Genomic DNA, 47,512 nt, shown 5'->3' on the forward strand with positions numbered 1-47,512 from the left:
TTGGGGCAGGAATTGTCGGCACAATCGGGATGCTGGTGGGTTCTGTGACGGGTCCGGTGGGAGCGATTGCAGGCGCGGCGATCGGCAGTATTTTGGGTGGATTAGTGGGTAAGAGTGCTGCTGAAGCCACCCATCCAACGATCGAAGATTACGACGTGCAGGTGATTGAACCGCGCGATGTTCCCCGTGGAAGTGTTGCCTTGCATCGCCGAATTGAGCCTGTTTCTGTTCAAGCGGTTTATGCTTCTGGGGCCACCCCGCCAACGGTCGAGCAGTCCATTATTCATGCGGCGCTGCGCGGACGGAATTCTCTGGTTGCTAACGAAGATCAATACTGGCAGCAGCATTACACGGCACAGCCTTACTATCAATCGGGGTTGACCTACCGGGATTACCAGCCTGCATATCGTCTGGGCTACGAAGGCTACACGCGCTATCACGGCACAGGCATGAGCTACGACGAAGTTGAACCCGAACTTCAGCAGCAGTATGAGCAAGAGCGGCGATTGTCCTGGTTAGGTTGGGAGCAAGCCCGTCCTGCGGTGAGAGCAGGCTGGCATCGACTCGAGCAGGCATTTCGCGGTCGTTAATCCTTAGGACGAGGCACTTTCAATCGGGGAACTGGGGGACGATCGAGCAACTCTCGCCAGAGGGTTTCGTAGCGGCACGTCATCGTTCCCACTGTGAAGTGAGCCAGAGCCGTATCGCGGGCTTGCTTGCCGAGCTGATGCCGAAATTCGGGATTGTCTCGCAGGCGTTTGAGCGATCGAGTTAAGCCGTCTACATCGTTTTTGTCGATCAGCAGCCCTGTTATCCCATCTTGAATCGCTTCCGGCATACTGCCAACTCGGGTTGCAATCACCGGACGCGCCGCCAGCATTGCTTCGACCATTGCCAGGGGAAACCCTTCCGATCGTGAAGGCATCGCCACCACGTCAAACTGGGGCAAATAAGACTGCGGGCGATCGACCCATCCTGGCATTTCCACTCGATCGCGAATGCCCAGATCGCTTGACAGCTTTTCCAGATTCGATCGTTCGCCTCCATCCCCCAAAATCACTGCCCGCACCTGAGGAACCTGCGCCACTGCCCGCAGCAAAATATCGTGTGCCTTCATCGCATCGAGTCGTCCGATACTGCCGACGGTGATTTGTGCTGGGTTCTGATATGCAGGCAACTCCGGTTCGCCCCCATCCGGCACCCCGTTAGGAATGGAAATCACGCTGTTTCTGCCCAGCGCGTAGAAATCTTCCATCTTAGTTGTGCTTGCCTGACCCACTGCCACATGAGCATCCGATCGCAAACAAAGGGCACGAGTTCGCCACAGGGTCAGCATATCCGTTGTCCGCAGGGGAAGCTGATCGACCCGCACCACCCGCACCTTAGGTAAGGACAGAGCTGCAGCTAAACCGATCGCCCCCGCCCAGGGTGTACACAAGTTGCAGTGAATAATATCAGGATGTAGCTGTTGAAATGTGCGGCGATGTTCTAAGAATGCTCCTATACCAGAAGCAGGAAGAATAAAGCGATCGATCTCTGAACGACTCGCAGCAATAAAATGAACAACCTTTTCATCAACACCCACAACAGTCAGATGAATTTCTGAAGAAACGGTTGCAGCCAGATGCGATAAACTGATCTCCGCGCCGCCAATTCCCGCAGAGTCTGTATAAACAGTGACGCGCAAAGGTGAAGTCATTTCTCTTTCAACTCACATCGCGATAGATTTGCAAATGTTTCTCAGCGATATCTGACCAGGAAAAAGACTGGCTGAACTCACAACCCACCTGAGCAAGATTTTGACGCAGTGAAGCATCAGACAGAATATGAGTAAGCGCAATCGTTAATTCTTCAACGGAACGGGGAGGGATAAAATAAGCGATCGAATCTGGCAATTCTGGATCAGGTGGACTTGCATAAGTCGCAATAACAGGAAGTTGATGCTGCATTAATGCCAGAAGCGAACCGCTCTTGAGCGTCACGCCATGATTAAAAGGTAAGACTCCGATATCTATACCTGATAAGTAGTCGGATACCGATCGCTCATCTAAATATCCGGTCATGTGAACGCTTGGTTGAAGTTGAAGAGAAGCAATGTGAGACTCTAATTTTTCCCAGTAGCGATCGGCTTCTGTACCTCGCAGTGCCAAACTTTCTACACCGCCGATCAGAAGCAGTTTTGCTCGCGGAATTTGAGTGATTACTTGCTGAAAAGCAGACAGCAGCGTTTCCAGTCCTTTTACCGGGTGCAGGAAGCCGAAAAACGCCACAAGCAGCGAATCGTTTGACCAGTTTAACCGCTGAAGAATTCGTAATTTTGCGTCGGTTTTATTGTGTTTTGCTTGCTCGATGTTGGGGGCGATCGGGATGCGATGGAGCCTTTCTTTTAGGGCAGGAAGCCGTTTAACGATCACTTGTTCTGCATCATGGTTTGTCGTAATTACGGCATCACTCAACGTGAGCAGAAAGCCGTCTTCCTCATCCCACCAGCCGCGCTGCTGTCCCCATTGCTTGAGGCGATCGAGCCACTGGGCAGGAAAATAGTCTGGCTCCCAGTTCCACCAGCCGTATTCGTGAATGGTGGTGACAATCGGCTTGTGCCAGCACGTAAGCCGCAGCAGCAAAGGCAGCAGAAAAATCGATCGATCGAAGCCGTAGGTTCCCGCTGCGTGTTGCAGGTGCAGCAGGTCTGCGTCGGTTTGATGAACTGCCCGAACCAGGGAAAAAAGTTCGGTGATGTGCCAGCGATCGATCGCGCCTTTCACGGTTCGCTCACTGCCATTTGCAACCGATCGAGTGGTAAGGACGATCGACTCAACCCCGGATAGAGCCAACCTTTCGCGCAGATGCTGAGTGTAGTGTGCAACTCCGCAGCGATCGGGCTGGTAGGTTCCGGCAATCAGGGCGACACGCATCAGCAATTCTCCACAAAGGGAAGTTCAGATTCCAGAACAGGTTCCAGGACAGGTTTCAGAACAGAGAGGGCAGCCTGCACGATCGCTTCTGGCTCGATATCCAGACACTCCAGGTGGTAGGGACAGGCAAAGGCATAGCAGGGGCTACACACCGTCGGACGACGCAGCAGCCGAGAAGGACTATAGCGGGGTTGCCACTGGCACTCGTATTCGGTTCCGGCAAACATGACGACATTGGGCACTTGCAGCGCATCCACGATATGCATGGTTGAAGTGTTGTTGGTCAACACCAGTTTTGCGTTGGCAATCAGGGCAACCAGTTCCGGCAGGGTTGTCATTCCCATCAGGTCAACCGCTCGATCACCCAAAATCGATAAAATCTCCTGCGATCGATCGCGGTCTTTTTCAACGCCGGTGACAATCACTGACCATCCGGTGAGGTCGCTGAGACGACGGGCAGCTTCCGCAAAACGATCGGGGGCATAGTTGCGCGACTGGCAAGTTGTCCATGGATTGAGCAGCAGGTAGGGTGTTTCAGCAGGGATGCCTCTGGTATGCAGCAGATGAGCGATCGCGGTTTGTGCTTCTGGAGAAATGTGCAGCGACAGGGCGCGATCGGTGACGGTAAACCCGATCGACTCGACTAGCCGCAGATTGCGATCGACCTGATGAATTTCGTCGGGAGCAGGCGGAACAGCATGGGTGAGCGTTCCCAGATCGGTTTCTTTGGATTCGCCCAGTCGTAGAGGAATGCCTGCCAGCGCACAAATGAGAGCTGCCGGATGGGGACTCTGGCTAAAGCTAGTGAGAATGATGACAGCATCAAATTGCCTTTGTCGCAGCCTGTCGATCAAGTTCCATTCTCGTGCCGGGTCAAAGTCCAGCCGTCCGAGATCCTGCCACAGCACCCGCCAAGGCAATCCTGCATCAATCCAGGGCAGCAAAGGTTCCGTGAGCATTCCGCCTGGACTTGCCATCAGCGTAATCTTTGCATCAGGCAGATTTTCCCGCAAGGCACGTAGCGTTGGGGTTGTCATCATCACATCGCCGATGTTGTCCAGCCGCATCACCAGCAGATTCTTCACCGATCGCCAGTCAGAATTTGACTCCGTGGGGGAGGGGGGCAAGGGCGTTAAAGAGGCAATGGCTCCTAAAGGGGAACTGCTTCGCCTTGGATCAGGAGCTATTTCTTTGCAACGGGACAGCAGCGATCGCGCAGCCTCCAACACTTGCGCCGGAGTAATTTCATCCAGGCAGGTTTGCCATTCCAACGGACAGTTGCCGCTATACCAGCAGGCTTGCTCGGTGAAATTGTGAATTCGACGATCGCCGCACTGCGGATAGCCCTGAAGATTTACATGGGGTTCCGGCTGCCCATAGCGTCCGTGCCAGGAAGGTCCAAATAAGGTGATAGTGGGCGCGTTGACTGCTGCCGCAATTCGCACGGGTCCGGTATCCGCTCCGATGACCAGATCGGCAAACGAGAAAGCGGCTGCTAACTGCCGCAAACTACCCCGCTCCCAAAGTGAAACTTTGCCGTCTGAACCATTGCCACCTATTGCCTCTGCGATTTGCACTGTCTGATCGCGATCGGCTCCCACCACAATCTGAATCGATGCGCTGTACTGCTGCTGAAGGGCTTGCCCAAGCTGCACAAAATCAGCCTCCGCCCAGCGTTTGATTGCCATTCCCGCATCAATGCAGAAGAACACCAGTGGACGATAAGCTGCCCCGAGCTGCCGCTGTGCCTCCAGCTTCTCCGATACCGTCAGATGAAGCTCTGCCTGACGCTGCATCAACGCTGGCTGGATCAGTCCCTCTTGCTGAAGGATCGCCAAAAATCGATCGCTCACCAATTCATTCTCAGGCGGCGATCGCCAAAGATTCGTGGCGACCTGCTCCGCGTTTGACTGCTGTACCGCTTCTGCAATGCCGTCATAGGTGGTATCCGTGACGATAAGATCAAACGATTCGCTGGCAAGCAGGCGATCGAGCGAAGCTCTTGCCTCGCCCCGTGGTGCAATCACAACCTGATCGATCAGCGGATCGGTCTGCAAAAGCTGATCCCCAGGAGCAAAGGTGAGAACCGTGACACGAGCTGCTGGATGGGACTTTGCCAGTGCATGAATTGCAGGCAGCGCAATGATCAAATCACCAATGCCGCCCAGGAGTTCGATGAAGAGGATGCGGTAGGTGTCACCCATAGATCTAACACCAATTAAATTGAAAGCAACTGTGGTGCATCATTATGCCGATCGTGAATGGTTGTAGGAATCTCCTGGTGATACACGCCGGAGGGCATCACACCACAGCCACCGTAGGTAGACATGACTCGAAGCTGCGCCAATACGTCTTCGCCGCAGTGGTTTTCTGGCAGGTCACGCCAAAACTCGAAACTGCCCACGTTTAGCAATTTGGCCCGATCGTATAAAACGCAGCCGCCGATCCAGGCAACGCGATATTTGCGGGGGCGATCGGGCGTAATGTTATGCTGCTGCTGGACGTGATAGAGATTTGCGGCGTTGTGTAGTTTATATCGCTCCCATTGGGGCGTTCCCGATCGCACGATTTCTGGCTCAACTGCTCCTTCCCACCACTCCAAAATTTGCTGATGCGGACGGACATCCTGCTTGAAGCTTAAACCGATCACCGCCGAGCCGACAAAACCACACTGCTCCTGCTGAATCGTCTGCATGAGTAGCCCGATGACCCACGGTTCTAGAATGAGATCATCGTCCAGAAACAGCACATAGGGAGCCGTTGCCTGATCGAGGAGAAATTGCCGATGTTCTGCGAGGCCGCGCCGAGGTAGATGCCTGTGGGTGGCGATCGAATGTCCGTGTGCTTCCAGAACGCGCAGGGCTGCAATCACTTCTCCAGACTGGAATGTGTTGTTCGTTTCGGTTTGATCGGAAACAATCACGCGAAAATTAGTAAACGTCTGAGCGCACAGACTGGTTAACGTGACTGCTAAGGCAGCAGAACGATTACAGGTTGGAATCAGAACATCTAAAGCCGGATTCATAAAGACAATACAGAATGATTTCTAATTAACCAGCAAGAATACGATACTAATAATTTGAAACTAACAAGGAATTAAAGAGCCAGTATCGATCGCAGGAGATATATCTACCTCAGAGAGCAATTCGATCGCCGCCTTAACGACATCATCGGGATCAACAAGTCGCAAACAGTGGTGATGTTCTTCAGGACAAACGCTCTTATAACAAAGGCGACAGGGAACTTCATGATACAGAACACGATTGGGAACACGCCAGGGAGTATGCTGAAGATTCGTTAGTGCATATAGGTCTACCACAGGCGTACCCACCGCAGCCGCCAAGTGAGCGGGTCCAGTGTTATTAGAAATAAGCAGTGGGGCGATCGACAACAACGCTGCCATCTCCGATAAATTGAGGCGATCGACCAGCGAAACAGAATTTGCCTGCATTTCCGTCTGGATGAACTGCACCAGTTCCCGTTCCGGCGTGGTTCCCGTCAAAATTACCTGCAAGCCGAATTCCTGCACGAGTCGCCGCGCTGCGATCGCAAACAGCTCGGGTGGATAGCGACGCGAAGGAGCCGTTGCCCCTGGATGAATCACGACCCACGGCTGCTGTAAATCTACCCCCTGAGCTGCTAACAGGTGGCGAACGCGATCGACTGCTTCTGCGGGGATCTGGAGCTTCATGCGATCGTCTTCGAGGCTGAAGCCAACACTGCTGACCAGATCAAGCTGTCGCTGTACCTCATGGCGAATCATCTGTTCCGGTTCCGGGTCTTTGATCCAGTTGGTGAGCAACTGATAGGAATTTTCGTGACAGTGCGCCAGCCGCAAAGGAATATCTGCCATGTAACACAAAAACGCCGACGGCAAAGGATTTTGGCTGTAAACGGTAAAGATAACGGCAGCATCAAACTGCCTCGATCGCAGCCGCTCGATCATTTGAAATTCAGGCTGGCTATTGGGTCGTGGTGCGGTCGCTTTGAGCCAGGGAGCATCGTAAACAATCACGTCATCGATTTCGGGGATCAGGGGGGCGATCGTTGCACCGGCCTGAGAAGTCATTAGCGTGATTCGGCGAGGAGAATCAGAAGATGTTTTTAAGGCACGCATTGCAGGCGCAGTCATTAACACATCGCCGATCGAATCCAGCCGAACGCAGAGAATATTTTGGGCAGTGTTCCAGGAAATAGACATGGGAATGGAGTCAGGAATAGAACGGGGAATGAGTTAGCGATAAAGCTGGGGTGGAGATGGGGCAGCAGAAACAGAACGAATTTGCTCGATCGTGCGCGTGGTCGATCGATTTTCTACAAACGAGAGAATGTGAACAACACCGCCCAATTGCTCAACCAGGGGAGCTTCCGGCAATGTTTCTCGCGTATAGTCTCCGCCTTTAACAAACACATTGGGGCGAATGATTTCAATCAAATGGTGGGGAGTCAATTCAGAAAAAGGAATCACATAATCCACGGATTCCAAAGCAGTTAAGACGGTGAGGCGATCGTCTAACGCATTCACAGGTCGCCCCATTCCCTTAAGCTGACGCACGCTTTCATCGCTGTTCACGCCGACAATCAGCACATCACCCAACGCTTTTGCCTGCTGTAGGTAAGTGACATGACCGGAATGCAGCAAATCAAAGCAGCCGTTGGTAAACACAATTCGTTTTCCAGCAGTGCGGTGTGCTTCAAGGCAGCGAACGATTTGAGCGCGATCCAGGATTCGCTTGTTTGATACCGCAGGACGATCGGGCTGGAACTGCTGCCGTAATTGATTCGCTGTGCAAACGCTGGTTCCAGTTTGCTGTACCACTATCTGCGTTGCTGTCTTGGCAATCTGAGCCGCGATCGACACCGAAGCCTGCGCCGCCAAACTCAATGCCAGAGCTGTAATAAACGTATCACCCGCCCCAGAAGTGTGATTCGCAGGCACAGGCTGAGCTGGAATCTGAATCGGAGAACTCCCCGTCTGAAATAAAACTGCGCCTTCGCTATCCAACGTTACCGCAACGATTTTCGCGCCTGTGAGTTCCAACAATCGATCGCCACAAGGCAAAACTTGAGCCACCCGATCGCCCTTCTGAACAGGCAGTTCGAGGAGGCGGATTGTTTCCCCATAATTCGGCTTGACTGCCGTAGGTTTGACGCGCTGATAATTCGCAAGCTGCTTGGAATCGATCACCAAAGTTCGATCGTGCTGTGCCTGTAATTGGGCGATCGTCTCAATTAATCGCGGCGTGAGAATGCCATAGCCATAATCGGAGAGAATCACTGCATCCACTTGCGGAAAAAGCTGCGTCAGGCGATCGATTATCCCTGTTTCCAGCTCTGCTGAAATTGCCGCCGTGCTGCCCTGATCAAACCGCAGCAAAATCTGATTTTGTGACACAATCCGCTGCTTTGCCAGCGTCGCCCGATCGTGCGAAACGATCAAATGATTTCCCTCAAGCGATCGCTGCTGGAGGCTGTGCAAAAGCCGATCGCCTTCCGAGTCCTGCCCAATCACTGACAATAAAACTGGACGTGCCCCAAACGCTGCCACATTCGCCGCCACATTTGCCGCCCCGCCGGGAAAATCCTGTCGCTGATCAATCGCCACAACCGGGACTGGAGCCTCCTGACAAAGGCGATTCGCATCCCCAGCCAAATACGCATCCAGCATAACATCGCCAACCACCAGGACGCTAAATGACGACCAGCGATCGATCGAAGAAAGCAAATCGTTCATCGGCAAATCGGAGGGAGAGTGGATGGAAAAGGGAACGAAAGAGAGAAATCAGAACGATCGATTGCGAGAATCACACGAGCAGCCGCACCCAAATCAGAAACAAGATGATGCGGTAAACGCTGTGGAGATAGCTGCCACTCGGTTTCATTACCGTTATCGATCAAGATAGTGCGACAACCCGCGGCACGTCCGGCAGCCACATCATGCAAAATATCGCCAATAAACCAGGACGTACTCAGATCAATCTGGTGATCCGCTGCCGCCTGAAGCAGCAAACCCGGCTCCGGCTTTCGACAGGAACAGTTTATCGTATACGGGGCGATCGTTCCGTCTGGATGATGCGGACAATAATAAAACCCCGCTAACGGAATCCCAAACCGAGCAAGCTCCCCGGTGAGATGCTGTTGGACGATCGCCAGAGCCGTTTCCTCAAAATAGCCTCGTGCAATTCCTGACTGGTTCGTAATGATAAACAGCTTGTATCCCGCCTCATGGAGTCGTTGCAAGGCTTCGATCGCCCCTTCGCACCACTGAATTAAAGCCGGGTCAACGTTGTAGGGAACGTTCTCAATTAGCGTTCCATCTTTATCGAGAAAAACCGCTTTTTGAGGGAGAGTTTGCATTGGCAGGTTGCTTTTTTTGATACTGCTAATTGAGTGAGCGGTTTGAGTCAGGGTTCCGGCGTTCCAGATTGCCCCTAAATCCTTTAATTCCTGGAGGGCTTTGAAGTGGCTTAGCTTGCTTGGCGAACTCATAGAAGTGCCTTGTTGGGGGTTAGGCAAGAGTTTTCCTAACAGTCCTATTTTCACATTTGCAAGTTGCTCTTCTGAATCTCAAAGCCCCCCCGAATTGGGGGATTTAGGGGGCGGTGTAGAATCTCCAATGCGCTTTAAACAACCGCTTAGGGCCAGGAAGACTCCCGCATCGGAATCACTGTCACCTCTGGAATGACTGTTTCGGCAGGTTGCAGCAGCACATAGCGAATCGTGTCCGCCACATTGCGCGGATCTTGCAGCACATTTGGATCGAGCTCCGGAAATCGATCGAGCAAGAAAGGTGTTCTCATTCCGCCTGCCACGATCGCCGTTACCTTCACCCCATGCGGACGACCTTCAACGTGCAGCGCATGGCTCAAACCCATTAGTCCCCATTTACTCGCATGATAGGCAGATGCATTTGCCCAGGTCCGTTTAGCTGCCGTCGATGCCACATTCACGATATGCCCGCTGCCCTGCTGCTTCATGAGCGGAAAGACCTGCTTTGCCAGAATAAACGGAGCGCGTAAATTCACACTCAAAATTCGATCCCAATCATCGATCCCCATTTCTTCGATCGATACCGTTAAATCCGTTCCGGCATTATTCACCAGAACGTCAATTTTGCCGTGCTGATCGATGATTTTTTGAATGCTGGTCTGAATCTGCTGCTCGTCTGTAATATCTAGCGACAAAGCATACGCCTCTAACCCGCGATCGCGTAGCTTTTGCGTCAACGGCTCTGCCAGATCCATCCGAACGTCCGCAGCAACAACGATCGCCCCCGCTTCTGCTAAACTCTCACAGATCGCAGCTCCCAAACCGCGTCCGCCACCAGTTACCAGCACTACTTTTCCAGTCAACGTTTCCATTTCAATTCACTCCTATCAATTCGTCTCAAATTTATTCATTGCACAATCCACGATCGCCCCTCATCCCTTTATCTCCTCATCTCCTCACCCATCCACCCCCTTATCCACCCTTCATCCCCTCACTCCCCCAGCCTTCAACCCCATCCCTTCTACACTCGCCATCGTTCTCTCGTACTGCGGCGTTTCCCACTGTCCTAATCGAGCCGTTTCATTCGGGGCAGCAGCAAGCAATTGTTCCTCGATCAGTTCGCAGAGCAGGTGCATCACCATCAACTGCACTTCCTGAATGCGCTGAGTCTCGATCGCCGGAACCACGATCGCAATGTCTGCTAAGTGCCGCAGTTCACCACCCTCTCCGCCGAGTAGGGCGATCGTCGTCAGGTTTGCCCGTCGTGCAGCTTCAAATGCAGCAATCACGTTTTTCGATCGTCCGCTGGTACTGATGCCGATCAGCAGATCGTGCGGCTGGGCAAAAGTTTCAACCTGACGCGCAAAGATATTGTCATAGCTGACATCGTTTGCCCAGGCGGTGACAAATGCTGTGTCTGCTGTTAGTGCCATTGCCGGAAGTCCGGCGCGATGGGGACAGCAAAACCGCCCAACCAGTTCGGCTGCCAAATGCTGAGCGTCTGCCGCACTGCCGCCATTACCGCAAATCAGCAGCTTACCGCCCCGCAGAAAGCAGTTGCTCATTGCCTGAGATGCCGCTTGAATTGTCGGACGCAGAAGCCGTTGCGATCGCTGCACTGCTTTGATCACCGTCTCAAAGCCGTGGTCAAGGATTGCCATCTGGTTTGCCTCGATGCCTGCCACGGTTGAAACCCCGCTCAGCACTTCTTCATACAGGGCTGCGACTGCGCTGGTCACTTTCTGCCAGGTGAAATGCTCCTGACTGCGGCGAATTGCTTGCCGTCCAAACAGGTTCCGAAGCTGCGGGTTGCCCAGAAGATGCTGAAGCCGATCGGCAAGGGCCTCAGGCTCATTGGGAGGAACGAGATAACCCGTTTCACCATCTTTCACCGTGAATTTAACGCCGCCCACATTTGCACCGATGACGGGTGTGCCGCAAGCCATTGCCTCGATCGGCGTAATGCCAAACGGCTCGTACCAGGGAGTAGTCACAAACACATCTGCTGCGCTGTAGTAATACTTCAGCACCTCCCGTCCCCGTCTGCCGACAAAGGAGATTCGCGTTGCCACACCCAATTCTTGAGCGATCGTGTTGAGTCGCCCAATCTCAGGTGTTAATTGCGGGTCAGGGGTTTCGGCTTCGCCGCCGACAATAATCAGTCGTGCTGCAACAGGCTGTTCCTGCTGCAATTGCGCTTTTTGCAACTGTTTCTTTTGTAGCTGTGCAAACGCCCGAATCACATTGTCCACGCCTTTTCGCGGAACCATTCGCCCCAACTGCAAAATCAATGCTTCATCCGGCGGCAGTCCCAGCGTTAACCGGGCGCGGGTTTTGTCGATCGCCCAAAATTCCAACGGGTCAAAGCCACAGGGAATAATGCCGATGCGGCTGGGGTGAGCGTGATAGAGATTGAGCAAATCTTCCCGATCCTGCGGACATTCGGCGATGATATGATCTGCTTCCTGCACAACCCGATCTTCCACCGCAAAGCGATCGTCTGGAAACTGATCGGCATCACCCTGATACAGTCGCCGCACCCGTCCCAGCGCGTGAAACGTCACCACAAACGGAATCCCTAAAACCCGTTTCATGTCTGCCGCAACCAGCGCAGACATCCAAAAATTTGCGTGAACCAGATCGTAGGATGTCTGGGAGTGACACCAATCCACCATAAATGCGGTGAATTCGTTCATATACGGCAGCAGCTTTTCTTTAGGCATTGCCACCGCTGGACCTGCGGGAACATGAATGACACGCACGCCCTGTTGCCAATCCACGACTTCCGGCAAATGATCAGCATCACGACGCGTAAACACATCTACGTGATAGCCGATCGCCGCTAGATGCTTTGCCAACTGCCCCACATACACATTCTGTCCACCGCTATCGACACCGCCAAAGATGCCAAGTGGCGTTGCATGTTCGCTAATGAGTGCAATTCGTTTGGTCATAGGTGTCTTAAGAGAATAGGGTGAAGATTCAGAAACGGATTTCGGATTGATGACTGGGTTAAAATTGATGACTGGCTTAAATGATTGAGTGGAACCGAGCGATCGGGTGAAGAAGTTTGAGAGATGCTTGAAGCGTGTGAGCGGTACGTTGCCTCCTAAATCTTCTAGTGCTGGGGAGCTTTGAAGCCGGATTAGGCTCGGTTCCCCTCCAGAATCGACTTGCCAGAGCGGTGGCTCGAATTGAAACCTCCTTTCAAACTCATTGCCTGTTCAAACGCCGCATTCCAATTGCGGACAAATCGCTCGATCCCAAAGCGCGATCGTGCCTGTTCTTTGGCTCCCTGGCTCAGTCGATGGGCAGCTTCGGGGTTATCGATTAGCATTTGCATTCGATCGACTAAGGCATTCACGTTAGTATCCACAAATCCAGACACATCGTTTTCCACGACCGTTGCCAGTTCTGTTGTTGCCAGCCCGACGATCGGCATTCCCAGCATCATTGCTTCACAAACTGCTAATCCCAGGCTGGTATAGCGCACCGGATGAAAGAAAAAACGATATCGCGCTTCAAACGCAGGAAGCTGAAGATGCGTGACTTCACCAATGCCGCCCAGCGATTCTGCGTCCATGCCGACTAAATCGAGGGGGATCGATCGCTTCACCTGCTCAAAAATATCTGCGCCCAGCCGTCTACCGCGCTTCCGCAAACCGTTCGCTACCACGATCCCGCGCGGTAATTCTCCGGTGTAGGTAACCCGATCAGGAACAACGACACCATGCTCAACAACACAGGTTGGGGTGCGGTTGTTCTGCCACATCAGTTGATTGAAATGGGTGACGTGAACCAGCAGCGTTTCCGGGTCGTCTACCCAGTGGGCGGTATCGGTGGGCTGTTCGCGAGGTGGGTCATGTTCCAGATACAGGCGCGGCAAATCTCGCTGTGCTTCGGAAAGAATGTCGTACTGATCTTCCTGGTAATTGCGGCGCGACTGAAACAGAATACAGTCAAACTGCTGATGCTGCACTTCCTCGGCGGGAATATCATGCACATTCTCACCCCAGGGAAATCCGCCCAGCCGTCCGCCGTATCCTTCAGGTTTGCCCGGCTTGACAGGCAGATAGAAATCGTGGGGAGCCTGAGTCAGATAATACAAATAGCTGCCGTGAACGTGCCAGGTGAGAATTTTCAAACGCATAGTGAATCAATCGTGAATCAAATTTAACCAAAACCATCAGGAAAAACAGTTAAGCCATCGCTGTATCAGCCGGCTGCACCGGGAAAGAAGAAGACGAAATCAAATGAATCGTCTGAGCAGGAATCAAATTAACCGATCGCAGCAAATGAAGCTGATACTCCAGAGCATCAACCGGATCAAGCGGCGGCTTAACGCAGTGTGACAAAACCCCACCGCCAAACTCACAGGACTGGCCCACACGAATCGGAATGCCTGCAAGATAGCAACAGTATGCTATGAGATAAGGAGACTGTTGCGGCAGGGTGAATACGATCGCAGCATCAAACGATCGCGCTTTAAGACTCTGAATCAGACTGCTTGCGTGATCGGTCAGATCGAAAAAAGGAGAAGGAAAAGGAATCAGATCTAGCGTGGCAAGCTGTTGATCAAATAACGAATCTGGAAATGCGGCAAGAACAGAAATGCTAGTCTCCGGCAGGCTTTGCTGAAGCAGCGGCAAACTTTGAATCAATTCAGATTGACTGTCCTGATCCAAAAGACTCACCAAGAGAAGCCGCTTGACGCGCTGCCAATCAGGATGCATAAGACACCTCCTCGATGTGCAGCAAATTCAACGCTTCCCGCAAAACTTGCATCGGCGTTGCTGGCGGATACAGATGGGCATTTTCCAGCGACGGCATCACCACAATTTTGTGACGATCGCGATCGAGCGGTGCCCAGCGATGCGGTTCAGACTGCGAGAAAATTACCACACTTTTGACCTGAACTGCTGCCCCTAAATGCGAAACCCCAGTGTCGTTACAAATCAGCAAGCCTGCCTGCTGCAATAGCAACGCGAGTGCCCCCAAACTCGTTTTTCCTGCCAGGTCAATTGCTGGATACTGCATTGTCTCTGTCACTTTTTGAGTTAGCCCTTTTTCATCAGCCGTTCCCGTCAGCACAATCTGAAAATCCTGAGCCGCCAACGCATCCGCAACGACAGCAAAATGCTCGCAGTTCCAGCGGCGATCGGCGGTACTGGCTCCCGGATGGATGCAAATGTAGGACTTCGGGCGAAGCTGATAAGCTTTCAAAATAGTGTTGCACTCGTCGCGATCGGCAGCAGTGATAGGAAACTCCAGCGATTCTCCCTGCGTAGCAAGGCCCAAAAACTTCAGCAAATGGAGAGGTCGCTGCACTTCAGGCAAATGCTCTGGGTAGGGCAAAAACCAGTCGATATGGGGGCAGAACTGCCGCTGCGGAAAAAAGCCTGCCGTGCGTTTTGCACCCAGCAGCAGCGTAAAGCTATTCATTGCCGAACCGTTGCCGTGCATTTGTAGTGCCAGATCGAACGGCGCCTGCTGCACCTGCTGCATAAAAGCGATCGTCTGCTCTGCTACAAAAGGCACTTCGGGAATGCCAGGATAGCCGGGAAACTCCAGCCAGCGATCGAGATAGGCACTGAATCGCTGCACAAACGCCTTTGTCCAGGGCAGCCCAATCAACGTAATCTCTGCGGCAGGAAACACCGATCGCAAGGCACGAAAAGCAGGCACACTGCACAGCAAATCGCCTAATCCCGGCAGCGCACGTACGATCGCAATTCGCTGGGGGGCAGGGTCATCAAATTGAAGATGTCCACTGATCAAAGTCTCCATTGCCAGTCGGGGAAGGAATAAGTGAGAAATAAACTCAGTCCGCTTGTCCTTATTGGGCGCAACAAACGGCTGCGAAGAATTAACGCGGCATCAAAGAGCGGCATTAAAGATAAGCTTTCTACAATTCTGTGCAGTGACCTGAATTCACTGAATCTGCTTGTGTTGCTTAAGCCTGTGTTAGTGGGACATAAATTTGGCTTTGAAAGAATTGTCTTCGCTTCTCTAGAATCAATCTCAACTGAAGATTTTTACTAATCCAAAATTATGCCAGCAGCTCTGAGAAATCGTCTGGTAGGGGATAGGGTTATAGTAGTCAGTCGCAATTCTGGAAAGCATCAGGCAATTGCCCAAAGAACACCCGCACTTTTTTTAGGTAAGTTATGCAATTGCACAATTTTAGTTTAAGCTCACAAAAAAAAGATTACGAAAAGAAGTAATCCCGCTTAGACTTCATAGCCTTATTAGCCAAATTATACCTTTAGGTAGTAGATCAATTACTTCTCAAGCTGAATTTCTAGAGTGCTCTCTCTGCTGTCCTGAAAAGCTATCCTGAAAATACGGGCAAGTGAGCAGGCTTTAATCTCCCAATATTTGATTCCACTATTGAATTACAGCGTTTTTCACTCCCGTAAGGTACGGGGGGTATGGGCTTTCTCGCCGTACAGGGCACAGCCCCTGCACCCCATTTTTTGTACTTCAATCGCCTGAACAAGGCTGTAATGAGAGAGGACATCGCTTTTGAACCCTGCTAAACCTGCCCAACTCTCTATCAATCCTAAGAACAATCGATTCAAATCAAAATTTGAGAAGGAAGCAATGTTACCTCAACTGGCCCTCTCACCTCCCATCCACCAGGGATATCTCGCAGCAAAATAAACTGCTTTATCAACTGCTTTATCGGTAGCTATTTTGACTTTGAAGCGATCGAAGTAACAGACACAGCCGCATCTGCACCGCATCGTCAAACTTTCTTGGCTCCAATCCGGTTAGCGAAGCAATTTTATCAAGCCGATAGCTGAGTGTATTGCGGTGAATTGATAGCTGCTTTGCAGTTGTAGAAGGACAGCAGTTTTCAGCAAAGAAGGTGTTTAACGTAACCAATAATTCAGGCTCATGATCGAGCGGACTGAGTAGATATTTAGCGAGATCAATCTTCGTTTCTTCGTCTGCAACGCCCACAAAGGCAGCAATCCCCAACTCACCCAGGCAATGGACTTGATTATCGCCCTGCAATCGCTTTCCTAAAGACAGGGCGGCCCCTGCATCTTCATAAGAGCGTGCCAGTCCCCGCACGCCGGGATGATATCGACCAATGCCAACATTAATCGTCGCGCCCATGTCGTTTCTGAGCCGCAGCAACAGCGCATCCGCCGCCCGCTTGAGAGCCGCTAAATTTGCCCAGGAAGAACTCAATCCTTCAGCCACATCGTTACAGTCTGCCCACAGCCCCAGGTTTTTGCTGTTGCTGGCTTTTAAGACTGCTACTTCGCCTTCACCCAGATAAGCGCAAATCGTGTCATTCGGCAGGTGAAAAAAGCTAACAATACTGCTAATCACGACCTGTGCCCGTCGCTGCTCAATCTCAACTGCTTCCATCCCCGAAGCATTCATTTGAGGCAAGATATAACAGGCAGCATCAATGAGAATCACAGCCCTGGGTGGAGACAAATCAATCCCCAATCGTTTTGCTCGATTCCAGATGATTGTTTCATCCTCAATGCGATCGTGTAGCAGATCGTCGATTAATTCATTCTTGAGTTCATGTTGACTTGGAAGATGATGCTGTGTGGATTGATTAATCACCAGTTCAACCAATGCTTGAGCAAGGCGAGGAGAAATCATTTCACGATCGGCAGGCTTGCCAACAATTACTTCTCCGGTTTCGGTGTCATGCTGTAGCGGAATTCTGAGGAAATGAGACAGTGCCTGTTTGCCGTCCCAGTTGCTTGCCTCGCAGTTTCCCAAAGGAGTAATCGATCGCCCAACTCGGTCAGGTTCGCTGCTCGTGACAACCACTCCTCGTTCATTCGTGACAAAAACAGGAGCATAAAGCAGTTCTGCAACGCGATCGGTGACAACGCTGGCAAGCTGCACAAAACGGCTAGAGGTTTGAATCATGAATGCGTTGTGGCTAGGAATTCCCATTGCAGAAAACAAAACGTGAATTAGATTTAGAAGTCGCTGATTACTCGGCAAGAAAACTGCTTGGCAGGGAGAATAGAGTACGCCGCAGAAATCAAAAACTAAATCTGAATCACGAAAAAATATTGAAGGAACCTTAGCAATTTCAAAAAAACAATACATCTTCCTCTAGAGACAGATCCGCTCCGCTTCGAATTCCCCTCTCAGAACAGATCCCAAAACTGCCATTCTACTAACTGCCTTCCTCTCCAAAACTAACCCTATGGAACAAATCTCCTCCTCTTTTACTCATGCTCCACAAGTACTCATGCTCTACCAGAGAAATCTAGCAATCACCTCTAGTAATCATCTCTAGCAATCACCCTCCCCACCCATGCCCCCCACCCTTCTCCAATGGCTCCTCCTCCACACCCTGGCAGGTCTAACGATCGGCGCACTCGAAGCGAGCCAATTCCAGTTCATGGCAACGCTGATTTTCTCAGGTCTATTGGTGGGTGTGGCTCAGTGGTTTGTGCTTCGGCACGTTCTTCGCAAGGCATTTCGCTGGATTTGGGTTAGCGCGATCGGCTGGCTGATAGGGGTGCAGCTCATGATCTGGCTCGGCGGCTGGCTTGATCTGATCGTGGCGCACCTGACTCAGCTTGGCGGCGGAGAAGTTTTCTGGCTGAATGTGGTCAAACAGCCGATCGCGCTCCTGGGAATGGGAACGGCTCAAAGTCTGCTACTGCCGTCGCTGTGGAGACGAACTGGCGAGAAAGCAAGATGCCGCTGGATTGTAGCAAGTGGGATCGCGGGGGCAATTCAAGGAGGAAGTAGTGCCCTGTTTTGTGCGACCTTTTGCCCTGCTTTTACAGGACAGCTTGGAACAATTTTAACTACGGCGATTGTTTATGGCGTGGGATGGTTTAGCTACAGTGCGATAGTTGCATTTCTGTTATATAAGTTACTCTTTTCGAGTGCTTCAGAACACTCATAGCAATACACGAAGCAACAAGTTCAACCATTAGATTGACGACGATTCTGAGACTTTGCTTTAAATTAATAATGTAAGGGTTATAGTGCTGTGGTATCAAAGGTTCAGCTTGAACCAAAAGCGTAAAGTGGAAAATTGAAACCGATCAATTGTGCGATTTCTTAATGACACGGATTGATTGCACAGTTTTAGTATTAATGCGCTTAACTATTAATGCGTTGAACTGCTTCTGACGATGAATTAATCTATCTCTTTTGCTTGATTCTCTTCATCTCAACCTCCATAACCCGATATGATAACTGCTCAATCTTTTAGCTTGAAAGATCTACTGGCAAGCTCGGACCTGCCGCTGCTCATCGTGTTTTTTAGCCCGCTCTGTGGACCGTCTCACTTGATGGACGCAGTTCTGCAAGAAGTGGCACAGCGCACGATCGATCGACTGCAAATCGTCAAAATTGACAGTGAAAGCTATCCTTCGCTGGCTTCTCAATACGAGATTCATGCCTTGCCCACACTGCTTTTGTTTCAGCATGGTGAACTGATTGCCCGTCTAGAGGATGAGCGCACCGAGAACCTAATGCCTGCCGATCGCCTGATGCACCTTCTCGAATCCCACCTTTAAGCTAGTTCTTAATCGGGTCATTAGCGGGAATCGACCTGCAATCGACCGCTTATTTGTAGACCCTCTAAAGAAAACAGAAAAAACGGAGTCATTCTCATGGCAGAGAACCCAACCGATCAGGGCAAAGAAATTATCGAAAACTTCGATCCGGCAGAGTCAGCGGGCGCAAAAGCAGCCCAAATCGCGGCTGATCCTACCGTTTCCTTAGAAGAAGCCAAAGCCGCAGCTGCCGGAGAAGCGGACAATGGCGCGGGCAGCGTTGCACCGAGTACCGTCGCCGAAAACACTGTCAGCCGTTCTGATCCTGAGGCAAGCGATATTCCCAGTTCGGACAATCACTAACGATCGCTCCCTGCAAATTTGCTTTCTATAAACATCGCTCCCTGCAAATCTGCTTTCTATAAACTTTCATTCCTTCCTTTCGCTTATGGACAGTAACTCGCAACCGACTCCTTCCAATTCTGCAAACAACTCTGCAAACCAGGGAACCGTTTCCGACAACCATTCGAGCTTTCCCTCGCTGCCTGTGCGTCCGCCGGAAATTCAACTGCCGAATTCAGAGCAGCTTTCCGGGCAAATTGCAGAGCAGGTTCACTTTGCGATGATGCTGGTTGAGCGATTGGGAGCCGGAATGACCGGCATCATCGAAGATACGGTTTATCGCATGGGGCAATCCACGATCGACACCGCTTCGGAAATGACTACAGAACTGGCAAAGACGATCGCCAGCTTCAGCACTAATGCGACCGAGATGGGCAAATCGACCTTTGATTGGGCAAATCAGGTCAGCGAAACGACGCTGCGACAGTCGCACAAAATGCTTGATCAAGCCTTACAGGGAACTGGACAGGCAGTGGATGCGGTGGCAAGATTGCCCCAGCTGCGCCAGTGGTTTAACTTCCTGAAAATTGACTGGCTGCTAAATTTGATCGATCGCGTCGATACTCAGAAGGCGACCGCAACGGTAAGAAAACTTCAGCAGCAGTATCCAGGAGAATCACCCAGCCAGATTGCACATCACCTCATGGTCGAAAAAGCAGTCTATGCAGGCGGGATGGGATTTGCCAGCAGTGTGGTTCCGGGCGAAGCGGCTGCGCTACTAGCAGTTGATCTGGCGGCGACGACTGCTCTCCAAACCGAAATGGTTTATCAGATTGCGGCGGCTTACGGTCTGGATCTGAATGATCCGGCTCGAAAAGGAGAAGTGCTGGCAATTTTTGGTTTAGCGTTGGGCGGCAGTCAGGCAGTGCGGGCAGGACTCGGCTTGCTGCGAAACGTGCCGATGGCGGGCGCATTGATTGGGGCAAGTAGCAATGCCACGATGATGTATGCGCTGGGCTATGCTGCTTGCCGATTTTATGAAGCGAAACTCGACAGCGACAAATTGCCTACCGAAACGATCGATGCACTGAAAGATCAGAGCGATCGCTACCTGACCAATATCGCGATCAATCAGCAGACCATTATGGATCAACTTCTGGTTCATATGATCGCTGCAAGCTACCCTAATCAGGACTGGGAAGCCATTCTGCCCAACCTGGCAGCCCTTCAGCTGAGCCCCGCATCTCTGGAAGCGATCGCTGCTCAGATTCATTCTCCCCAACCGCTGGAAGAACTGCTGAATCAGCTCAATCGGGACTTTGCAACGCCGCTGCTGGCACAGTGTTACCGGATTGCAATGGTGAACGGCAGCCAGTCTCCCGAAGAAGCGCAGATTCTGAATGCGATCGCCTCGCGATTTAACCTGAATCTGGACGACGTGAAACGTATGGTGGAGAACGCATAATGCAACCCTGGATGATTATTGGCGGCGTGACATTTTTAGTGTCCTTTGGAGCTTTTCTAATTCGCCCCCGCGATATCAAGTGGGAAATGAAGCTTGATCGCCCACGCTGGCTGGTGTTTGAACCTGCAATTCCCCTGATTTGGACAATTGTGTTTGTCACAGGAGCCGCTTCAGCGACGATCGTCTGGAATGCTGCCCCCGGAGCCTTTACCACTTGGCTGCTGATGGCAGTTTACCTGCTGCTTGAAATTGTCACCGTTGCCTACATTCCCGCGACGCTGAGATCCCATAGCCTTGCCGTTGGCACAACGCTGGGGGCGATCGGAGTTGCGCTCGGGCTCGTGCTTGCCTTCTTTGTCTGGTTTATCTCACCCTGGGCAACGCTGCTGCTTCTGCCTTACCTGGCATGGAGTCCGATTGGCACAATCACCACACGCCAAATGATCGACCTCAATCCAGAAGCGAAATAATTTCCTTGCAAACCATCCAGTAAGAGATTTGGCTCTGATCGAGAAAATTAAAAGCGATAAGCAAACCCTATCTAACTCTCAGGTAGGGTTTTCTGCTATTGAAAATTCTACGAACTGAGAATGCCTGCTACGTCTTGCTTTCAGCCACTATCCAAAACTCGATCGATCGGCTATTTCCCCACCAAAAACCTACCACCCCGCTCGCGCATCACGCTACAATGGGGAAATAAGACAGATGTACTAGGTGCTGCCGTGAATCAAGCCGCATTACTCCAAATCTGGTGCCAGTCTCTTAACAGCCCTACTATAGATAGTAGCACTGATCGTAGCACGATCGTGGGCTGGTTCGATGGTTCGATCGATATCGCCAGTCGTATTGACAGTAGTACAGTTCAGTCCGCGCTTCAGCAAGCCGCAATCCAGCTTCAGACACACCTTGCTCATGAAGAAGGGAATCTCTATCGACTCGAAGATTTGCAGCAGGTCTTAGTCTGCTGGCTGGAGTCATCGATCGAGTGTCTGGTCGAAGACGCCTTGTTTCACACCCTTGAGGGCGATCGGGCGTTTGCCTTTAACCGTCGCGCCTTTGAGCGGCAGATGCAGCACCTTCAGCCTGTCCCTGCCGCAGAGGCGATTTCTGCTTCCCCCCATTCTATTTCCCCGACCGTAGCTCCAACAGTAGCTCCGACGATTGCCGCCTAAAGCTTTCCTATCCTATGCGTCTTCTTGATCCAAGCCATTCAAGCATTCCTTACCCTAAATTTGACTCTATGAAACTCATAGACTATCCTGCCGCGATTGCGGAAAAACAGCACCAGCTTCTTCGCGCTGAGCAGCACGTTCGCCGACAGCAAGAGATTCTGAACCGCCTCACCGCCGAGATCGACACGACGATCGCCTTTGATACGTCCCTCAAAAACGATGCTCAGCGCAAGGCACGACGAGTCGAACTGATGGGATCTGCCAGCTATCGCACTGCCTATGCCAATCTGCAAATGGCACAAGACGAACGAGCCGAAATGGAGATCGACCTCAACCTGCTTCGCAACCAGTTTGGTGTCCTGAAGCTAGAGAAGCGCGAAACGATCGCCGCTCGCGAGATGCAGTTGCTTGATGCTGCCTAATAAGTTCACTGGAATATCTATAAATGGGCAGATGTTTGCGTTCCAGTGCATTGTTACCTTAACAACTAAGCGACTCACAGCGAGTACAAACGTAGATGCACTCACTCCCCAGCTTCGGGTTCTTGGCTGGGGATTTTTATTATCCGTTTTCCTACGGTTTTCTATGATTTTTTCTATGAGTCTGGGCAGAGGGCAACAGGCAGGAATACGATAGGATCAAAATGCTTAATCAAATATTTAATGTATTTTAGCAATTGTCGTGCGGAGTGTGCGGATATGGGACTGCTCGATCGCATTTGGAGATTGATTCGCGCCAATTTTAATAGCCTGGTGAATCAAGCCGAAGATCCAGAAAAGATTCTGGAACAGACGGTCATCGATATGCAAAATGACGTGATTCAGCTTCGGCAGGCGGTGGCGCAGGCGATCGCGACCCAGAAGCGCACCGAGCGTCAGGCAGCCCAGGCCCAGGCAAACGCAGATGAATGGTATCAGCGGGCACAGCTTGCCCTGCAAAAGGGTGAAGAAGGGCTGGCAAGAGAGGCCCTAACTCGGCGCAAATCGTTTCAAGATACTGCCAATGCCCTGACCGGACAACTCGACCAGCAAAGCGCGATCGTCACCAAGCTCAAGCAAAACATGGTGGCACTTGAAGGCAAACTGTCAGAAGCCCGCACCAAAAAAGATATGTACATTGCCCGCGCGAGATCGGCACAAGCTTCGCAGCAGCTTAACGATATGCTGGGGCGCATGAATCCGAATGGAGCAATGGCAGCATTTGAACGTATGGAAGAACGAGTGCAGCAGATTGAGGCACAGGCAGAAGCCGTTGCAGAACTAAACGAAGGTGATGACATTGATCGGCGTTTCCAGGCACTCGAAAACGGTGGCGATGTAGACAGTGAACTGGCAGCCATGAAATCTCAGCTGCTGCGCGGCGGCTCTACTGCTCCCCAGCTCCAGTCAAAGTCTGTTGATCCTGAAGTTGAGGCAGATCTAAAACAGTTGCGATCGCAGCTCGAAGAAATCTAGAAAGCTTCTGGTAAAGCTTTGGGCTTGGCTAAATTCAAGGATGAATCCATTGGGTTTACCTTCGTTGCGCCGCCTCCTAAATAACTAGGGTAGATGGGGCAATTCTGGGGGATTTCTGAGTCAATTCTCCGGTTCAAAGTTCCTCCAATTTAAATTTAAAAAAAATTCCCCAAACTTAAAAGTGAGGGGGTTTAAGAGACGATTCGGGTAGCAACCCTTACTTCTCAAATCTGCTTTAATGACTATCTTCGATCGCTTGTTACAACTGGAACCCGATCGGCTTGGCGCGGATGTTCTTCCCAGGGGTTGAGAATGTCTTTGACCAGAATTTCTTGAATCCAGATTTGCGCCACAATCACGAGCGGAATTGCCAGGAATAGCCCCAAAAACCCGAAGAAGATCGCAAATATGACCTGAGCGATCAGCGTTACCGCAGGTAAAACTGATACCTGCTGCTGCATCACATAAGGCACGAGCAAATACTGTTCAAGCTGCTGAATGAGCAGGTACAGCACAATGACGGCAACTGCTTTCCACGGGGCATCGAGCAGGGCAACCGCAACCGGGGGAATCAGGCTGAGCGTGGGTCCGACATTGGGAACCGCTTCAAGCAGTCCGGCAATCGAGGCATTGGCAAATACCAGTGGCACTCCCAGAATTGATAAACCGATCGCAGAAACAACGGCGACTACAACCATGTTGATCAAAATACCGCGTGCCCATCCTCCTAGCGACACCTGGCATCGGGTCAGAATTTCATCGATTCTGCGCCGATAAAAAGCAGGAAACAGCGAGATGAATCCCTGTCGATATGGTTTGGGATTGATCAGCAGCATAATTGTCAGCACAAACACCAGCAAAATGCTGAGAACGATCGACAGCACATTGGAAAAGAGCGAGAAGAAATTGTTAAACGCCCATCTTGCAAACGGCTGAGCCTGCCGCGTCAGCACGTCAATATCCGGCAAAAGTGGCTGCCCTGGAAACCGTTCTTTCAGGCTATCTAACCAGTTGGAAAGCTGCCCAAACCCGATCGGCACAAGCTCGGCAAGCTGCTTAAACTGGCTGATAAAGGGCGGCACAATAATCACGGCAAAAAATAGCAGAATGCCTAACAGCACCACCACAGACATGATCGCTCCAAAGCCTCTGCCCACGCCCGATCGCCGCCATCGAATCACCATCCCGTTGAGAGCAGTTGAGAAAATTACGGCAGTAAAAATAAGCAGAACAACCTGCCTGATTTCCCAAAGAATATACAGCGAAATGAGTAAGGCAATTAAGCCAATCCATTGACCCAGCTTCACGTTTTTACCCAGGCGTATATTAACGATGAGCGCATCTTAAACAGCCAGTCATCGTTCCACATCCCTACAGTGGTGGATATCCCTGCTGCCAGCCTTGCAGGTACAGCAACGTTTTATCCCCTTTTCTGGGTTGTATTCCAGGTTGAATCGATCGACGACAGCGATTAATTTTGCTGGGAAAAATCGAGTGGAGTTGGCTATTGAATTAGAAGTTGAATTCAGTTTTAGAAGAACCCCTCTCAGGAAAGAAGACTCTTTTGTGAACTAGGAATATGATACTTACTCTCTTGAAGACCTACAGCTTTACTTCTGTTGCGATCGATAAACTCGTTTTCTTTTTTAGAAGCAACCCTTGAGTGAATGCTCAGGAACCAGAAAAAAATTGTCAAAGTGATTAGCCGTTCAGAATACCGCGAAACAAACGACTGCGAAACCTGAAAATTAGCTAAAAAAATCAACCTGAGCAGCTTAAAAGGGTGTTGGTTAAAACCGTTGAAAATTGAATTCAGGAGCAGAACAATGAGTTGGTCTGAACGATTGTTTGGAATTTGCGATTTGCCTGTTGGCGATCGAAAAGTAAGAGCCAGTACAGCGGCAGGAGCAATGAGTCCGGGACTTACGGGAAATTACGACTGGGGACTGCGGGAAAAGGCGGGAGAGCATCAGCCGCCCCCACCGCCAGAATGTATGGGAATTGAAGGCGAATACGATCAGCAGGGACTTGCGAAACGGGTTGCGATTGCCTTCGATCGCGTTGCTGAACTCGCTGACATTGACACAGTGACGATCGTTCAAGACGGCAGTACGATTATCCTGGTTGGAACTGTGCTAGACCGTGCCGTGATCGATCAGCTCCATCAGGTTGCCAGCCAGGTGGATGGCACTAAGCAAGTCGATGTCACTCAGGTCAGCTATTAAGCTCGCACTGCCTCTGGAAACAGCTCTTTTACTTCCGTAGGCATCATGTGGGTGATATCCTGCATTTCTCCCGCTGGAATTCGATCGCTCATTACGCGGAAGACAGCGCGGGCAAGCTGCTCGATCTCAAAGCCCGGCTCGGCGTTTTGAATATACTGATGCAAGTGGGCCTTCAGCGTCTCTAGAAAAGCGGTTTTGGTGCGCTCTTTGGTTGGGGTCGATTCGGGCTTCCAGCCTTCGTAATAAAAGCCTGCAAGCAGGGTGGGCAGTTCTGCGCCCAGGTGAGCCGCTTCGCCCATTGGCATCCGGTTACGAACCGCGTGTAGCGTTGCCCGCAAACCCTGAAATGCTTTGTGCTTGTCTTCGATATTCAGTTCTTTTGCAACGTCGCTGACCCACTGCTCGGTAATTTGAACAGTCTTATCAAACACACTTAATCCGTTCATTGCCATATTGATTCCTCAGCCATCAGTTAGGGACTCAGTTCATGATTGCCTGTAATTCTTGAGGCACTGATTATGCTAACGATCGCCTTTCGGGTAAAAGGTCTGTCAAATTATGGAGATTTGTAAACTATCGCCCTCCGGTGACATCAACGATCGCCCCTGTACAGTAAGACGCTTCTTCAGACAATAGCCACAAAATTGCATTCGCGACTTCGATCGCCGTTCCACCCCGCTGCATTGGAATGGTAGACCTCACACGCTCCAATCGATTCGGTTCACCCATGGCGGCATGAATTTCGGTATGGGTAAATCCGGGTCGTACTGCATTCACGCGAATTCCGGCATCTGCCACTTCTTTGGCTAAGCCGATCGTCATGGTATCGATCGCCCCTTTTGAAGCCGCGTAATCCACATATTCATTCGGTGATCCGAGCCTTGCCGCGCCAGAAGAAACATTTACAATCGCTCCGCCGGGTCCGCCGCGCTCGATCGACATCCGCCGGATGGCTTCACGGGCACAGAGAAAGCTCCCAATCACGTTCGTGGCAAAGATCTGCTGAAGTCGATCTACATCGATCGCTTCAACTCGTCGGGCGGGGGCAGAAATTCCGGCATTATTCACCAGCGCATTCAGCGTTCCAGAGGTTTGATCGATTGCTTCAAACAGCCGGATCACATCGAGTTCGGAGCAAACGTCTGCTTGAACTGCGATTGCCCTTCCGCCTAAAGATTGGATTTGCTCGATGACGCGATCGGCGGCTACCTGGTTTCGTCGATAGCTGATGCAAACGGCATACCCTTTTTGGGCTGCCAAAATTGCGGTGGCTGCACCAATCCCGCGACTGCCTCCTGTGACGAGAATTGTTTTGTTCATCAGGCAGACATCTGAACACTAGCAAGCATTCCATACGCTGTGCAGCGCAACTGCTTGATCTGGTCTTCCAACTTCTCCGGCGTTTCCAGCCCCACCCTGTTCAACATTTCCCGAATCCGATACCGCCAGTCGTGCTGAAGCAAAGCTTCGCGGTAGTTGCGTTCTGCGTTTCGCTGAAGTGTGGCTTCGTCTGCCAGCACGTCTTCAATAAAAGGAATCCATTCTGTGGGGGCGTCGGGTAGCTCGATCGCGCTATTTTCCCACTGCATTAACTCTGCAACTCCGCGACCCGTGGGCTTTTTACCGACAACCGTACAGCCTGCCGCCCATGCCTCAAACCAGCGATACAAAATCGGCGAATAGCCCATAAACCGCGACTTGTCGCTTGCCTCAAAGCACAAGCTCACTTTTGCCCGATTCAGCAGATTTTTAAGCAGCGTGGCGTGTTCCTCCAGGTTGTACACATCCGGTTCGGAGAAGGTGGAATGGTAATAGAACCGATCGCTGCCTGGCTGGTTAAAGTGGGCATATAGCCGCTGATGAGCTTCGGGATTGCGTCGCCCGTAGCTGAGGAGATCGATCGATCGATGCTGCAAATTTAGCTCCGGCTCCAAGACGTTGGTTGCCAGCGGCAGAAAACTGGCGGAAACGCCCCGAAGTCGCTCTACATCCTCTGCCAGCTCACTTCCAATCACAAATAAGTGATCAAATTTGTCTGCTAGGGTGAAATCAAAATGCTGAGGATTGAAGCCATCCAGAATATAGCCCAGGCACAGGTCAAATTGTTTGAGTACAGAATCCAGCGCATGAACGGACAGCATGAAGCGGGGATTCATACCCACCACTATCAAGACATTTCTCCCGGGCGGCAGAGGGGGCAACTCTCCCACCTTGTACCAAGACTTGAATAAGCGATGCCGCCATCGCCACAGAAGATGACCGCCGTTGTCTGGCACTTTGGAGTGGTCGAACAAACGAACGCAGGTATTAAAAAAAGGATAGATAAACGTCGGATCGCAGACACTCCTCAGAGTAGATTCCAGGCTGTGAGCTACTGACCAGCCTACATGCTTACAAGCAGGATTGAGTTCTGAGAGAACAAACAGGTTCATAGGGGATTCAACCCTGGGACAACGAGAAGGTTCATCAAGAACTGAACTCTGAGAAGACTAAAAAGCTTTATCGGTTGAAGCTTATCTGCTGAATCAGACGGATGCAGTCCAACGGATCGCAAGGAAATAGCCACGATCGCAAATTAACGCTTGGCTTGAGCCTTCTTCCTAGAATAATTACCTGGAATAACTACCTAGAGTGGCTATCTAGAGTAACTAGCTGGAACAAGCACTGACGCAGCATTGCCAAGACGCAGCATGGCCAAGCTGAAGAATGAAACCTTAGTAAGGGCAATGGAAAATCCTAATTTTGAGCATACTTACTCTATTCTGACAAGCCAAAAATTCAAGATTCTTGAGGCAGACCTTCAAAATAGCCTGATTTTATAATAGTAGGCAAAAAAGAAAATCCTGGTATGCTCAGCTACAGACACTTGTACAAGCCCTTCGCGCAGGTTCAAACTCCTTGTCCAGGACAGGGGCAGCAAAACTTTTTACCGCAGCTGATTGCGATCGATAAAGTTCATCAGCGCGTCATACTTAGGCGATCGAGTCTCCGTGACCGATTCCAGCGCGCCCCACGCGCCCCATTTGCTCGGCTGCACAATGTCGGAAAAGTGCATAAACAGGGTTCCGCCTGCTCCCTTCCACTGATTTAGCAAGTCGGTATAGCATTCGCCCATCCTGGGATCACGGTTGAGCGCGGTGAAGAAATTGACCATCGCTTCGTTGTTTTCAACTCCACCTCGTCCGGTGATGTGCTGACCGCCTTCGTAGGCAACGAGCATCAGCCCGTGGCGTTTGGCAACCTCTGCCTGATAGCGAAACCCGTTTGCCGTGTCTGCCACGCTGTCGCCCTGAGTGCCGTTCATGCCAAGCTGCTCAAAGGCTTTCGCCATGCCACCATCCTGCTCTCGCATCCAGGACTGCACCGTGCTCTGGCTTTCTGGACTGCCCAAATTGCCGCTAAAGTAGCCCGTAATCGCGTAGGTGGTGAAGCCGTGCTGATAGCAGGGACGGTTGCCCTCGGCTACCCAGTAGGAACACTTCAGGATGCTTTCTTCTAAGCCCTTCCATGCAGTTTGTGTTGCAATCACCGAAATCAGGCGGTCGTTCTGGTCGCCAAACTCTCGCTTCCAGAGGTCAGACATTTGCGCTGCCCGCATTCCATACCACTGAGCAAACGCATCGCCCTTATCTTGTCCCCAGCGCGCTTTTCCCTGCTCTAGGGCGTAGTGTGCCTGCTGAAACTGCCAGTTCCACACTTCGTTAGAAAATTCCACATACACGCGGAGGTTGGGATCAAGCCGCTCCTTAACTGTGCGAGCAAAGTTGGTCATGTACTCGTCGGTTGCCTGATGCGGCATATTAAACCAGGGGTTTGCCTTGAGTCGATTTGCCAGCTCGACCATGATTTCGATCGGTACCCCCTTAACTGCGTACGAGGCATCGTCCACCTGGGGACGGTTCGACCATTCTTTCTGACCAGAATTATTGGTTCCCATCCAGTCCATAAACCGGAGAGCACTAAATTTGCGGGTGCGCTCTAGAAAGTCTGGATTAAAAATCTGCTGCTGAAAGGTTTGTTCGTAGGCGATCGGTACGACGTGAATATTGCGAAGGTAATTGCCTGTGCGATTCGGATCGGTTGCCTTAATAACCAAAAGCAAACCCGACATGGAAGGCGTAACATTGATTACATCACGTCCGGGTCGAGAAGCTGCCTCATCCTTTTTGCCGTCAAACTGATAGTCGATCGTGCCTTCGCCGTCGTACAGCACCACATACTGCCCACCCGGATATTGTTTCAGATCGCGAAACAGCAACGTAGCAACCTGTGTGTACTTTGGTGGATCTGCGGGGGTGGGCAGTGATTTAACCCAGCCATGCTCGTCGAGAGCCAGCTTGTCAAATTCCTCAGTATCCCAGGTCGAATTGCAATCCGGCTGATCATCGCACTGGGTAATCCATCTTCTGGAAAACTTAAACGCATCGAGAAAAGGAATCTGGCTTGACCAGTCCGCAATTCCCGCCAGGTTGGTCCCCAGGGCAAGCTGACCCACCGTATTATCTGCCGAAGCCGCCCTCGCCGGGTGAACCGCATCCTGAGATGCCGTAAAATTCGACAGCGAGGTACAGCCCAAAACCAGAGAGAGGGCGATCGCAAACAGTCCTGCCAACCGCCCAACCCGGTAGCTAGGGCGAGCCAACCATTTTCGGAATAGGGTACTCCATCGATCGCCACTGATATTGCGAGTCATGGATGATTCCTCCTGAATTTGTGAACTGGCTATTGCTTGGCGACCCCGATGCCTACCCTGCCCCTATGCATACACTTTGCGATAGTACGCCTGATACTCGTCTGATAAGAGCGGCTGCCACCACTCCGAATGGTCAAGATACCACTGCACAGTGCGTCGTAGGCCTTCTTCGACCGTTACCGAAGGCGTCCAGCCCAGCTCGGTTTTGATTTTGGTGGCATCAATGGCATAGCGGCGATCGTGTCCCGGTCGGTCTTTGACAAAGGTAATCAGGTCTTGCGCCGGACGCACGGGCAGCTCAGGTGCGAGTTCGTTCATCAGGTCGCAGAGCATTTGCACCAGATCGAGGTTCTTCACTTCATTGTTGCCGCCAACGTTGTAGGTTTCGCCCGGTTTGCTGGACTGGATCACCGTATCGATCGCGCTGCAATGGTCTTCCACATACAGCCAGTCCCGAATGTTTTGTCCATCGCCATACACGGGCAGCGGCTTACCCAGCAAAATATTAATGCACATCAGCGGGATCAGCTTTTCCGGGAAGTGATAGGGACCGTAGTTGTTGGAACAGTTGGTCATCAGCGTCGGCAGACCATAGGTGTGGTAGTAGGCGCGCACCAGATGATCGCTGCCTGCCTTGGATGCCGAGTAGGGACTGTTGGGTGCGTAGGGTGTCGTTTCTGCAAAGGCGGGATCATCCGCTTCCAGGCTGCCGTACACCTCATCGGTCGAAACGTGGTGGAAGCGATAATGCTCTGGTTTGCCCTGCGCCTGCCAGTGCTGCCGGAATGCCTCTAGCAAAGTGAACGTGCCGACCACATTGGTTTGCACGAACGCGCCCGGACCCAAAATCGATCGATCCACATGGGACTCTGCCGCAAAGTGAACCAGCGTATCGATGCCTTCTTCGCGCAGTAAATCGTCAATCAACGCCCGATCGCAGATATCACCTTTCACAAAGCGCAGATTAGCGTGTCCTTCCAGCCCAGCCAGGTTTGCCCGATTTCCGGCATAGGTGAGCGCATCCAGCACAACGACGCGATCGCCCGGATAGTGCTGACACCAGTAATGGACAAAGTTGGAGCCAATAAAGCCTGCGCCTCCGGTAATGATCAGCTTGCGCGGCAGGCGGGTCTGGTCGAGAGACATACTTTCTATTTCCTGTCTTGAAGATATTTGTTGCTGAATCGGGTTTTAGGGTGGTTGAGGAGTTGCAGAGGTTCTATATTGCCCCCTAAATCCCCTATTTGTTACTTGCTGCTCTAAAAGAGCGAGGAGGAACGTTGAAAGCCAGCATGATTGGCTCGGTTCCTTGCAAAATTAGGGACTAGGGGGATGGTTCGAGGCTTAGTTCAGTTCGATCTGGCAATCGTCGCCGATCATAAATCGCAGAGCCTTTGGGCGGCAGTCGGCTTCGCGAAGATGGGCACGTTGTCCGATAACGCTGTCCACAATGCGGTGATGAATGGTTTCGAGCTTCGCGCCCTGCAAAATGACGCTGTGTTCTAGATCGATTTCTAGCAGTTTGGCTTCGCTGGCGATGCTGCTGTAGGGACCGATAAAACAGTTCTCCAGATGGCAGTTTTCGCCAATCGTCACCGGACCCCGAATTGTGCTGTTGATAATCTTTGTGCCTTTGCCGACGTGAACCCGTCCGATAATACGGCTGCGATCGTCTACTTCGCCTTCAACGTTGCAATCCAGGCAGCTATCGAGAATCACCCGGTTGGCTTCCAGCAGGTCGTCTTTTTTCCCGGTGTCTAGCCACCAGCCGCGAATTTGCCGTGCCTCCACTGGGTTTTGCCAGTCGATCAAAGTCTGGATTGCATCGGTGATTTCGAGTTCGCCCCTGGCTGAAGGCTGAATTGAATCGATCGCCTTGTGAATTGTGTTGGTAAAGATATAAATTCCTACCAGTGCCAGGTTCGAGGGCGGATTTTTAGGCTTTTCAACCAGCTGAAGCAGTCGTCCGTTTTCATCGACTTTTGCCACCCCAAAGGCACTCGGATTTGGAACCGGACAAAGCAGCGTCAGCGCGTCAAGACTGTTGGCATGGAAGTGTTCTAGAAACAGATCCAGGTTGCTCTGTACCAGGTTGTCACCCAGATACATCACAAACGGCGAATCGCCTAAAAACGGCCGGGCAATCTTGACGGCGTGTGCCAGTCCTGCAGGCTTGTCCTGCAAGATGTATTCAATCTTTGCGCCAAATCGATCGCCGTTGCCCGTTTTTGCTTTCACCTCTTCACCCGTTTCGGGGCTGATGATGATGCCAATCTCGGTGATCCCTGCAGCGACGATCGACTCGATGCCGTACCAGAGGATCGGTTTATTGGCAACAGGCACAAGCTGTTTAGCTCCCGTATAGGTCAACGGGCGCAGACGAGTTCCCTTACCGCCGGACAGAATAATTGCTTTCATGGGCGTGGATGTATTCAGTGAGCATCTGACGAAGTGCCTGTCGCCATTGGGACGGCGGAGCAGGAAGCAGTTTACCAACCTTCTGGCAGGCTAAAACTGAGTAAGCAGGACGCTGGGCAGGGGTTGGATATTCCGGCGTGGTAATCGGAATAACCTGCTTGACCTTCAGAGGCAGGTTTAACGCCTGCGCCTCCTCAAAGATGGCAACTGCAAAGTCATACCAGCTTGCAGCTCCGCTATTCGTAAAGTGATAAATGCCGCTTAGCGACACCGGATCGCGACCATTGGCTTTGGCGAGAAACTGACCAGAGAGAACGGTAATCGCACGGGCAATGTCCGCTGACCAGGTCGGTGTGCCAATCTGATCGGCAACGACCCGGACTTCCTCGCGCTCTTTACCCAACCGCAGCATAGTTTTGACGAAATTGCCCTTGCCATAGGTTCCATAGACCCAGGCTGTTCGTAGAATTGTGTAGGGCGCAGAAGAATCTTCACAAACCTGCTGAATCCCGACTTCGCCTGCCCGCTTCGACTGACCGTAAACGCCGATCGGGTTGGTAGGGTCAGTTTCGGTGTAAGGCGTACTCTGAGAACCATCAAACACGTAGTCTGTGGAAATGTGAATCAGCGGAATTTTGAGCGATCGGGCTTCTTCCGCCATCACGGTGGGCGCAGTGCCATTGATTGCCTGTGCCAGATCTGCTTCGGTTTCGGCTTTGTCTACGGCGGTGTAGGCAGCCGCATTCACGATCAGATCGGGCTGAGCTTCGCGAATGGTCTGACGAATCTGCTCGAGTTCGGTCAGGTCGAGTTCGTCTCGCGCCACGCCGATGACCTTGCCTAAGGAACTGAGGGTCTGTTGCAGTTCGTGCCCGACCTGTCCTGCCTTGCCAATTAATAGAATGCGCGTCATGAATTTCTCAATTGCTCTCTGGTTGCATCAGGAGGTTACGCTGAAACCTTGACTTCACTCGTTAGGGAATTTCACTCGCTAGGGCTATTCTGCCCTGAATTTCCGTAGAAACTGCTATCTCACCCAATCATCCCTCATGGGGAAGCGAGATTTTTCTGATCTTTGGGCGACATTACGAAATCTTTAGCGATCGATGAAGCCTCGATTACTGATGCCCAGAACCGCAGGCAGAAAGGGCAAATCAGGGTGCTAGTCAAATAAATCTGCCTGTTTGAGCGGAATGCCCGCCTGATCCTTTGCAGAAACGATCGGCTCTCCTAACAGGTTCCAGTGAATGCCCAGGTCTGGATCGTTCCACAAAATCGATCGTTCATGGGCGGGCGCGTAATAGTCAGTCGTCTTGTACAGCACTTCGGTTCCGTCTTCCAGTGCCACAAAGCCGTGGGCAAAGCCAGGGGGAATCCAGAGCTGCTGTTTGTTCGCCGCGCTTAGCTCGTAGCCAACCCACTGCCCAAACGTCGGCGAACCTTTGCGAATGTCTACTGCCACATCAAAGATTGCCCCTGCTACCACTCGCACCAGTTTCCCCTGCGCCTGCTGAATCTGGTAGTGCAATCCTCGCAGCACATTTTTTGCCGATCGCGAGTGATTGTCCTGCACAAACCGTAGACTGAGTCCAGTCTTATCCTGAAACACCTGCTCATTAAAGCTTTCAAAGAAAAATCCGCGATCGTCCCCGAATACGCGAGGTTCAATCAGCAGGACATCGGGAATTTCTGTTTGAGTAATGTTCATGCCTTTCCTGGAGGTTGTGAGTCACTTCACAGCCAGGATCTTACACGACATCTCGTTCGGTTCTAACCCATGTTTTCTCACGATTTACCAAAAATGCACAATAGAGCGGGATCTTCCACAGTACATAAAGCGGAACCGTCAACAGCGTCGTCAGCGGCAGATCCGCTTTGCCGAATCCTGCCCAGGCAAGCCCGATCGCCAGCAGCAGCATGGCTCCACCCGCGCTGAATAGAATGGCAGGCAACACCGAGCCGCCCAGCCCCAACAAGACGATCGACAGGGTTAGCCCGCCCAGCCAGAGCATCACCAGCAGCGACAGGGGCGGAATGGCGAGATCGAGTGCCATTATCAGCAGATCAAACCGCTTTTGATGCAGCGATGCTTTCAGCAGGCGGGGAACCTGGGTCAGTAAGGTTTGCAGATGTCCGTGTTCCCAGCGAGTCCGTTGCTTTTTCGCAGCTTGCTCTTGTTGCGGTAAACGACCCATCACCAGCGTCTCTGGGCAGAGAGCGGGCGGATGTCCCTTGATCGCCAGATCGACCCCCAACTGCATATCTTCCACAATATTGCTGCTTGCCAGCTTTGCCGATTGAATCACTGCCCAGGGAAACGCCATGCCCGTTCCGGTAAGGGGACTCGGCAAACCCAGTCGCTCTAAGCCGCGCGGACGCACTAAATTTTTCACCAAAAAAGCCAGAGCAGACACTGCATCCTTGGGCTGGGGCTGAGCAGGTCGCTCCAGCAAATAGACTGCCTGCACCGGACGATGGGTAGCTAAAGCTTTGCGGCTGATTCGATCGATCGCCCCATCGGTCACTTCACAGTCTGCATCGACCATCACCACCACATCGGGCGGATTATTTGCAAGATAGCGCATGCCATAATCAAGGGCAAAGCCTTTGCCGCGGCGATCGGCATCCTGGCGTTCCAGTACCGTAGCACCCATCGATCGGGCAATATCTGCCGTGTCGTCGGTGCAGTTATCCGCAATGACAACTAATTGATGTGCTCCTTGATGCGTTCCATCGGTCGACAGAGCCGAGGATTTGAGCTGCGCGATTAAAATTTCCAGTACCGGGCGAATTCCCGCAGCCTCGTTGTGTGCCGGAACCAGGACTGCGATTTTTGCCTGCTTACCTGCCGGATAGGACGATTGCCCAATTCCTTTTCTAACGGGCAACAGAGCCGAAACACACTCAATCAGCAGCACGCCAATCGGGAGCAGGAGTATGAGGGCGATCGTGAGCAGCCCCCCATTGAAGACAAAAAACAGTGCAGACACGGAGATTCACCTCAGACTTGGATTTATGGCAGGATGTCTGACGGCTGTAATGTAGGAGACCTACACACCCGGAGATACCCCTGACTTCTTACCTAAAATGTACCATCGTCTTAATGCTCTTCTGTTAATCCAATGGAAGAAAATTAAGGGCAGAGAAAGCTCAAAAAATAAATAATTGTGTTGATTGCTTCGCCCCAGAAAGCCTGTTGCCAGTGCGATCGGTCTACAAAACTGGGCTTGCCTGCTTCAGCCCACCCGACTGCTCAATGTTTTGGGACTTGTCGTGTCTTCCTTGCATTGGGAAGCGTTCGCCCATCTCAAAAACTTACCAATCCAGCGTAAACCCTCGATCGCGCAGTTTCTTTTGCAGCTCATCGACATAGTTCTTGCGAATCATCTCCGGCGGCAGCAGCCCAGACTGATTTTGTCGCTGATTGTAATTCACCAGCCATCCTGCCGTTGCGCCTGCGGCTCCGCCAATCACCCATTCGCCGTAGTGCAGCCGAGTTGAAGCATTCACAATATGGGTTGCAGCGATCGACTTGCCCCCAATCAGCAGATTATCCACTTTCTGCGGCACGATTGCTTCCAGCGGGATATAGATGGGCTTGATCATGCTTTCGTCTTGCAGGGGGGCACTGCTGGCTTCCCAGGTTTCTCGCGAGTTGCGGTAGCGGCAGCCGTGCATGTCGATCGCATAGTGGGTGAGGGCGATCGTCGTGGGGCGAAAATCTCTGCCGCCGCGCATATCGGTGCGAATGTCTGCCTCGCGCATCATAAACTCCACCTGTCCGTAGCCGTTGCGTCCGAGGATTCGCCGTCCTTCGCGGATATAGGGCATCATGCTCAGACCCGATGCCGTGCCCATTGGCATCTCAATCCCGTAGAGGTAAGTCATCGGCAGTTCGGGCGTCGAATGCTTTTCGATCAGCCACTCGGCAAACAGCAGGGCGTGTTCTTCAGCATGGCGTAGGGCACTAATCGAAACGCCTCCCATCCAGTTTTCGTGCTGTCCTGATTCGGTGATTTTCTTTTCGTTTAAGATCAGCGGCGGGTCCATATAAGTCCAGTCGTTGCCGCGATTCCAGTTGATCATCGAGATGTCGCCGGGATCTGGATCATCGCTGCGTGAGTCGTTTTGGCTAGTGCTGAGAATCCGGCGATAGTTAAACACGCTGGCACTACCAAACATCGGAAACCCTTCCAGGTCGAAGTACTGCCGATGTTCTGCTTTGGAATAGCCCGGTTTCACCTCAGACAGCAGCTTTTGACTGGCACGACCGTCATCCAGAATCGCTAAGCCAAATGGAAAGGTAAATGCCTGGGTGCAGTCTGGGTTGTCTTGCCGCGAGGCAAAATATTCGCTAGTCGTCGATCGCCCCTCAGAACCCAGGCGATAGGGAATGCCTGCCCAGCCCACCAGTTCGCCCGTGTCGGTGGCATCAATCACGATCATTTGTTTGCCGCTTGGGGGCTGAAGACGCATCGGCACTTTATTAAACTGATCATCTGACGACCACGAGTACCAGGCGGGCAACTCCTTGGAAGGGCGACCCAGCGGTACATAAGCCGGATTTTTAGGAATGCGCCGCACTGCATAAACGGCTGTGATTAAGCGTCCGGTTGGGTCAAACTCTGTGCCCTTAAAGGCAGTTGATGTCACCCAACGACTTTCCGGTGATTGAGCCGATGCCTGCTTGAGCCACTGTTCTGATGCCTGCATTCCCGCTCTGGGCAGAAAACAGAGGGTGGCAACCCAGCAGCTATTTAAATCTGAGGTTGACTGGGGCGAAGCCAGGTTGGTCCAGGGCGGTACTTCCACCTGCTGCTTTTTCACCAGACGCTTGAAGTCGAGCCAGTCGGACGACAGGTTATCCCTTTCATTCATCGTGACGGATTCATCTAGCGCAGAGACTCCCTGAGAGCTGATTTGTCCGCCCAACCAGGGAGACAGCTCGATCAGACAAGTCTTTGCGCCCGATCGCATTGACTGTGCCGCCGCTGAAACGCCCCCCATTGAGCCGCCAACCACCACCACTTCGCACTCCCAAACTTCCTTCGGTTCGGGCAAGGGAGAGAGGGTGGGTCTGCCGTTCATTCGGTTCACCAGGCGATCGATGCCCTGAGAACCCATACTTTGAGCACTGGTATCGGGTGCAGAAGCCGCCGAAGAAAGGGGAGTGACGGCTCCGCCCCAGGAATAATACTGCAGTAGCCCCAGCAGTCCGGCTGAGCCAATGGGAATCAGAACGGCGAGAAGCGCGAGTTGACCGATTTGACGAAGGGGAGATTGGGTCACAGGAAGGCACTCTGAACTGCGAAAGCAAAAGCCGGGTTAACTGTAGATGGCGTATCTCCTCTAAGTAAAAAGACTTTGCCGCTACATCCAGCGTTATACCGTAGATATATAGCGTAATTCTACGCCGATCGCCAAAGTTTGTGGAAAGGCAGCAAAAAAAAGCCAGGAGAGATGACCCATCCTGGCTCTGATATTACACCCGACTTTAGCAAAACGCAGTTATCAAGGTTGAAGGTTCGCGAAGCTTAGCGATTGTTGCCCGGAAACTTCTCGGTGATTTTGCTCAGTGCGCGCTCAACCTGCGTTTCAGCATCTGTTGCTTGCTGGGAGTTCTCAGGACGATACATATCGTTTTTATCTGCTGCGCCCTGCACTTCGTTGATGCCCTTATTAGCTTCATCCTTCACCTTCATAGTGAGGGTATCGTCGGACTTCAGTGCATCTTCTGATTTTTCAAAAATATCTTGCAGTCCGGGTTCTCCCTTTGCCGGATCAGTCGGCGGGCTGCTGATTGCCAGGGCAGGTGCAGCATTCATGAAAAGCACCAATGCACAGGTCACTGCCACGAGAAAGGTGCGAATCGGGCGTAATACTGCCGCCATCCGATGCCGAAAATTCATACTAAGTGCCTCCAAAAAATGTTTAAGTCGTTCTTGTTTCTTGAATCGGTTTCTTTCAATCCTTCTGCTCTCTTTTACCTGGAATCTGAAGGCGATCGAATCGTTCTAGGGGCTGAACTCTTGTCTAATTTTATTCAGAAAAAAATCTGTCACTCGGCAGAGAAATATTGAATTAATTGGGCATCAGGCAGGGTTAAGTCGTGGGGAGGCGATCGATATTCTGGATAGAATCAAGACAACGGAACCCCATCGCTGTCCATGCAATGACGATTTCTCTCCCCCGCTCTGCTGCCGAAAAAACAACCCCGCCCCTCTGGCATGCTGCAACCTGGCAGGATTATATCGCGTTGCGTGATGCCCTTCGTGATGATGCGAGCCAGGGACGAATGAGGCTGGACTTCGATCAGAATCGAATGAGGGTGAGTATGGGTGGTGAAGGCATTAATCACGCAAAATACAGCGACTTGTTTACGACGATGCTGTTTCTATGGGCAATTCAGCATCCAGATCAGGTTTTTGATTCCATTGGACGCTGCCTGATCGAGCAGCCGGAAACCCAGACTTGTGCCCCTGATTTGGTTTTGTATGTGGGAGCAGACTCGCCGCAATGGAAAGAGGGCGAACCCCGCAAGATTGACCTGACTCGTTGTCGCGTTCCCGATCTAGTCGGCGAAATTTCAGATACAACGCTGGCGAGTGATTTAGATGAGCAAAAGCATTTGTACGAGGCGTTAGGTATTCCTGAATATTGGGTGGTTGATACGCAGGGAAAGCGAGTATTTGCGTTTCAATTGCAGGATGGAAAATATCATTTGATTGAGCAGTCTAATGTGCTAGCCGGACTGCCAATTTCGCTGTTGAATGAGGCGATCGATCGCATGGTCAAAGGAACAAATACGAGTGCGGCAGCGTGGTTTTCTGGAGCAATTCAGGAACTTTCAAATCCTTCATAATGCCTACTGCTTCAGGCCGAAATTCGATCGCAGTAATCTGCTTTGCTCGGCGGAAAATCACTAGCAACATCAAACACAATGCTGTAGCTAAAATTGGGCGAGAGCGATCGTAAGACTTTCAAATAGGCTTCTGCATCCTGACGGGCACGAAATCGGGCAACGGTAACGCGCTGGAGTTTGGGCAAATGGCGAATGATGCACCAGGGCTGGAGGCGATCGCGGTATTGGGTTGGGTTTGTCGAGTAGGAATCAGTCATTAGAATTCTCCTGAGTTTGAAAGGAAAAATTGAGCAGCGCAAGGCAGCGATGAGCGAAAATCTCACCACGGATGCGAAACTTAGGATGAACAGACCGTCAACGGAAGGTTTAACCGAAGTCGGACTGTAAAAATCTGGGTTGGCAATGCTGCTGAACTAAAAATCATATTGCCATGCCTTCTTTCTTACGTCAATCTGTCGCAACAAACTGTCGTCTTGCATGGCTGAAGATAAATCGAAAGCAGGTGAATCACCCTTAAAGCAGTTGAGGGAAAAGGCTGGCTTAACTCAAGAAGAGCTAGCAAGACGCTGTAGAATTCCCCTTCGGACCTATCAACGCTGGGAATCTGGCGAATCAGCAGCAAGACCCAACATTCCTCAAGTGAAAGCGTTATGCCGTGAGTTGAAGATTCCGATCGAACAATTGCCGGATGAGTTTGGTCCTTCTCAAGGTTCTGAGTAAGATGTTGATTCTTGAAAAGGGCTTGAGGTGCTGCATTGCCCCCTAAATCTCCCTACTTTGGGGGACTTTGAAACTGGAAGAAGGCTCGGTTCGCTCCAGAATTGGGGGGTTAGGGGGGCGGTTTGGGTCACAGCAACGAGTCTTTAACATTACTACAAGCAGGACAGAAGCTCGTGTTTTGACTCTGCAAGCCAAACGATCGCCTCTTGCACTCAATACATTGCCTTTATGACTCAATACATTGCTTTTGTGGGTCGATACATTGCCTCTTGCACTCAATACATTGCTTCTTGTACAAGATACATTGCCTTTGTGAGTCGATACATTGCTTCTTGCACGCGGTACATTGCGATTTGCACGCACAACATTCCTTCTGTGGCTTAAAACATTGGGATTTCTGCCTGGGAAATCAAGCTTCGACGATTAACAGTCGCTTCTAGTTTTGCTGAAGCGGTTAGAATTTGGTCAATGCGGCGGTAGCAGGGGTGATGACGGCAAGCTGGCTTAAACATCTCCAAGAATTGTTAGGTGTGGTCTGGCAGTGGTTTGCCTCGATCGAGCCTAATTTGTCTGGAATTCTGGCTGCACTTGGAGTTTTGGCAATCCTTTTTGGACCGCTTAGACCCGTTTTTGGCTTTTTGAAAAAGCGACTTGCCCGCAGGAAATCGCATCAGCCTGTTGAACTGCCAGATACGTTTCCGTTTGAGATTATTGCTCCTCGCTCTCCAGGTATTGTGCGGCAACTGATTGGCAGTAATAATGATGATCCTGACGATCCACTTGCAGACTTTAATATTCATTATCAGAAACGAGATGCCGATCGAAACGTTCAAAAAGAGTTGGAACAGTTGCTCAAGGAACGGCGATCGGTCTTAATTCTGGGCAAGTCAGGAATCGGCAAATCACGGGAGGCAGCAGAGCTAGCAGCCAGCTTCAATCAAGACGGATGGACAATTCTCAAATTAAAGTCTTGGGAATGGCAGGCAATCAGGAAGCCAAGCCAATTGCCGCTCGAACGAATTGGAACAGACCGACAGATTCTCTTCTGGTTTGATGATTTGAATCGTCCTCTGGATCAGGAGGCAGCATGGCGCAAGGACAAATCAGGCAATGCGCTTCAGTTAGGTTTGTCGCCTTTGCCAGAACGACTGCTGGAACTGCTGGAGGCTTATGACCGAGGCTGCCGTCCAGAAGAAATTCGCGTGATTGCGACTGCCCGGAATGAAACAATTCCTGAGCGGGAAGGCGAACCCAGCGAACTCGAAAAGTTGGGGCTAGATCAGTATCCAAAACTGTGGCGCGATCGATTTGCTCAGTATTCATTACCAGAACCGGATGTGATCGCGCTGGTAGAACTGCTGCAAAACACAGTCGATCCGCAAACGGTTGAAGCTGATCCGCAGGATTACCAAAAGTTAGCAGAAAAGAGCGATCGAACTTTTCGGGTGATGGTGTTGAATTTGAAGGATGCGCGGCGATCGGGTGAACCATTAACCCAGGTTTTTACCCCGACGCTGAAGGGAAGCTGGGAGAAGCGATATCGGGAAGCTGAGAAACTTGCTTATGCTCCTCACATCTACGCTGCGATCGGTCTGCTGCGTCAGGTCAACGTCGTGCTTACTGAGTTTACGGTTGCGCCAACGGCTGTCCTCATTGCAAACCGATGGAATCAACCGCGTCAATTTACCTGGTGGCATCGCTGGCAGATTAACCGCACGTTGTGTTATCTGATTGCCGCACAAGACATTCTCAACCCCAGCGAAGGACAGATTGAGGCAGCAAATAAGCGCGTAGAGGTGGGGGAATACGTTCCAGCCCTGTCTCGCCTGCTTCAGGAATTGGCAGACCAACATCCAATCGAGATGCTGTCTTCGCTTTTTGGCTTTGGCTTTGCAATGTCTGAACTCAAACGATATCCGCAAGCCCTGGAAGCGTTCAGCAAGCTATTGTCCATTTTGCAACGCCTGATACCTGCAATCACAGATCCAGAAGTTTTGGCAAGGAGCAATTTCGGGCTTGCTTTTGTTTGGTTTGAAAAAGGCATTGCCCTGGCTGAGCTAGGACAGCACCAGCAAGCGATCGACTCCTGGGACGAAGCCCTCAAAAGCAAACCGGACTATCACGAAGCCTGGTACAACCGAGGCATTGCCTTGGTTAATCTAGGACGCTACGAGGAAGCGATCGACTCCTGGGACGAAGCCCTCAAAAGCAAACCAGACTATCATGAAGCCTGGAACAACCGAGGCAATGTCCTGGTTAATCTAAGACGCTACGAGGAAGCGATCGGGTCCTACGACGAAGCCCTCAAAAGCAAACGGGACTATCACGAAGCCTGGAACAACCGAGGCGTTGCCTTGGTTAATCTAAGACGCTACGAGGAAGCGATCGACTCCTGGGACAAAGCCCTCAACATCAAACCAGACGATCACGCAGTCTGGAGCAACCGAGGTCTTGTCCTGGTTAATCTAGGACGCTACGAGGAAGCGATCGACTCCTGGGACAAAACCCTCGAATACAAACCGGACGCTGACGAAGCCTGGTACAACAAAGCCTATTGTTATTCCTTGTGGAATCACGTGGATGAAGCGATCGAGTCTTTACAACGAGCGATCGAACTCAACCCCGGATATCGAGAAAAGGCTAAAACAGACTCCGATCTTGACAATATTCGATCGGACGATCGATTCAAAGCATTAATTGAAGAAGATTCTGATTCAGCATGAGGCGATCGAATTTATGCAGGAGGGCTGGTAAAAAGAAGAAGGGGCCTGGAACACAGCTCCAGGCAAAAAGCACTACCCCTTCATCTCAAAACCATCTAAAAATTACACAAAAACAAAGTTACGAGCAGACAAATTCACAGACGTTGCGTTGACTCCTTCCAGGACAGCAATCAACTCGCTGCTTTGTGCGCCTGTGGTTGGATCAACCTTGCTCATATAAATGCCTGCCCCTGTTGCTGTTGCCCCAACCGTGTAGCTCGTAGGCAGTCCTGATAGCTGAATGCGATCGGCTTGCTTGAAGTCTTTGATCACAGCATAGTCTGCGTCTGCTGCTGACGTATAAAATGCCATTCCTGCCTGACCCAAAACGAAGGTGTCTTTGCCATTGCCGCCAATCAAAATATCCACTTCAGGCGCAGGCGTAGGGACAGTTGGGGTTGTTCCTGCTGGAGAAGGTGCAGCCGGAATTGCAGTCATGCCAACCAGAATGTCATTACCATTTCCACCCGTTAACTCATCATTACCCGCTTCACCGTAGAGCGTATCTTTGCCATTGCGACCGCTAATTTTGTCATTCCCCAACCCACCCTTGATCACTTCAGACTTATTGCCACCCAGCAAAATGTCATCTGCATCGGTTGGAATCAACATATCTTTAGATTTGCCGTTCTTTCCCTTGATGTTTTTGTGTTTGCCGTTTTCTTTCTTGTTTTGATTCTTCATCGAAACGTTCTCCTCAAATCTCTATCACGTTTGTTGTTGGCTAGGGCAAATCTAGCCTACTTGATTGTTGATAAGCTTCAATAAAGACACAGAACTATTATTTTTTGTTTTTATGAACTTGACAGGATTACTTTCAGTAGAACCACAGAGATTTATCTATTAAATTTATAGAATATCGGGAACTTTGTTCTACGGTTAGAATAATTACGAGTTACTTTATTTAGATTTCATGTAGAACTTTTAGATTTTATGTAGAACTTGTAAAAGCTCGAAGCAGGATAGTGAAAATCCTGCAAAACCTATTTACATTAATCTTGTCCTTTAGAGGTTGTTTTTCGCTCGATCGCACGACTGATGCGTTTCAATTCCTGCCGTTCTTTATTGGTGAGCGCACGCAACAGTTCCTTCTGTCGGCGAGTCATCGCACTCAACAATGGGAAAGTTTTCTATCCTGGCAGACCAACCAAAAATCGCAGTATTCATGCCAGGTGAGCCAGGTCGATCTGTTATTGCAGTTACTTGAAGTAGCTACCTTTTTGTTGGAGAACGATCTTACTACATTGTCCTCAATTGCTCGATCTCCTCCTGAAGAGCTATACACACTAACAAGGCGATTTTGTCATATTGGTAACAAATTTTCAATATCACACCCCTTAGGCTAAGGGTATCGTATAAATACGGAGGTCGATCATGAGCCTAGTGCGTCAGGTTAAGGTTCGCCGATTAGATGCGATGAAGAGTGGCATGGTCGAGTTTTATACACTACAATCCAGCCACGAAACGATGCTGGCGCAAATTCCAGGCAGAACTGTGGATGATTTGTTTGTGCATCATTTTCACACCGATCAGCTTTTGGTGGTGCGGGGTGAAATCGTGTTGGTGATTCTGAGCGGTCGACAGTACCATTACTTCCCCCTGAGCGAAGCTGTGCCGCAGGTGGTGACGATTCCGCCCGGAGTGCCCCACGGTTCGATTAACTTTAGCGATCAGCCCTGTATGTTTGTGAATGCGGTGCTGCGCCACGGTAAACCCCACGAGCGCGATTATCGTCCGCTCCGCAAACCCTTTCCCTATGATGTGGAACGGGCAAAAGCAGCGCTGGAGACGATTCGCCCGAAAGCAATTCACGGGGAGGTGATTCACGGGGAGGCGATTCAGAATGACGCCTGCACAAAAACGATCGCGCTTCGCCATTGAACGGTTTGATTTTTCAGCGTTTGCGTCAGGAGCTGCTGAATTAGGAATTGTTCTTGAGACGACAGCGATCGGGCAAGGCGATCGACGTAGCTGGGGCGAGTTTGACCAGGACGAAACCAGCGATCGAGCAAATCAGCGGTAACGTGCAAATCGGTTTGGCTCACTTCGCGCTGAAGCGTTGGCTGGAGTCCGGCGGCGGCAAACCAGGCAAGCAAATCGGCTTCGCGCCAGTTGACCATTGGGTCAGTCCCATCTTGATAAATCGCTTCTTCGGCTTCGATCCAGCGCTGCCACAAATCGGACTTAACCTGGCTGCGATTCCCCTGCGGTAACTGCCTGGCATCAACTAATTCATACAATCGCTGAGTTTCATAAGACAGGGTTTCTGCCAGCACAATTCGCCCATTCGATCGCAGCAATTTTGCCAGTTTCTGAATCAGAGCGGCTTTATCAGGCTCGTGCAGCAAGACATTTCTGCCGAGGATGCGATCGAACTGAATCTCCGGTTCCACCATTAAATCGTGGGCATCCACCCGGACGATCGGGCGATTGATTTCTGGCAGCATTTCCGCCTGTTCTGCAATTGCCTGCCCGTCTGCTGCCTTTCTGACCCAGGCATACACGCCGCCTTCGGGGACTTGCCGCACCGCTTCCCAAACCAGCAAACCGCTTGCAGCAAGGGCATCCAGAATGACATGATGACGATCAGGCTGGGCCAGCGTGAAAATGCGATCGCGAATCTGTCCGAGCTGCGTTCCCGTCTGGCTAAGCGTGCGCTGGAGCCAACGATCGAGGGTGCGGTTGGGTGGGGTGAAGGTGAGCACTTCGGGTAAAGCGGCTCCAATTCCTTCAACCAGTGCCGCAAGCTGCGACTCTCGCTGGCGGGCGACCTGCTGCTGAACTTTCGCTTCTTCGCCCTGATTGGACGGCTGATAAAACATTTGTCCCTGAAGGCTACTGGGCAAATATTGCTGAGCTACCCAGTGATCGCGATAAGCGTGAGGATAGAGATAATTTGCGCCATGTCCAAAGGAGTGACGATCGCGATTGGCATCGCGCAAATGGTTTGGTACTTCGGTTTCGCGCTGCTGTTCAATCGCAGCCAGGGCATCAAAAAAGCCCATGACACTGTTTGATTTAGGAGCAGTTGCCAGAAACAGCGTTGCTTGCGCCAGAGGGTAACGTCCTTCTGGCAGTCCCACCCGATCGAACGCCATTGCACAGGCATTGACGATCGCTACCGCATTGGGGTCAGCCAATCCCACATCTTCACTTGCCAAAATCAAGAGCCGCCGAAAGATAAACCGGGGATCTTCACCCGCATACACCATTCGCGCCAGCCAATATAGGGCAGCATCCGGGTCAGACCCGCGCACGCTCTTGATAAATGCGCTAATCGTGTCAAAGTGAACGTCGCCTTCTTTGTCGTACAGTACTGCTCGCTGCTGAATTGATTCTTCGGCAACCGCTAACGTGATGTAGATTTCGCCCGCTGCCGCTGGGGTGGTTTCAACCGCCAATTCCAGCGCATTCAGCAACGCCCGCGCGTCTCCGTTTGCGACGTTCACCAGATGATCCAGCGCGTCCGGGTCAATTTTCACAGTTCGATCGCCATAGCCTCGATCGCGATCCTGCAACGCTTGCTCTACCACCCGGTACAGGTCTTGGAGCAACAGCGGCTTGAGCTGAAAAATCCGCGATCGGCTGACGAGGGCCTTGTTCACTTCAAAATAAGGATTCTCGGTCGTTGCCCCGATCAGAATTACCGTGCCGTTTTCCACCCAAGGCAACAGCGCGTCCTGCTGCGCCTTATTGAAGCGATGCACCTCATCCACAAACAGAATCGTTTTTTGTCCCTGCTTGCGCTGTATTTGTGCAGTGTCGATCGCCGCCCGAATTTCCTTTACGCCTGCCAGCACCGCATTCAGCGAAATAAAGTGTGCCTGCGTTGTGTTGGCAATAATCCGCGCCAGCGTCGTTTTTCCCGTTCCCGGTGGACCGTAAAAAATAATCGACGAAAGCTGATCCGCCTGAATTGCCCGACGCAACAGCCGCCCCGCTCCCAAGATGTGATCCTGCCCGATAAACTCATCCAGCGATCGGGGTCGCATTCGAGCTGCTAGCGGCGCATCTACATCAGATTTTGCATTCGATACAGGCATGGATCAGGCAAAGGATACTTTGCAGCAAACAAACCAAGCCGATGATCTAACAAATTTAGAGCAGCGTCTACCCAATTTTTTGGGACTCCAGCTTACCTAGAATCTTCCTTGCCTACAGCCTTCAAACTCCCCCGTTGATAGGAGATTTAGAAGGCTCAAAGTCCCCCAGAATTGGGGGATTTAGGGGGGCAGTGTAGCACTTCTGCCACTGTTCAAATATCTCTTAGTCTGCGTCTTCCATCGGGCTGTCTTCGGGCAACTGCTGCAAAATGTCATCCAGCAAAGACTGCTCGGCATGGCCCGCCTGATCGACCAAACTCGATCGCAGCAGCGTCACTTGATAGGAATCGAGATCGATCGCCACAGGCTTTGCCGAATTTGCATCGCTGTCCCACTGAGAAATCTCAGACTGAAGCTGATCGTCGATCGCCGTCAGCCGACCCAGAGCT

44 protein-coding genes are annotated in these 47,512 nt (G+C 51.4%); 15 read left to right on the forward strand and 29 right to left on the reverse strand.

The annotated features are described in order from the left end of the window. Nucleotides 1-590 (forward strand): hypothetical protein (locus H6F80_RS22435; RefSeq protein ID WP_190793752.1); only part of this gene is annotated, 590 nt, incomplete at its 5' end. On the opposite strand, the gene H6F80_RS22440 is transcribed toward H6F80_RS22435, so the two are convergent. The 13 genes from H6F80_RS22440 to H6F80_RS22500 form a co-directional block, all read right to left on the reverse strand. Continuing rightward, entirely contained in the window at nucleotides 587-1,699 is a 1,113-nt protein-coding gene (locus tag H6F80_RS22440; protein WP_199296748.1) for a glycosyltransferase, read from the reverse strand. The genes H6F80_RS22435 and H6F80_RS22440 overlap by 4 nt on opposite strands. A gap of 7 nt (nucleotides 1,700-1,706) precedes the next feature. Continuing rightward, a complete protein-coding gene (locus H6F80_RS22445; protein ID WP_199296749.1) occupies nucleotides 1,707-2,915 on the reverse strand; it encodes a glycosyltransferase in 1,209 nt (402 codons plus the stop codon). Then, a complete protein-coding gene (locus tag H6F80_RS22450; protein ID WP_190793753.1) occupies nucleotides 2,915-5,119 on the reverse strand; it encodes a glycosyltransferase family 9 protein in 2,205 nt (734 codons plus the stop codon). The genes H6F80_RS22445 and H6F80_RS22450 overlap by 1 nt, the downstream gene beginning before the upstream one ends. A 14-nt stretch (nucleotides 5,120-5,133) precedes the next feature. Then, the gene (locus H6F80_RS22455) at nucleotides 5,134-5,940 is read right to left on the reverse strand and encodes a glycosyltransferase family A protein (protein WP_190793754.1); all 807 of its coding nucleotides are present in this window, start codon (nucleotides 5,938-5,940) and stop codon (nucleotides 5,134-5,136) included. A gap of 60 nt (nucleotides 5,941-6,000) precedes the next feature. Beyond that, nucleotides 6,001-7,116, reverse strand: coding sequence for a lipopolysaccharide heptosyltransferase II (waaF, locus tag H6F80_RS22460; RefSeq protein WP_190793755.1), 1,116 nt, complete (start codon nucleotides 7,114-7,116; stop codon nucleotides 6,001-6,003). A 33-nt stretch (nucleotides 7,117-7,149) separates the two neighbouring features. Next, nucleotides 7,150-8,649 carry a D-glycero-beta-D-manno-heptose 1-phosphate adenylyltransferase gene (rfaE2, locus tag H6F80_RS22465; RefSeq protein WP_190793756.1) on the reverse strand — a complete coding sequence of 500 codons (1,500 nt, stop codon included), beginning with the start codon at nucleotides 8,647-8,649 and terminating at the stop codon, nucleotides 7,150-7,152. After that, complete coding sequence (locus tag H6F80_RS22470) at nucleotides 8,646-9,404, reverse strand: D-glycero-alpha-D-manno-heptose-1,7-bisphosphate 7-phosphatase (RefSeq protein WP_199296750.1); 759 nt, start codon at nucleotides 9,402-9,404, stop codon at nucleotides 8,646-8,648. Before H6F80_RS22470 ends, rfaE2 begins: the two co-directional genes overlap by 4 nt. Nucleotides 9,405-9,550: 146 nt before the next feature. Further along, on the reverse strand, nucleotides 9,551-10,276 hold the full coding sequence (locus H6F80_RS22475) for an SDR family oxidoreductase (RefSeq protein ID WP_190793757.1): 726 nt from the start codon (nucleotides 10,274-10,276) through the stop codon (nucleotides 9,551-9,553). 111 nt (nucleotides 10,277-10,387) lie between these two features. After that, nucleotides 10,388-12,358, reverse strand: a complete 1,971-nt coding sequence (locus H6F80_RS22480) for a glycosyltransferase (protein WP_190793758.1) — start codon at nucleotides 12,356-12,358, stop codon at nucleotides 10,388-10,390. A gap of 191 nt (nucleotides 12,359-12,549) precedes the next feature. After that, on the reverse strand, nucleotides 12,550-13,554 hold the full coding sequence (locus tag H6F80_RS22485) for a glycosyltransferase (protein WP_190793759.1): 1,005 nt from the start codon (nucleotides 13,552-13,554) through the stop codon (nucleotides 12,550-12,552). A 49-nt stretch (nucleotides 13,555-13,603) separates the two neighbouring features. Further along, the gene (locus tag H6F80_RS22490; protein WP_190793760.1) at nucleotides 13,604-14,137 is read right to left on the reverse strand and encodes a glycosyltransferase family 9 protein; all 534 of its coding nucleotides are present in this window, start codon (nucleotides 14,135-14,137) and stop codon (nucleotides 13,604-13,606) included. Continuing rightward, nucleotides 14,127-15,191: a glycosyltransferase family 9 protein gene (locus H6F80_RS22495; RefSeq protein ID WP_190793761.1), complete on the reverse strand. Its 1,065-nt coding sequence runs from the start codon at nucleotides 15,189-15,191 to the stop codon at nucleotides 14,127-14,129. Before H6F80_RS22495 ends, H6F80_RS22490 begins: the two co-directional genes overlap by 11 nt. A gap of 894 nt (nucleotides 15,192-16,085) precedes the next feature. Further along, nucleotides 16,086-17,309 carry a helix-turn-helix domain-containing protein gene (locus H6F80_RS22500; protein WP_190793762.1) on the reverse strand — a complete coding sequence of 408 codons (1,224 nt, stop codon included), beginning with the start codon at nucleotides 17,307-17,309 and terminating at the stop codon, nucleotides 16,086-16,088. 397 nt (nucleotides 17,310-17,706) lie between these two features. Here H6F80_RS22500 and H6F80_RS22505 point away from each other — a divergent pair, with 397 nt between their 5' ends. The 8 genes from H6F80_RS22505 (at nucleotide 17,707) to H6F80_RS22540 (ending at nucleotide 23,340) form a co-directional block, all read left to right on the forward strand. Further along, nucleotides 17,707-18,309, forward strand: coding sequence for a hypothetical protein (locus H6F80_RS22505; protein WP_190793763.1), 603 nt, complete (start codon nucleotides 17,707-17,709; stop codon nucleotides 18,307-18,309). 289 nt (nucleotides 18,310-18,598) lie between these two features. Next, nucleotides 18,599-18,928 (forward strand): thioredoxin family protein, encoded by a 330-nt coding sequence (locus H6F80_RS22510; RefSeq protein WP_190793764.1) that lies wholly within the window; start codon nucleotides 18,599-18,601, stop codon nucleotides 18,926-18,928. Nucleotides 18,929-19,024: 96 nt separating this feature from the next. After that, the gene (locus tag H6F80_RS22515; protein ID WP_190793765.1) at nucleotides 19,025-19,270 is read left to right on the forward strand and encodes a hypothetical protein; all 246 of its coding nucleotides are present in this window, start codon (nucleotides 19,025-19,027) and stop codon (nucleotides 19,268-19,270) included. Between the two features lie 85 nt (nucleotides 19,271-19,355). Next, on the forward strand, nucleotides 19,356-20,714 hold the full coding sequence (locus tag H6F80_RS22520; protein ID WP_242067515.1) for an EcsC family protein: 1,359 nt from the start codon (nucleotides 19,356-19,358) through the stop codon (nucleotides 20,712-20,714). Beyond that, nucleotides 20,714-21,184 (forward strand): TspO/MBR family protein, encoded by a 471-nt coding sequence (locus H6F80_RS22525; RefSeq protein WP_199296751.1) that lies wholly within the window; start codon nucleotides 20,714-20,716, stop codon nucleotides 21,182-21,184. Before H6F80_RS22520 ends, H6F80_RS22525 begins: the two co-directional genes overlap by 1 nt. Before the next feature lie 120 nt (nucleotides 21,185-21,304). Beyond that, a complete protein-coding gene (locus tag H6F80_RS22530) occupies nucleotides 21,305-21,886 on the forward strand; it encodes a hypothetical protein (RefSeq protein ID WP_190793766.1) in 582 nt (193 codons plus the stop codon). A gap of 68 nt (nucleotides 21,887-21,954) precedes the next feature. Beyond that, nucleotides 21,955-22,308, forward strand: a complete 354-nt coding sequence (locus H6F80_RS22535; RefSeq protein WP_190793767.1) for a hypothetical protein — start codon at nucleotides 21,955-21,957, stop codon at nucleotides 22,306-22,308. 240 nt (nucleotides 22,309-22,548) lie between these two features. After that, nucleotides 22,549-23,340 (forward strand): PspA/IM30 family protein, encoded by a 792-nt coding sequence (locus H6F80_RS22540; protein WP_518523634.1) that lies wholly within the window; start codon nucleotides 22,549-22,551, stop codon nucleotides 23,338-23,340. Nucleotides 23,341-23,582: 242 nt separating this feature from the next. Here the strand turns inward: H6F80_RS22540 and H6F80_RS22545 are convergent, their stop codons facing one another. After that, entirely contained in the window at nucleotides 23,583-24,647 is a 1,065-nt protein-coding gene (locus H6F80_RS22545; protein WP_190793768.1) for an AI-2E family transporter, read from the reverse strand. Between H6F80_RS22545 and H6F80_RS22550 the strand changes: the two genes are divergently transcribed. Continuing rightward, nucleotides 24,633-24,815 (forward strand): hypothetical protein, encoded by a 183-nt coding sequence (locus H6F80_RS22550; protein WP_190793769.1) that lies wholly within the window; start codon nucleotides 24,633-24,635, stop codon nucleotides 24,813-24,815. The genes H6F80_RS22545 and H6F80_RS22550 overlap by 15 nt on opposite strands. Before the next feature lie 351 nt (nucleotides 24,816-25,166). Continuing rightward, nucleotides 25,167-25,565 carry a BON domain-containing protein gene (locus H6F80_RS22555; protein ID WP_190793770.1) on the forward strand — a complete coding sequence of 133 codons (399 nt, stop codon included), beginning with the start codon at nucleotides 25,167-25,169 and terminating at the stop codon, nucleotides 25,563-25,565. Here the strand turns inward: H6F80_RS22555 and H6F80_RS22560 are convergent. The 11 genes from H6F80_RS22560 to H6F80_RS22610 all read right to left on the reverse strand — a co-directional run bounded on the left by H6F80_RS22560 (nucleotide 25,562) and on the right by H6F80_RS22610 (nucleotide 38,585). Continuing rightward, on the reverse strand, nucleotides 25,562-26,017 hold the full coding sequence (locus tag H6F80_RS22560; protein ID WP_190793771.1) for a DUF2267 domain-containing protein: 456 nt from the start codon (nucleotides 26,015-26,017) through the stop codon (nucleotides 25,562-25,564). The genes H6F80_RS22555 and H6F80_RS22560 overlap by 4 nt on opposite strands. A gap of 121 nt (nucleotides 26,018-26,138) precedes the next feature. Then, nucleotides 26,139-26,885 (reverse strand): SDR family oxidoreductase, encoded by a 747-nt coding sequence (locus H6F80_RS22565; protein ID WP_190793772.1) that lies wholly within the window; start codon nucleotides 26,883-26,885, stop codon nucleotides 26,139-26,141. Next, nucleotides 26,885-27,997: a glycosyltransferase gene (locus H6F80_RS22570; RefSeq protein ID WP_190793773.1), complete on the reverse strand. Its 1,113-nt coding sequence runs from the start codon at nucleotides 27,995-27,997 to the stop codon at nucleotides 26,885-26,887. The genes H6F80_RS22565 and H6F80_RS22570 overlap by 1 nt, the downstream gene beginning before the upstream one ends. Nucleotides 27,998-28,491: 494 nt before the next feature. After that, complete coding sequence (locus H6F80_RS22575; RefSeq protein ID WP_199296752.1) at nucleotides 28,492-30,258, reverse strand: hypothetical protein; 1,767 nt, start codon at nucleotides 30,256-30,258, stop codon at nucleotides 28,492-28,494. A gap of 63 nt (nucleotides 30,259-30,321) precedes the next feature. Further along, nucleotides 30,322-31,404, reverse strand: coding sequence for a dTDP-glucose 4,6-dehydratase (gene rfbB / locus H6F80_RS22580; RefSeq protein ID WP_190793774.1), 1,083 nt, complete (start codon nucleotides 31,402-31,404; stop codon nucleotides 30,322-30,324). A 198-nt stretch (nucleotides 31,405-31,602) separates the two neighbouring features. Further along, complete coding sequence (locus tag H6F80_RS22585) at nucleotides 31,603-32,676, reverse strand: glucose-1-phosphate thymidylyltransferase (protein ID WP_190793775.1); 1,074 nt, start codon at nucleotides 32,674-32,676, stop codon at nucleotides 31,603-31,605. Continuing rightward, nucleotides 32,648-33,589: a dTDP-4-dehydrorhamnose reductase gene (rfbD, locus tag H6F80_RS22590; protein ID WP_190793776.1), complete on the reverse strand. Its 942-nt coding sequence runs from the start codon at nucleotides 33,587-33,589 to the stop codon at nucleotides 32,648-32,650. The genes H6F80_RS22585 and rfbD overlap by 29 nt, the downstream gene beginning before the upstream one ends. Before the next feature lie 249 nt (nucleotides 33,590-33,838). After that, nucleotides 33,839-34,384, reverse strand: a complete 546-nt coding sequence (gene rfbC, locus H6F80_RS22595; RefSeq protein ID WP_190793777.1) for a dTDP-4-dehydrorhamnose 3,5-epimerase — start codon at nucleotides 34,382-34,384, stop codon at nucleotides 33,839-33,841. Between the two features lie 40 nt (nucleotides 34,385-34,424). Then, entirely contained in the window at nucleotides 34,425-35,666 is a 1,242-nt protein-coding gene (locus H6F80_RS22600) for a glycosyltransferase family 2 protein (RefSeq protein ID WP_518523635.1), read from the reverse strand. A 325-nt stretch (nucleotides 35,667-35,991) separates the two neighbouring features. Further along, entirely contained in the window at nucleotides 35,992-37,965 is a 1,974-nt protein-coding gene (locus H6F80_RS22605) for an FAD-dependent oxidoreductase (RefSeq protein WP_347277913.1), read from the reverse strand. A 245-nt stretch (nucleotides 37,966-38,210) separates the two neighbouring features. Next, entirely contained in the window at nucleotides 38,211-38,585 is a 375-nt protein-coding gene (locus H6F80_RS22610) for a hypothetical protein (RefSeq protein WP_190793778.1), read from the reverse strand. Nucleotides 38,586-38,848: 263 nt separating this feature from the next. Between H6F80_RS22610 and H6F80_RS22615 the strand changes: the two genes are divergently transcribed. Then, on the forward strand, nucleotides 38,849-39,538 hold the full coding sequence (locus H6F80_RS22615) for a Uma2 family endonuclease (RefSeq protein ID WP_190793779.1): 690 nt from the start codon (nucleotides 38,849-38,851) through the stop codon (nucleotides 39,536-39,538). Nucleotides 39,539-39,549: 11 nt separating this feature from the next. Here H6F80_RS22615 and H6F80_RS22620 read toward each other — a convergent pair whose 3' ends face one another. Then, nucleotides 39,550-39,795, reverse strand: a complete 246-nt coding sequence (locus H6F80_RS22620) for a hypothetical protein (RefSeq protein WP_190793780.1) — start codon at nucleotides 39,793-39,795, stop codon at nucleotides 39,550-39,552. Between the two features lie 220 nt (nucleotides 39,796-40,015). Here H6F80_RS22620 and H6F80_RS22625 point away from each other — a divergent pair, with 220 nt between their 5' ends. Further along, a complete protein-coding gene (locus H6F80_RS22625; RefSeq protein WP_190793781.1) occupies nucleotides 40,016-40,258 on the forward strand; it encodes a helix-turn-helix transcriptional regulator in 243 nt (80 codons plus the stop codon). A gap of 488 nt (nucleotides 40,259-40,746) precedes the next feature. Beyond that, nucleotides 40,747-42,981 carry a tetratricopeptide repeat protein gene (locus tag H6F80_RS30035; protein ID WP_242067516.1) on the forward strand — a complete coding sequence of 745 codons (2,235 nt, stop codon included), beginning with the start codon at nucleotides 40,747-40,749 and terminating at the stop codon, nucleotides 42,979-42,981. Nucleotides 42,982-43,083: 102 nt separating this feature from the next. On the opposite strand, the gene H6F80_RS22635 is transcribed toward H6F80_RS30035, so the two are convergent. Next, a complete protein-coding gene (locus H6F80_RS22635; RefSeq protein ID WP_190793782.1) occupies nucleotides 43,084-43,704 on the reverse strand; it encodes a hypothetical protein in 621 nt (206 codons plus the stop codon). Between the two features lie 690 nt (nucleotides 43,705-44,394). Here H6F80_RS22635 and H6F80_RS22640 point away from each other — a divergent pair. Beyond that, on the forward strand, nucleotides 44,395-44,901 hold the full coding sequence (locus tag H6F80_RS22640) for a dTDP-4-dehydrorhamnose 3,5-epimerase (RefSeq protein ID WP_199296753.1): 507 nt from the start codon (nucleotides 44,395-44,397) through the stop codon (nucleotides 44,899-44,901). Here the strand turns inward: H6F80_RS22640 and H6F80_RS22645 are convergent. Continuing rightward, nucleotides 44,859-47,063 (reverse strand): AAA family ATPase, encoded by a 2,205-nt coding sequence (locus tag H6F80_RS22645; RefSeq protein WP_190793783.1) that lies wholly within the window; start codon nucleotides 47,061-47,063, stop codon nucleotides 44,859-44,861. The two genes, H6F80_RS22640 and H6F80_RS22645, sit on opposite strands and share 43 nt — an antisense overlap. Before the next feature lie 223 nt (nucleotides 47,064-47,286). Next, nucleotides 47,287-47,512: hypothetical protein (locus H6F80_RS22650; RefSeq protein ID WP_199296754.1), on the reverse strand; the 226-nt coding region annotated here is incomplete at its 5' end.

Source organism: Leptolyngbya sp. FACHB-711, assembly GCF_014695615.1.
Taxonomy (GTDB): domain Bacteria; phylum Cyanobacteriota; class Cyanobacteriia; order Elainellales; family Elainellaceae; genus Leptolyngbya_A.

Coding starts and splice junctions, on each gene's coding strand:
- H6F80_RS22440 (WP_199296748.1), bottom strand. CDS start 1,699: ATGACTTCACCTTTGCGCGTCACTGTTTATACAGACTCTGCGGGAATT.
- H6F80_RS22445 (WP_199296749.1), bottom strand. CDS start 2,915: ATGCGTGTCGCCCTGATTGCCGGAACCTACCAGCCCGATCGCTGCGGA.
- H6F80_RS22450 (WP_190793753.1), bottom strand. CDS start 5,119: ATGGGTGACACCTACCGCATCCTCTTCATCGAACTCCTGGGCGGCATT.
- H6F80_RS22455 (WP_190793754.1), bottom strand. CDS start 5,940: ATGAATCCGGCTTTAGATGTTCTGATTCCAACCTGTAATCGTTCTGCT.
- waaF (WP_190793755.1), bottom strand. CDS start 7,116: ATGTCTATTTCCTGGAACACTGCCCAAAATATTCTCTGCGTTCGGCTG.
- rfaE2 (WP_190793756.1), bottom strand. CDS start 8,649: ATGAACGATTTGCTTTCTTCGATCGATCGCTGGTCGTCATTTAGCGTC.
- H6F80_RS22470 (WP_199296750.1), bottom strand. CDS start 9,404: ATGAGTTCGCCAAGCAAGCTAAGCCACTTCAAAGCCCTCCAGGAATTA.
- H6F80_RS22475 (WP_190793757.1), bottom strand. CDS start 10,276: ATGGAAACGTTGACTGGAAAAGTAGTGCTGGTAACTGGTGGCGGACGC.
- H6F80_RS22480 (WP_190793758.1), bottom strand. CDS start 12,358: ATGACCAAACGAATTGCACTCATTAGCGAACATGCAACGCCACTTGGC.
- H6F80_RS22485 (WP_190793759.1), bottom strand. CDS start 13,554: ATGCGTTTGAAAATTCTCACCTGGCACGTTCACGGCAGCTATTTGTAT.
- H6F80_RS22490 (WP_190793760.1), bottom strand. CDS start 14,137: ATGCATCCTGATTGGCAGCGCGTCAAGCGGCTTCTCTTGGTGAGTCTT.
- H6F80_RS22495 (WP_190793761.1), bottom strand. CDS start 15,191: ATGGAGACTTTGATCAGTGGACATCTTCAATTTGATGACCCTGCCCCC.
- H6F80_RS22500 (WP_190793762.1), bottom strand. CDS start 17,309: ATGATTCAAACCTCTAGCCGTTTTGTGCAGCTTGCCAGCGTTGTCACC.
- H6F80_RS22505 (WP_190793763.1), top strand. CDS start 17,707: ATGCCCCCCACCCTTCTCCAATGGCTCCTCCTCCACACCCTGGCAGGT.
- H6F80_RS22510 (WP_190793764.1), top strand. CDS start 18,599: ATGATAACTGCTCAATCTTTTAGCTTGAAAGATCTACTGGCAAGCTCG.
- H6F80_RS22515 (WP_190793765.1), top strand. CDS start 19,025: ATGGCAGAGAACCCAACCGATCAGGGCAAAGAAATTATCGAAAACTTC.
- H6F80_RS22520 (WP_242067515.1), top strand. CDS start 19,356: ATGGACAGTAACTCGCAACCGACTCCTTCCAATTCTGCAAACAACTCT.
- H6F80_RS22525 (WP_199296751.1), top strand. CDS start 20,714: ATGCAACCCTGGATGATTATTGGCGGCGTGACATTTTTAGTGTCCTTT.
- H6F80_RS22530 (WP_190793766.1), top strand. CDS start 21,305: ATGCCTGCTACGTCTTGCTTTCAGCCACTATCCAAAACTCGATCGATC.
- H6F80_RS22535 (WP_190793767.1), top strand. CDS start 21,955: ATGAAACTCATAGACTATCCTGCCGCGATTGCGGAAAAACAGCACCAG.
- H6F80_RS22540 (WP_518523634.1), top strand. CDS start 22,549: ATGTATTTTAGCAATTGTCGTGCGGAGTGTGCGGATATGGGACTGCTC.
- H6F80_RS22555 (WP_190793770.1), top strand. CDS start 25,167: ATGAGTTGGTCTGAACGATTGTTTGGAATTTGCGATTTGCCTGTTGGC.
- H6F80_RS22560 (WP_190793771.1), bottom strand. CDS start 26,017: ATGGCAATGAACGGATTAAGTGTGTTTGATAAGACTGTTCAAATTACC.
- H6F80_RS22565 (WP_190793772.1), bottom strand. CDS start 26,885: ATGAACAAAACAATTCTCGTCACAGGAGGCAGTCGCGGGATTGGTGCA.
- H6F80_RS22570 (WP_190793773.1), bottom strand. CDS start 27,997: ATGAACCTGTTTGTTCTCTCAGAACTCAATCCTGCTTGTAAGCATGTA.
- H6F80_RS22575 (WP_199296752.1), bottom strand. CDS start 30,258: ATGACTCGCAATATCAGTGGCGATCGATGGAGTACCCTATTCCGAAAA.
- rfbB (WP_190793774.1), bottom strand. CDS start 31,404: ATGTCTCTCGACCAGACCCGCCTGCCGCGCAAGCTGATCATTACCGGA.
- H6F80_RS22585 (WP_190793775.1), bottom strand. CDS start 32,676: ATGAAAGCAATTATTCTGTCCGGCGGTAAGGGAACTCGTCTGCGCCCG.
- rfbD (WP_190793776.1), bottom strand. CDS start 33,589: ATGACGCGCATTCTATTAATTGGCAAGGCAGGACAGGTCGGGCACGAA.
- rfbC (WP_190793777.1), bottom strand. CDS start 34,384: ATGAACATTACTCAAACAGAAATTCCCGATGTCCTGCTGATTGAACCT.
- H6F80_RS22610 (WP_190793778.1), bottom strand. CDS start 38,585: ATGAATTTTCGGCATCGGATGGCGGCAGTATTACGCCCGATTCGCACC.
- H6F80_RS22615 (WP_190793779.1), top strand. CDS start 38,849: ATGACGATTTCTCTCCCCCGCTCTGCTGCCGAAAAAACAACCCCGCCC.
- H6F80_RS22620 (WP_190793780.1), bottom strand. CDS start 39,795: ATGACTGATTCCTACTCGACAAACCCAACCCAATACCGCGATCGCCTC.
- H6F80_RS22625 (WP_190793781.1), top strand. CDS start 40,016: ATGGCTGAAGATAAATCGAAAGCAGGTGAATCACCCTTAAAGCAGTTG.
- H6F80_RS30035 (WP_242067516.1), top strand. CDS start 40,747: ATGACGGCAAGCTGGCTTAAACATCTCCAAGAATTGTTAGGTGTGGTC.
- H6F80_RS22635 (WP_190793782.1), bottom strand. CDS start 43,704: ATGAAGAATCAAAACAAGAAAGAAAACGGCAAACACAAAAACATCAAG.
- H6F80_RS22640 (WP_199296753.1), top strand. CDS start 44,395: ATGAGCCTAGTGCGTCAGGTTAAGGTTCGCCGATTAGATGCGATGAAG.
- H6F80_RS22645 (WP_190793783.1), bottom strand. CDS start 47,063: ATGCCTGTATCGAATGCAAAATCTGATGTAGATGCGCCGCTAGCAGCT.